The following is a 57,671-nucleotide window of genomic DNA, read 5'->3' on the forward strand; positions in this document are numbered from 1 at the left end:
CGATGACCATCCGCAGCCGCGATCACCAAACGACCACCACTGACAGCGGCAGACCAGAACTCCCACACCGACAAATCGAAGGTCGCCGCGGTCTTGAGCAGTACCGCGTCTTCGACACCGAGACCGAATTCGGCGGTCTTCCACAGCAACTGATTCACGATCGCCGCGTGCGGCACCGCCACACCCTTGGGCTGACCGGTCGACCCGGACGTGAAGATCACATACGCGGTGTTGGCCGCGCTCAGCACCCGAACCCGCTCCGCCGCCGTGACCGGAGCATCCGAGTAGGCCGACAGCTCCAACTCGTCGATGCGCACCGATTCGGCTGCGGCGGTATCGAATCCGTCGCGACCGGTGGTCAGCACGCACACCGGCGCGGCGGTGCCCAGGATGTAGTCGACGCGGTCGGCCGGCTGATCCGGATCGACCGGCACATACGCCGCACCGGCTTTCGCGACCGCGTACATGGCGATCACCAGATCGGCGGAGCGGCGGATGGCCAGGGCGACCCGGTCCTCCGCACCGACGCCACGCTCGATCAGATACCGCGCCAAACGGTTCACGCGGGCGTCGAGATCGGCGTAGGTCAACTGCTCGTCGGCGGTGACCAGGGCGATCGTGCCGGGCGCGGCCGCGGCGACGGTCGCGTCGAACATCGACACCAGCGTGGCCGCGGTATCGACCTGCCGCACGGTGTCGTTCCAGGACCGCAGGATACGGGTGGCCTCGTCGGCCGCCAGCAGGTCGATCTCGCCGACCGGCACCGTGGCGTCGGTGAGCACCGCGTCCAGCACCCGCACGAACCGGTCCGCGAAGCCCTGCACCGTGGCCTCGTCGAACAGGTCGATGGCGTAACCGAATTCGGTGATCACCTCGGCCGGCGTGCCGTCCTCGGCGTACCGGTCGTAGAGCGTGACGTGCAGATCGGTCTTGGCCAACTGCGAGTCGAAGTTGACCGCGCTCACCGTCAGGCCGGGCAGCGCCAGCTCGGTCTCGGCCAGGTTCTGGAACGACAGGCCCACCTGGAACAGCGGGTTGCGCGCGGTGGAGCGCTCCGGGTTGAGCACCTCGACCAGCCGCTCGAACGGCACGTCGGCGTTGGCGAACGCCTCCAGGTCGCGCTCGCGCACCTCGGCGAGCAGCTCGGCGAACGACGCGTCCGGGCGCACCGGGGTGCGGAACACCAGGGTGTTGACGAACATGCCGATCAGGTCGTCGAGTTCGCGTTCGCCACGGCCCGCGATGGGGGTGCCGACCGCGATGTCGTCGGTGCCGGACAGGCGCGCGAGCAGCACCGCGAGCGCGGCGTGCACCACCATGAACAGCGACGCCTGGTTGGCGCGCGCCAGCTCGTGCAGACGGGCGTGCTGCTGCGGCGACAGTTCGAAGCGAATCGCCTTGCCCTGGAACGACTGCGCGGGCGGGCGCGGCCGGTCGGCGGGCAGCTCCAGCTGGTCGGGCAGGCCCGCGAGCGCCTGCTGCCAGTAGGCGACCTGCTGGGCGGCCAGTGATTCGGCGTCCTCTTCGGAGCCGAGCACCGAGCGCTGCCACAGCGCGTAGTCGGCGTACTGCACCGACAGCGGAACCCACTGCGGTGCGTCGCCGTTGGCGCGCGCGGCGTAGGCGGCCATCAGGTCGCGGGCCAGCGGGCCCATGGACGCGCCGTCGGCGGCGACGTGGTGCACCACGAAGGCGACCACGTGCTCGGCGTCGGCGATCCGGTACAGCGCCACCTCGAGCGGCACCTGCGTGGTGACGTCGAAGGTGGTGAGCGCGAAGCGGATCACGGTCTCGACCAGGTCGGTCTCGGCCACGTCGACCGGCACCAGCTCGGGCGCCGCGGCCACCGGCAGGATGACCTGCTGCGGACCGTCCGCCGAGTTCGGGTAGGTGGTGCGCAGCACCTCGTGGCGGGCCAGCACGTCGCCGATGGCCTGCGAGAGCGCGGGGATGTCCAGCGCGCCCGAGAGCCGCACGGCCAGCGGGATGTTGTCCACGGCCGAGGCGTCGGTGTCGAACTGGTTCAGGAACCAGTACCGCTGCTGGGCCGGGGACAGCGGCACGCGCTCCGGGCGCGGCTGCGCGATGAGCTGCGGCCGGGTCCGGCCCGAGCCCGCGTTGTGCTCGACGTGCAGGGCCAGGTCGTGCACCGTGGAGGCCTCGAACAGGTCGCGGACCGCCAGGTAGGTGTCCAGGGCCGCGCCGAGACGTGCGGTGACCTGGGTCGCCAGCAGCGAGTTGCCGCCGAGCTCGAAGAAGTCGTCGTCCGCGCCGACCCGGGTCAGGCCGAGCACGTCCCCGAACACGCCCGCCACGATCTCCTCGATCGGGGTGGACGGCGCCCGGAACACCTTCGTCTCGAACACCGGCGCGGGCAGCGCCTTGCGATCCAGCTTGCCCGAGGCATTGAGCGGGAACTCGTCCAGCACGACGAACGCCGCCGGAACCATATAGGCCGGGAGCTCGCCACCGAGTTCGCCGCGCACGGCCTCGGCGTCGATCGAATGGCCCGCAGCCGCAATGACATAGGCGACCAGCTGATCACCGAGGCGATCATCCGAACGCACCAGCACCACCGCCTGCGCGATGGAATCCAGACCGGTCAGCGCGGCTTCGATCTCACCGAGCTCGATCCGCAGACCACGCAGCTTCACCTGGAAGTCGGTGCGGCCCAGGTACTCCAGCTCACCGGCAGCGGTCCAGGTGACAAGGTCACCCGTGCGGTACATCCGTGCGCCGTCGTCACCGTACGGATTGGCAACGAAACGATCCGAGGACAGATCCGGGCGTGCCACGTATCCACGTGCGAGCTGGGTGCCCGCGAGGTACAGCTCACCGGGGACACCCGCGGGCACCGGGTGCAGACGCGAATCCAGCACGTACACCTGGGTGTTGAACACCGGTGCGCCGATCGGCACCGAGGCCAGGTCGGCATCGGACACCTCGTGGAAGGTGACGTCGACCGCGGCCTCGGTGGGGCCGTAGAGGTTGTGCAGCCGCGCACCGGTCAGCTCGCGTAGACGCTGCGCGGTCCCGGCGGGCAGCGCCTCGCCGGAGGCGAAGACGTTGCGCAGGGTGCGGCAGGCCGCGGCGGCTTCCTCGGCGACGAACACCGACAGCATCGAGGGCACGAAATGCGCGGTGGTGACGCGCTGCTCGGCGATCAGGCGCGCCAGGTAAGCGGGATCGCGGTGACCGTCGGGCTTGGCCACGACCAGCTTCGCGCCGATCTGCAAGGGCCAGAAGAACTCCCACACCGACACGTCGAAGGTGGCCGGGGTCTTCTGCAGCACCACGTCCTCCCCGTCGAGGTGGTAGGCGCTCTGCATCCACACCAGGCGGTTCACGATCGCGGCGTGCGAGACCGCCACACCCTTCGGGCGACCGGTCGAGCCGGAGGTGAAGATCACGTACGCGGTGTTCGAAGGCCGCAGGCGCGCACGGCGTTCCGACGGCGCGACCGGCTCGGCGGAGTACGCCGACAGGTCGAGCTCGTCGAGCACCAGGGCGTCGGCGAACCCGTCCCGGGTGGTGCTCAGCACGCACACCGGGTTCGCGGTGTCCAGGACGTAGCGGGTGCGATCGGCCGGATGATCCGGGTCCAGCGGCACGTAGGCGCCACCGGCCACGGCGACGGCGTACATGCCGACCACCAGCTCGATCGAGCGCCGCATACCGAGCGCGACCATCGAGTCCGGGCCCACGCCCAGCGAGATCAGATGCCGGGCCAGCTGATTGACCCGGCCGCTGAACTCGGCGTAGGACAGGCTCGTGTCCTCGAAGCTCAGGGCGATCGCGTCCGGCGTCCGCGCGGCCTGCTCCTCGAACATCGACACCAGCGTCGCGGCCGGATCGACCTCGTGCGCGGTGCTGTTCCAGTCACTGAGGACCTGGGCGCGTTCGGCGGCGTCGAGCAACTCGACATCACCGAGCGGCACGCCCGGGTTGGCGGCCACGGCGGCGAGCAATCGCACCAGGCGCCGCGCGAATCCCGCGACGGTGGCGCCGTCGAACAGGTCGGTGGCGTAGGCGAATTCGGCGCTCATGCCGTCGGTGGTGCCGTCCGCGCCGATCCGGTCGGACAGGTTCAGGTGCAGGTCGAACTTGGCGGTCACCACGTCCAGCGGGACGCCGGCGACTTCCAGCCCGGGCAGCTCGAACGTGGCCGCGCCGGTGTTCTGGAACGACAGCATGACCTGGACCAGCGGATGCCGGGCCTGCGAACGGGCCGGGTTCAGGATTTCGACCAGCCGCTCGAACGGCAGATCGGCGTGCCCGAACGCGGCCAGGTCGGTGTCCTTGGTGCGGGCCAGCAGGTCGGTGAACGAGCGGCCCGGATCCACGGCGCTGCGCAGCACCAGGGTGTTGACGAACATGCCGATGGCATCGTCGAGCACCGCTTCACCGCGGCCGGCGACCGCGGTGCCGATGGCGACGTCCTCGCCGTTGGACAGCCGGGCCAGCAGCGCGGCGAAGGCCGCGTGCACGACCATGAACAGGCTGGCGCCGTGCTTGCGGGCCAGGCTGTCGAGGTCACGCACCAGCGATCCGTCGAGCTCGAACTCGTGCACGCCGCCGCGGTGGGTGGCCACGGCCGGCCGCGAACGATCCGAGGGCAGGTCCAGCTGGTCCGGCAGACCCGCGAGGGTCTCGGTCCAGTAGGACACCTGCTGCGCGATCAGCGATTCCGGATCGGTCTCGGCGCCGAGGGTCTCGCGCTGCCACAGCGCGTAGTCGGCGTACTGCACCGGCAGCGGCGCCCAGCCGGGCGCCTCGCCGCGCGAGCGGGCCGCGTAGGCCATCATCACGTCGCGGGCCAGCGGGCGCACCGACCAGCCGTCGCCGGAGATGTGGTGCACCACGAAGACCAGCACATGGGTGTCGCTGTCTTGGACGCGGAACAGCTTGGCGTGCACCGGAACCGCGGCCGTGACGTCGAAGCCGCCGAGTACCAGTTCGCTGATGCGATCCGGAATCTCGCTCTCCGGCACCGTGATCGGCGTCAGATCCGGGTGGTTGTGCCCGGGCGGCAGGATCACCTGCACGCCGTGACCGTCCACGGTCTCCGGGTAGAGCGTGCGCAGCACCTCGTGCCGGTCGACCACATCGCCGACCGCCAGCTGCAGCGCCTCGACATCGAGGGCGCCGGTGAGCCGCACCGCCAGCGGGATGTTGTTGACGGCCGAGTCGGCGTCGAACCGGTTGAGGAACCACATGCGCTGCTGGGCGAGCGAGAGCGGGATAGCGTCCGGACGCGGTCCGGCGACCAGCGCGCCGCGCGCGCCGGTGCCCACGTGGGCCGCCATCCGGGCCGCCAGCGTGCCGACGTTCGGCGCCTCGAACAGCAGGCGGACCGGGACCCGGGTGTCGAGGGCCGCACCGAGGCGGGCCACGACCTGGGTCGCGATCAGCGAGTTGCCGCCGAGATCGAAGAAGTCGTCGTCCAGGCCGACCGGGCGGTCGGTCAGGCCCAGGACCTCGGCGAAGGTACTGGCCACGATCTCTTCGATCGGGGTGGAGGGCGCGCGGAATTCGCGGGCCTCGAAAGCGGGTTCGGGCAGTGCCTTGCGGTCGAGCTTGCCGTTGGGGTTCAGCGGCATCACGTCGAGCACGACCAGGGCCGCGGGAACCATGTAGGACGGCAGCTGCGCGGCCAGATGCGCGCGCAGCGCGTCCACGTCCACGGTTCGGCCGTCGGCGGGCACGACGTAGCCGACCAGCTGATCACCGGCGGGGCTGTCCGAGCGCACCAGCGCCACGGCCTGGCCGACGGAATCGTGTGCGGTGAGCGCGGTTTCGATCTCACCGAGCTCGATCCGCAAGCCGCGCAACTTGACCTGGAAGTCGGTGCGGCCCAGGTAGACGATCGCGCCGTCGGTGCCGCGGGTGACGAGGTCACCGGTGCGGTACATCCGGGCGCCGGACCCGAAGGGGTTGGCCACGAAGCGATCCGCGGTCAGGTCGACGCGGCCGTAGTAGCCGCGCGCCAGCTGATCACCGGCGAGGTAGAGCTCACCCGCGGCGCCGGCCGGGACCGGGTGCAGGCGCGAATCCAGCACGTAGGCCTGGGCATTCCACACCGGGAGACCGATCGGGACCGCGCCGGTGACGTCGGCGGCGACCGGGCCGTGGGTGGCGTGCACGGTGAATTCGGTGGGGCCGTAGAGGTTGTAGAGCTCGGCCGAGCTGACCCGGCGCAGCGCGTGCACCGCGTCGGCGGTGAAGGCCTCACCGGCGATCAGCAGGGCCCGCAGCGAGCCGAGCGCCGCGGTGTCGGCGGCGCCGGCGAACACGGTCAGCATGGACGGCACGAACGAAGTCATGGTGACCTGTTCGGCCGCGATGACCTCGGCCAGGTACTGCGGGTCACGGTGCCCGTCGGGGCTCGCGATCACGATCCGGCCGCCGGTGCTCAAGGGGCCGAACAGCTCCCACACCGAGACGTCGAAGGTGGCGGGGGTCTTGAACAGCACCACATCGTCGGCGTCGATGCCGTATTCGCCGGTGATCCAGCGGATCTGGTTCACCACGGCCGCGTGCGGCACGGCCACACCCTTGGGCCGTCCGGTCGAGCCGGAGGTGAAGATGACGTAGGCCGGGTGCTGCGGGCGCAGCGGAACCAGGCGCTCGGCGTCGGTGACCGGGGTGTCGGAGTACTCGGAGAGATCGAGGTCGTCGATCGCGAGCGCGCCGTCGAAGCCGTCGCGGGTGGTGGTCAGCACGCAGACCGGTGCCGCCGATTCGAGCACGTAAGCGACGCGTTCGGCGGGCTGGTCGAGGTCGAGCGGGACGTAGCCGGCGCCGGCCTCGTGCACCGCGTAGGCGGCGACGACCAGGTCGACGGAGCGGCGCAGGCCCAGGGCGACCAGGGTTTCCGGGCCGACACCTTCGGCGATGAGGCGACGCGCGAGGCGGCGCACCCGGGTGGCGAGCTCGGCGTAGGTCAGCGTGGTGCCGGTAGCCGGGTCGATGATCGCGACCGCGTCCGGGGTGGCCGCGGCCTGGGCCGCGAATTCCCCGGCCAGGGTCAGGCCGCCCTCGTCGCTGCGGCGCAGTGTCGGTGCCTCGTAGGAGGTTTCACCGGCGACGCGCGGGAAGAGGTTGTGCGCGGTGTCGTTCCAGCCGCGCAGGGCCAGCTCGGCCTCGTGCCGGTCGAGCAGGTCGATATCGCCGACCGCGCGATCCGGTTCGGCCACCACGGCGGCCAGCAGCTGGTTGAACCGGCGGCCGAACGCGACCATCGTCTGGGCGTCGAAAAGATCTGTCGCGTAGATCAATTCGGCGGCGATGCCGGTGTCGGGCTGCTCGGTCATGACCAGTTGCAGGTCGAACTTCGCGGTGTCGATCGGCATGCCGACGCCGCTGGCGGACAGGCCGGGCAGTTCCAGCGAGGTCTGGCCGGTGTTCTGGAAGGCCAGCATCACCTGGAACAGCGGGTGCCGGGCCTGCGAGCGGGCCGGGTTCAGGATCTCGACCAGCCGCTCGAACGGCAGGTCGGCGTGCCCGAACGCGGCGATATCGGTGGCGCGCACCGTGCGCAGCAGTTCGGTGAAGGTGGCGCCACCGTCGATCGGGGTCCGCAGCACCAGGGTGTTGACGAACATGCCGATCAGATCGTCGAGCGCGCGCTCACCACGACCGGCCACCGGCGTACCGATGGCGATGTCTTCCTCGCCCGAGAGCCGGGCGAGCAGCACGGCCAGGGCGGTGTGCGCCACCATGAACAGCGTCGTGCCCCGGGTGCGCGCCAATTCCACCAGCTGGGCGTGGGTTTCGGGCGCGATCTCGAAGGCGTGCGTCGCGCCGCGGCCCGAGGCCACGGCCGGGCGCGGGCGGTCGGCGGGCAGATCGAGCTGCTCGGGCAACCCGCCCAGTGCCTGCCGCCAGTACGAAACCTGGTCGGAGATCACCGATTCCGGGTCGTCCTCGGAGCCGAGCACGGCGCGCTGCCACAGCGCGTAGTCCGCGTACTGCACCTCGAGCGGCCGCCAAGCGGGCTCGCCGCCCTCGACGCGAGCGCCATAGGCGATCATCACGTCCCGGGTGAGCGGGCCCATGGAGAAGCCGTCGGCCGAGATGTGGTGCACCACCAGGGCGAGCACGTGCTCGGTCGGGCTGACCTCGAACAGCCGGGCCCGGAACGGCACCTCGGCGGTGACGTCGAAGGCGGTCTGCACGAACTGCGAAAGCCGCAGCGGCAGCTCGACCTCGGTCACGTCGACGGGCGCGAGATCCGGGATGACCTGGCCGGTCGGCACCGTCTGCTGATGCGCGGCGCCGTCCAGCTCGGGGTAGTAGGTGCGCAGCGACTCGTGGCGGGCCAGCACGTCGGCGACCGCGATCTGCAACGCCTGCCGGTCCAGCAGACCGGACAGCCGCACCGCGGCCGGGATGTTGTCCACGGTCGACTCGGGGTCGAACCGGTTCAGGAACCACATGCGCTGCTGCGCCAGCGACAGCGGCACCCGCTGCGGGCGCGGCTGCGGCACCAGGGCGGCCCGGCTGCCGCCGCCGGCGCGCGACTCCACGCGGGCGGCCAGCGCGGCCACCGTGGAGGCCTCGAACAGTTCCCGGACACCGAGATCGGTGTCCAGCGCCGCGGCCAGGCGGGCCGCGACCTGAGTGGCCGAGAGCGAGTTGCCGCCGAGCGCGAAGAAGTCGTCGTCCAGGCCGACCCGCTCCGCGCCCAGGACCTGGGCGAAGGTGTCGGCGACGATCTCCTCGACCGGGGTGGTCGGCGCGCGGAACACCGCGGCCTCGAACACCGGCGCGGGCAACGCCTTTCGATCCAACTTGCCCGAGGCGTTGAGCGGGAACTCGGCGAGCACGATGACCACCGCGGGCACCATGTAGGCGGGCAGCTGCCGGCCCAGGTCCTCACGCACCAGCTCGGTGTCGACGTGCATGCCCGGCGCGGCCACGACGTAGGACACCAGCTGATCGCCGAGCCGCTGATCACCGCGCACCACGACCACGGACTGGGCGATCTCGTCGAGCGCGGTCAGCGCCGACTCGATCTCGCCGAGCTCGATGCGCAGACCGCGCAACTTCACCTGGAAGTCGGTGCGGCCCAGGTATTCCAGCTCCCTGTCGGCCGTCCAGGCCACCAGGTCACCGGTGCGGTACATGCGGGCACCGCCGGCGCCGAACGGGTTGGCGACGAAGCGGTCGCTGGTCAGGTCCGGGCGCGCGACGTAGCCGCGGGCCAGCTGGGTGCCCGCGAGGTACAGCTCACCCGCGACACCGACCGGGGCCGGGCGCAGACGCGAATCCAGCACGTACACCTGGGTGTTGAACACCGGAGCGCCGATCGGCACGGTATCGGTGTCGGCCGCGGTCACCTCGTGATAGGTGACGTCGACGGCCGCTTCGGTCGGGCCGTACAGGTTGTGCAGCGCGGCGCCGGTGAGCTCGCGCAGGCGATGCGCGGGCTTGGGCGGCAGGGCCTCACCGGAGGCGAAGACCATGCGCAGCGAACTACGCTCGCTTGCGACTGCTTGCAGGTCGCTCGAAAGGGTCTGCGCCGCGGCGGCATCCGCGACGAAGACGGCCAGCATGGACGGCACGAAGTGGGTGACCGTGACCCGCTCGGTGGCGATGATCTCGGCCAGGTAGGCCGGATCGCGATGACCGTCCGGCTTGGCGATGACCAGGCGCGCGCCGATCTGCAAGGCCCAGAAGAACTCCCACACCGACACGTCGAAGGTGGCGGGGGTCTTCTGCAGGATCGCGTCGGCCTCGGTGAGCCCGTACTCGGACTGCATCCACACCAGGCGGTTCACGATCGCGGCGTGCGAGACCGCGACGCCCTTGGGCTTACCGGTCGAGCCGGAGGTGAAGATGACGTACGCGGTGTTGCTGGGGCGCAACCGAGTTCGGCGCTCGGCCGCGCCGACCGGGGTGTCGGAGTAACCGGACAGGTCGAGCAGATCGATGCGCACCTGGGCGGTATCGATCTCCAGGTCACTGTCCGAGGTCAGCACACACACCGGATCGGCGGTCGCGAGAATGTATTCCGTGCGCTCGGCCGGATGATCCGGATCCAGCGGCACGTACGCGCCACCGGCCAGGACCACGGCGTACATGCCGACCACCAGGTCGACCGAGCGCCGCATGCCCAGGGCCACCGAGGTTTCCGGGCCGACGCCGCGGTCGATCAGCCAGCGCGCCAGCGGGTAGACCCGGCGGGCGAACTCGGCGTAGGACAGACTCGTCCCCTCGAAGGTGAGCGCGGTCGCGTCCGGCGTGCGGGCCAGCTGCGCCTCGAACATCGAGACCAGCGTCGCGGAGGCGTCCACCTCGTGCGCGGTGTCGTTCCAGCCGCTGACCACCAGCTCGCGCTCGGCGGCGTCGACCAGCTGGATATCGCCCACGGCGCCCGCGGGTTCGGTGGTGATCGCGGTCAGCACCCGGATCAGGCGATCGGCGATCCGGCGCACGGTCTGCTCGTCGAACAGGTCGCGCACGTAACCCGCGCGGATCCGCAGTCGCGCGTCCAGCTGCGCGATCAGGGTCAGCGGGTAGTGCGTGGCGTCGGCGGCGTCCAGGCCGGTGACCGCCATCCCGTCGATATCGGCGGCCTGGGCCTGGATGCCCGCGGCGTCCACCGGGTAGGACTCGAACACGACCAGGGTGTCGAAGAGGCCGCCGATGCCGGCGGCGGACTGGATGTCGGCCAGGCCCACGTAGTGATGGTCGAGCAGGTCGGCCTGCTCACCCTGCACCCGAGTCAGCACCTGCCGCACCGATTCCGACGGATCGAAGCGCACCCGCACCGGCACGGTGTTGATGAACAGGCCCACCATGTTCTCGACACCGGCGAGCTGCGCCGGGCGGCCGGAGACGGTGGTGCCGAACAGCACGTCGTCGCGGCCGGTCAGCCGGCCGACCAGGATGCCCCAGGCCACCTGCAGCACCGTGTTGGCGGTGACGCCGAGGCCGGCGGCCAGCTCGGTCAGGCGCGCGGTCGCGGCCTCGTCGAGCTCGAAGAAGTACTCACCGGACAGCGCGGCGATCTCACGCCCGGCGTCCGGACGGGAGAGCAGCGTCGGTTCGCCCACGCCGCGCAGCGCCTCGGACCACGCGGCCACCGAGACCGAATGATCCTGCTGCGCGGTCCATTCCAGGAAGTTCCGGTAGGACCGGACCGCGGGCAGCGCGGCGGTATCGGCGTGCAGCGCGTAGAGCGCCAGCAGATCCCGCATCAGCAGCGGCATGGACCAGCCGTCGAGCAGGATGTGGTGGTTGGACACCACGAACTGCCAGCTGTGCGCCTCGGTCTGGATCAGCGTGAAACGGATCAGCGGCGGCGCGGTCAGGTCGAAGCGGCGCAGCCGGTCGGCCTCGATCAGGTCGGTAGCCTCGCCGGAGTCCAGGCGATCGTGCTCGGCCCAGGCGACGCGGACGTTGTCCAGCACCAGCTGGACCGGGTTGCCCGCCTGGTCGGTGACGAACGCGGTGCGCAGGTTCTCGTAGCGGTCCATCAGCGCCTGCGCGGCGGCCCGCAGGCGCGCCGGGTCGACGTGACCGGCCAGGGTGAGCACCGCCTGCGCGGTGTAGACGTCCACCGAGCTCGCGGCCAGGCGGGCGTGGAAGAGCAGGCCCGCCTGCAGCGCGGCCAGCGGCCACACGTCGGCCAGCTCGGCCCGGTGCTTGCTCGCGACGTGCTGCTCCCAGCCGTCGATATCGCGCTGCGTGCTGCGCACCAGCGCGAAGTCCGACGGGGTGTGCCCGCCGGCGTCGGCCGACTCGGCATGCCGGGCCACCGCTTCCAGCGCGGCCGTCCACAGCTCACCGAACTCGCGGACCTCCGCGGCCTCGAGCAGCGTCGACGGGTAGCCGATGTTCGCGGTCAGCTTGTCGCCGGTCACGATGGCGTTGATGTCCAGCGGCGCGGCCGCGGGCATGTCGGCGTCGTAGCTGCCGCCCAGCGCGCCGAGCTCGGGCGCCGGAATCCAGCCGAAGCCGCGCAGCGCCTCGGGCACGTCGTTGTCCGAGACCCGGCCCAGGTAGTTGAAGCTGACCTGCCCCGGCAGTTCCGCGGGCAGTTCCGCCGCGGTGGCCGGGTTCAGGTAGCGCAGCATGCCGTAGCCGATGCCCTTGTCCGGCACCGCGAGCAGCTGCTCCTTGATCGCCTTCACGGCCTGTCCGAGCGCCGGTCCCCCGGCCAGCGCGGCATCGATGTCGATGCCGGACAGGTCGAATCGGACCGGGAAGATGGTGGTGAACCAGCCGACCGTGCGCGAGATGTCCGCGCCCGGCACGACCTCTTCCTCGCGGCCGTGGCCCTCGAGCCGGATCAGCAGCGAATCGTCGGCGCGGGTTCCGGTCCGGCGGGCCCGCCACTTGGCGGTCGCCAGGGCCAGCGCGGTGAGCAGGCCGTCGTTGACGCCGCCGTGGAACAGCGCCGGCACCGTGGTCAGCAGGGCCTTGGTGACCTCGGCGGAGACCTCGACCTTCAGCCGCTCGACCCGGCCGGAGGTATCGCGGGCCGGATCCATCGGCCGCTCGGTGAGCAGCGGATCCGTCGCACCGGCGACCGCCTGCCAGTATCCGAGTTCAGCGGTGCGCTCGGGGCTTTCGGCCTCCTGCCGCAGGGCGTGCGCCCAGGTGCGCATGGAGGTCGCGGGCGCGACGAGCTCGGGTTCCTGACCCGCGCCGATCTGACCCCAGGCCGCGACGAAGTCGGGCACCAGGATGCGCCAGGACACGCCGTCGATGACGAGGTGGTGCGCCAGCACGAGCAGCCGGCCCATCCGGCTGGAATCCGAGGGCGCCAGCCACACGAACCGGACCACGACGCCCGCGGCGGGATCCAGCCGATCCAGCGCGGAATCCAGTGCGGCCGTGGCGATCTCGACGAGTTCCTGGTCGGAGACGCCGGCGTCGAACTCGACCCGCTCGAGCAGCGCGTCGACATCGACGGTCCCGGGCGCGGCGGTCTCGACGACCCAGTCGCCCGCGTCGCGGCGCAAGCTCGCCCGCAGCATGTCGTGGCGATCGATGACCGCGCCGACCGTCCGGGCGATACCCGCCCGCTCGATGCCGATCGGCAGTTCCAGCGCCATGGTCTGGTTGAACCGGTCGAACGAACCCGGCCGCTCGGCCATGAACCGCACCACCGGGGTGAGCGGCAGGACGCCGACGCCGCCGCCGGGCAGCTCGGGCAGCACCGTCGCCGTGGCCTCGGCGGCCTCGACGGTTTCGGCCACCGCGGCCAGCCCGGCCACGGTGCGCTGCTCGAAGACGTTGCGCGGGGTGAACACCACGCCGCGGGCCTTGGCCCGCGAGACCAGCTGGATGGAGACGATGCTGTCGCCGCCCAGGGCGAAGAAGGAATCGTCGACGCCCACCCGCTCCAGGCCGAGCACCTCGGCGAAGACCTCGGCGATGACCTGCTCGACGGGGTTGCGCGCGGCCCGGAACACGGCCTCGGCCGCGAATACCGGCTCCGGCAACGCTTTTCGGTCCAGCTTGCCGACCGGGGTCAGCGGCACGCGGTCGAGCACCATGATCGAGGACGGCACCATGTAGGCGGGCAGCCGGTCCTCGAGCATCGCGGTCAGCTCGGCGATATCGATCGAACGACCCGGCGCGGCAACGACATAGGACACCAGCGAGGTGGCGCCGGCGGCGCTCGTGTGGCCCAGGGTGGCCGCGAAGTCGACGGTGTCGTGGCCGCTGAGGGCGCTGTCGATCTCGCCGAGTTCGATGCGGAAGCCGCGGACCTTCACCTGGAAGTCGCTGCGGCCCACGTACTCCACCGCGCTGTCGCCGGTCCAGCGGACCACGTCGCCGGTGCGGTACATCCGCGCGCCGTCGAGATAAGGGTGCGCCACGAAACGGTCGGCGCTCAGGCCGGGACGGGCGTGGTAGCCACGAGCCAGCTGAATGCCGGTGATGTAGAGCTCACCGGCCACGCCGACCGGCACCGGCCGCAACCGGTTGTCCAGGATCAACGAGCCGACGCCGCGGATCGGACCGCCGATCGGCATCGGGTCGCCCGCGACCAGCGGGGTGCTGATGTTGACCACCATGGCGGTCTCGGTCGGGCCGTAGACATTGTGGAACCGGCGAATCGTGCCGTCCGCCAACGGGGTTGCCCACTTGGCGATCAGCTCGGGCGAGTACGCCTCGCCGCCGACGGCCAGCAGTCGCAGGTCGTCCAGATCGTTCGGCGCCATGGTCGCCAGCGCGGCCGGGGTGATGAAGACATGGCTGACCCGCTCCCGGCGGATCACCTCGGTCAGCTCGTCGCCACCGTAGACACCGGTCGGCACCACCACGAGCGCACCGCCCGGCCCGAGCGCCAGCAGCAGCTCCAGGATCGAGGCGTCGAAGCTCGGCGAGGCGAATTGCAATGCGCGGCTGGACGAATCGAGCCGGTAGTTCTCGATCTGCGCGGTCGCGAAGTTGGCCAGCACGGCGTGCGAGACCACCACGCCCTTGGGCAGGCCGGTGGAACCGGAGGTGTAGATGACGTAGGCCGCGCTGTCGGTGCGCAGCGGGCGGACCCGGTCGGCGTCGGTGATCTCGCCGCCGTCGTAGGCGCCCAGATCCAGGTCCTCCAGGACCAGCCAGCGGGTGGACCGCGGCAGGTCGGCGTGCACAGCGGCGACCGTGAGGCCGACCGGCGACCCGGAATCGGTGAGCATGTGCTCGATCCGGTCGGCCGGGTAGGTCGGGTCGACCGGCACGAACGCGGCGCCGGTCTTGGACACCGCCAGCGAGACCAGCCACGAATCCGCGGACCGCGGAATGCTGACGACCACCAGGTCCTCGGTGCCGATGCCGGCGGCGATCAGCAAGCGCGCCAGGCGGTTCGAGCGCTCGTCGAGCTCGCCGTAGGACAGAGTCGTCCCCTGGTACACGATCGCGGGCGCGTGCGGATCCCGCGCCGCCGCGGTGACCAGCAGGTCGGGCAGGGTGCGCGGGGCGACGGCGGGGCCGCCGGTGCGCGCGACCAGGTCGGTGCGCTCGGCGGCGTCGAGCACCTCGATATCGCCGATCGTGACCGCCGGGTCGGCGGCGACGGCTTCCAGCACCCGCCGCAGTCGCGTCGCGAATCCGGCGGCGGTCGCCGCGTCGAACAGGTCGGTCGCGTAGGTCAGCGCGAGCGTGGTCGCGCCCGCCGCGTTCTCGGCGAAGGTGAACTGCAGGTCGAAGCGCGCGACGCTCTCGGCGAGTTCGAGCGCCGAGACCGTCAGGCCGGGCAGTTCCAGGCTGGTGCGATCCAGGTTCTGCAGGGACAGCGCCACCTGGAACAGCGGATTGCGGGCCTGCGAGCGTTCCGGCGCGAGCAGCTCCACCAGCCGCTCGAACGGGACGTCGGCATTGCCGTAAGCGTCCAGGTCGGTGGTGCGGACCCGATCGAGCAGCTCGGCGAAGGACTCCGAGCCCTGAATGCCGGTGCGCAGCACCAGGGTGTTGACGAACATGCCGACGAGGTCGTCGAGGGCCTGCTCGCCACGGCCCGCGATCGGGGAGCCGATCGCGATGTCCTCGGTGCCGGTCAGGCGGGCCAGCAGCACCGCGAGGGCGCCGTGCAGCACCATGAACAGCGAGGCGCCCCGCTGCCGGGCGATCTCGTCCAGCGCGGCGATCAGTTCGGCGGGCAGTTCACGCTCCAGCGTGGCGCCGCGCAGCGAGGCCACGGCCGGACGTGGCCGGTCGGTGGGCAATGTCAGCTCGTCGGGGAGCCCGGCCAGCGCCTGCTGCCAGTAGGCGACCTGGCTCGCCAGCAGCGAGTCCGCGTCGTCCTCGCTGCCGAGGACCTCGCGCTGCCACACGGCGAAGTCGGCGTACTGCACCTGCAACGGCGCCCAGCCGGGCGCGCTGTCCTGGGCACGCGCGGTGTAGGCGAGCATCACGTCGCGGCTGAGCGGGCCCATGGAGAACCCGTCACCGGCGATGTGGTGCACGACCACGACGAGCACGTGCTGGTCGGCGGCCACCCGGTAGAGCCGGGCCCGCAGCGGAACCTCTTCGGCCACATCGAATCCGACGGTGGCGAACTCGGTCACCGCGGTGATCAGCTCGGCCGCCTCGACCGGCACCGGATGCAGATCGAGCTCGACGTCCTCGGCCGGGACGATCAGCTGCACCGGGCTGCCGCCGTGCTCGGGGTAGCGGGTGCGCAGCGACTCGTGCCGGCGCACCACGTCCGCGATCGCCGCACGCAGCGCCGCGACGTCGAGCGCGCCGGTGAGCCGCAGGGCCAGCGGCAGGTTGTAGGCCGCGGAGGCGGTGTCGTACTTGTTGAGGAACCACATGCGCTGCTGCGCGAAGGACAGCGGCACCAGCTCGCCGGCCCGGCGCGAGCGCGCGACCAGGCGGGCGCGGGCCGCGCCGGTGTGTGATTCCAGCCGCGCCGCCAGCGCTTCCACGGTGGAGGCCTCGAACAGCGCGCGCACCGCGACGGTAGCGCCGAGCGCCGCGCCGATCCGGGACGCCACCCGGGTGGCGATGAGCGAGTTGCCGCCGAGCTCGAAGAAGTCGTCGTCGACGCCCACCCGGGGCAGGTCGAGCACCTCGGCGAAGACGGTCGCGATCGCCTCCTGCACCGGGGTGACCGGCGCACGGAACTTGCGGGCCTGCACGGCGGGCGCGGGCAGCGCGCGCCGATCCAGTTTCCCGTTGACGGTCAGCGGAATCCATTCCAGGCGCACCAGCGCCGTGGGCACCATGTAGGACGGCAGTCGCTCGCCCGCACCGGCGCGCACCACGTCCAGATCCGGCGCCACGTCTGGGTCGGAGACCACGTAGGCGACGATGCGCTGATCGCCCGGCTGGTCCTCGCGCACGATGACCGCGGCCTGGGCGATGCCCGGCTGGGCCAGCACGGCGGCCTCGATCTCGCCGAGCTCGATGCGGAAACCGCGGACCTTCACCTGATCGTCGGCGCGGCCCAGGTATTCGAGCTCGCCGAAGCGGTTCCAGCGGGCCAGGTCACCGGAGCGGTACAGGCGCGCACCGCCGCCGCCGAGCGGGTTGGCCACGAAACGGGTCGCGGTCAGGTCCGGGCGGCGCAGGTAGCCGCGCGCCAATTGCGGTCCGGCGACATACATTTCGCCCGCGACACCGACCGGGACCGGCTTGAGCCGGTCATCGAGCACGAACACCCGCAGCCCCGCGATGGCGCGGCCGACGATGCTGCCGGAGGCGGCGGCGATGGTCGCGGCGTCCAGCGCGCGGTAGGACACGTGCACCGTGGTCTCGGTGATGCCGTACATGTTGACCAGCAGCGGACCCGTCCCCGGCGACAGGCCGTCGCCGTGGCGCGCGATCCAGTCACCGAGCCTGCGCAATTCGAGCGCCTCGCCGCCGAACACCACGTAGCGCAGGGCAAGTGGCGCGGCGCCGGACGCGGCGATGCGATCCGCCTCGGCCAGCTGGTAGAACGCGGACGGCGTCTGGTTGAGCACCGTAACCCGTTCCCCGCGCAGCAGTTCCAGGAACTGCTCGGGTGAGCGCGAGGTGTAGTAGTCCACGACCACCACGGTGCCGCCGAACAGCAGCGGGCCCCACAGCTCCCAGACCGAGAAGTCGAAGGCGTAGGAGTGGAACAGCGTCCACACGTCCTCGGCGCCGAAGCCGAAGTCGCGGTCGGTATTGGCGAACAGCCGCACCACATTCCGGTGCGCGACCGCCACGCCCTTGGGGCGGCCGGTCGAGCCCGAGGTGTAGATGACGTAGGCGACGTGATCCGGCGACAGCGGCGCCAGGCGGTCGGCGTCGGTGATCGGCAGATCGTCGGCGTCCTCGACATCGCCGGTCTCCACGGCGAATCCGTCGAGCACCACGCTCGGCAGTTCCGCGGGCACCCGCACCTGGACGGTGGAGTCCAGGATGACGCTCGTCGGCCGGGAGTCCTCGAGCACGTAGGCGATGCGGTCGGCCGGATAGGTCGGGTCGACCGGCACGTACCCCGCGCCGGTCTTCACCACGGCCAGCAGGGCGACGACCAGGTCCAGCGAGCGCGGCAGGATCACCGCGACCAGCGCTTCGGGCCCGGCGCCGTCGGCGATCAGCCGGCGTGCCAGCACGTTCGCGCGGCGGTCGAGTTCGGCGTAGGTCAGCGCCTCGTTGCCGAACTTGGCGGCGGTGTGGTTCGGGTGCGCGGCCACCATCTCGTCGAACAGCTCGACCAGGGTGATCTCGGAATCGGCGAAACGGCCGGTCGCCGTGTCGTTTCCGGAGGAGACCCAGCGCTGCGAGACATCCAGGCGCTCGGCTTCCCCGAGCAGATCGATGTCGCCGACAACGATCGCGGGATCCTCGGCGACGCTGCGCAGGATGCGCACCAGGCGATCGGCGAAGGCCGCCACCGTCTCCGGATCGAACAGTTCGGTGGCGTAGTTCCAGGACAGCGCCATCTCGCCGGTACGCGTCGTGCCGACGGTCAGCTGCACGTCGAACTTGGCTGTGCCCGCGTCGAATTCGACTACGTCGAGGTCCAGGCCGGGCAGTCCGACGGTGCCCATGTCCGAGGCCGAGGCGGCTTCGAAGGTGAGCGCCACCTGGAACAGCGGATGATGAGCCTGCGAGCGCGCGGGGCTGAGCACGTCGACGAGCCGCTCGAACGGCACGTCGGCGTGCGCGAACGCGGCCAGGTCGGTGCGGCGGACCTGCTCGAGCAGGTCGCTGAACTTGGCGCCGAGGTCGACCGCGCTGCGCAGCACCAGGGTGTTGACGAACATGCCGACCAGGTCGTCCAGCGCCCGCTCACCACGACCGGCGACCGGGGTGCCGATGGCGATGTCGGTGCTGTTGGACAACCGCGCGGCCCAGGTGGCGAGCGCGGCGTGCACCACCATGAACAGGGTGACCCCGTGCGCGCGGGCAGTGTCCTCGAGCGCCTGACGCAGCTCGGCGTCGATCGAGAAGTTGTGCAGCCCACCGGTATTGGCGGCGATCTCCGGCCGCGGCCGGTCGGCGGGCAGTTCGATCTGCTCGGGCAGATCACGCAGCTGCTCGGTCCAGTACGAGATCTGGCGCGCGGCCACCGATTCGGGATCGCTCTCGGCGCCGAGCACCTCGGCCTGCCAGAGCGCGTAGTCGGCGTACTGCACCTCGAGCGGCGCCCAGCCGGGGATCTCGCCCCGGGCGCGCTCGGTGTAGGCGAGGACGACATCGCGCAGCAGCGGGCGCAGCGAGAAGCCGTCACCGCTGATGTGGTGCATCACCAGCACCGCGACATGGGTGCGCTCGTCCAGGCGCAGCAGCTGCGCGCGGAACGGGGCCTCGCGGGTGACGTCGAAGTGCACACTCGCCAGTTCTACGATGCGCGAAGCCAATTCGGCGTGCCTGACCGGTTGCGCGGTGAGCTCGAACCGGACCTCGTCGACGGGCAGCACCCGCTGGAAACCGGTGCCCTCCACCTCCGGGTAGACGGTGCGCAGCGCCTCGTGGCGGGCCAGCACGTCGGCGATGGCGGCGCTCAGCGCCGCGACGTCGAGATCACCGGTCAGCCGGATGGCGACCGGGATGTTGTTGACTGCGGTCTGGTTGTCGAAGCGGTTCAGGAACCACATCCGCTGCTGTGCCTGCGAAAGCGGCGCCAGCGCACCGGCCGCGCGCGGCCGTGCGGTCAGCGGGGCCCGGCCGCCTTGTCCGGCAGCCGATTCCACGCGTGCGGCCAGCGCCGCGACATTGGCGGTCTCGAACAGCAGGCGCACCGGCACCTGCGTATCGAGGGCCTCGCCGAGGCGCGCCGCGACCTGGGTCGCGACCAGGGAGTTGCCGCCGAGGGCGAAGAAGTCGTCGTCCAGGCCGACCCGGTCCACCCCGAGCACCTCGCCGAAGACGCCGGCCACGATCTGCTCCACCGGGGTGGCGGGCGCGCGGAACTCGCGGGCCTCGAAGACCGGTTCCGGCAGGGCCTTGCGGTCCAGCTTGCCGGAGGCGTTGAGCGGGAACTCCTCCAGCACCAGGTAGGCGGCGGGCACCATGTAGGTCGGCAGCTGCCGGCCCAGGGTGTCCTTGACCGACTCGATGTCGATGGCCCGGTCCGGGTTCGCGACCAGGTAGGCCACCAACTGATCGCCGGTGTGCTCGTCGTGGCGCACCACGACCACGGCCTGGGACACCGAACCCTGCGCGGTGAGCGCGCCCTCGATCTCGCCGAGCTCGATGCGCAGGCCGCGCACCTTCACCTGGAAGTCGGTGCGGCCCAGGTATTCCAGTTCACCGTTCGGGGTCCACACCACGAGATCGCCGGTGCGGTAGGCACGATCGCCCAGCGCGCCGAAGGGGTTGGCGACGAAACGGTCCGAGCTCAGATCGGGACGGCCGACGTAGCCGTGTGCGAGCTGCGCGCCCGCCAGATAGAGCTCACCCGGGACGCCCACCGGCACCGGGTGCAGGCGCGCGTCGAGCACCAGCACCTGGGTGTTGAACACCGGCGCGCCCATCGGCACCGAGCTGATGTCGGCGTCGACGACCTCGTGGAAGGTCACCTCGACCGCGGCCTCGGTGGGGCCGTACAGGTTGTGCACGCGGGCGCCGGTCAGCTCCCGGATCCGCTGCGCGGCGGGCGCGGGCAGACCCTCGCCCGAGCAGAACACGTGCCGCAGCGAAACACAGTGCGCGGCAGCGTCTTCGTTGATGAACACCGACAGCATGGACGGCACGAAGTGCGCGGCGGTGATCTGCTCGCGCTGGATCAGTTCGGCCAGGTAGGCCGGATCGCGGTGCCCGTCCGGCTTGGCGATGACCAGGCGCGCGCCGATCTGCAAGGGCCAGAAGAACTCCGGCACCGACACGTCGAAGGTGGACGGCGTCTTCTGCAGGCCGACATCCTCGGCGGAGAGCCCGTACTGGGCGTGCATCCACACCATGCGGTTGACGATCGCGGCATGCGAGACCGCGACGCCCTTGGGGCGTCCGGTGGAACCGGAGGTGAAGATGACGTAGGCGGTGTTGCCGGGGCGCAGCGGGCGGTGCCGCTCGGCGTCGGTCAGCGGCGCGTCGGAGAACGCTGACAGGTCCAGCTGGTCGATGCGCACCTGACGCGCGGAGGTGTTCGCCAGGTCGTCCCCGGAGGTCAGCACGCAGACCGGCCGGGCCGTATCCAGGATGTGCTCGATGCGCTCGGCCGGGTGATCCGGGTCCAGCGGCACGTAGGCGCCGCCGGCGGCCTGCACGGCGTAGACGCCGACCAGCAGATCCAGCGAACGCCGCATACCCAGGGCGACATACGATTCCGGGCCGACACCGGACTTCTTGAGCCAGCGTGCCAGGCGGTGCACCCGCGCGGCGAACTCGGCGTAGGAGAGACTCGTCCCCTCGAAGGTGAGGGCGGTCGCGTCCGGCGTGCGCTCCACCTGGGCCTCGAACATCGACACCAGGGTCGCGGCGGCATCGCCGATCGGCGAGGTCAGCGCGGCGTCGACGTCGAATTCGGTGTCGTTCCACCGATCCAGGACCAGGGCGCGTTCGGCGGCGTCGAGCAACTCGATGTCGCCGAGGGTGACGGCCGGGTCGGCGGCCACACCGCGCAGCACCCGCACGAAGCGATCACCGAACGCGGTGGCGAACGCGGTATCGAAAAGATCGGTGGCGAACACCAATTCGGCGTCCATGGCCGACTCGCGACCGTCGCCGGCGACCTCGCCCAGCGACAGCTGCAGGTCGAACTTGGCTGTCGGCTGGTCGATTTCGAGTTCCGAGACGCGCAGACCCGGCAGCTCCAGCGCGGTCCGGCCCAGGTTCTGGAAGGACAGCATCACCTGGAACAGCGGATGCCGGGACTGCGAACGGGCCGGGTTGAGCACCTCGACCAGTCGCTCGAACGGCACGTCGGTGTGCGCGAAGGCCTGCAGGTCGCGCTCCCGGACCTGCGCGAGCAGCTCGGTGAACGATTGCGCCGCATCGACATTCGTGCGCAGCACCAGGGTGTTGACGAACATGCCGACGAGATCGTCGAGGCCCTGCTCGCCGCGGCCCGCGGACGGGATGCCGATGGCGATGTCCTCGGTGCCGCTCATCCGCGCCAGCAGCGCGGCGAAGGCCCCGTGCACCACCATGAACAGCGTGGTGCCGTTGGCGTGCGCGACCCGGTTCAGTTCCTCGACCAGGTCCGCGGGCACCCGGAAGCGGTGTGTCCCGGCCTGATACGACGCGACGGCCGGACGCTGCCTGGTGGACAGGCGCAGTTCCTCCGGCAGCCCGTCGAGCGCGTCCCGCCAGTAGTTCAGCTGACCGGTGATCAGCGCGCCCGGATCGTCCTCGGAGCCCAGGGTCTCGCGCTGCCACAGCGCGTAGTCGATGTACTGCACCTGCAGCGGCGACCAGCCCGGCGCGGCATCGGCGCGGCGCGCGATGTAGGCCGACATCAGGTCGCGGACCAGCGGGCGCATCGAGAAGCCGTCGGCGGCAATGTGATGCACGACGACCGCGAGCACGTAGTCCTGGGTGGTGTCGCGCCAGCGGTGACCGCTGCCCGGGCGGGCATCGATCTGGAAGACCCGCAGCCGGACCGGCGGCTCGGCGGTGACGTCGAACCCCTCGATCGCGAAATCGTAGAGCGCGAGCGCGATCTCGTTCTCGGCGACATAGTCCACGTCCAGGCGCGGCACGGCCTGCGAGGTGGGCAGCACCTGCTGGTAGGCGATGCCCTCGTGGGACGGGTAGATGGTGCGCAGCGACTCGTGCCGCGCGATCACATCGGCGACGGCCTGGCGCAGCGCGTCGATGTCGAGCTGGCCGTGCAGGCGCACCGCGACCGGGATGTTGCTGGCGGCGGAATCGGCGTCGAAGCGGTTCAGGAACCACATGCGCTGCTGCGCCAGCGACAGCGGCGGGTGCTCCGGGCGCTCGACCGGGGCCAGCGCCGGGCGCGAGCCGGTGCCGGCGTGCGCCTCCAGGCGACCGGCAAGCGCGGCGACGGTCGGCGCCTCGAACAGCAGGCGGACCGGGACGCGCGTGTCCAGGGCCGCGCTCAGGCGGGCCACGACCTGGGTCGCGATCAGCGAATTGCCGCCGAGATCGAAGAAGTCGTCGTCCAGGCCGACCGGGCGCTCGGCCAGGCCGAGCACCTCGGCGAAGGTGCCGGCCACGATCTGCTCGATCGGGGTGCCGGGCGCGCGGAACTCGCGGGCCTCGAAGACCGGCTCCGGCAGGGCTTTCCGATCCAGCTTGCCGTTGGGGTTCAGCGGCATCACGTCGAGCACGACGATGGCGCCGGGCACCATGTAGGACGGCAGCAGCGCGCTCAGGTGGGCGCGCAGTTCATCCAGGTCGATGACGGCGTCGCCGGCCGGAACCACATAGCCGACGAGGTGGTCGCCGGTGCGGCTGTCCGAGCGCACCAGCGCTACCGCCTGGGCGACGGAATCGTGTGCGGTCAGGGCGGTTTCGATCTCGCCGAGCTCGATCCGCAAGCCGCGCAGCTTGACCTGGAAGTCGGTGCGGCCCAGGTAGACGATCGACCCGTCGGCAGTGCGGGTGACGAGGTCACCGGTGCGGTACATCCGGTGGCCGCCGGTCCCGAAGGGGTTGGCCACGAAGCGATCCGCGGTCAGATCGACACGGCCGTAGTAGCCGCGCGACAGCTGATCACCGGCCATGTACAGCTCACCGGCGACGCCGGCCGGAACCGGGTGCAGTCGCGAATCCAGCACGTAGGCCTGGGCATTCCAGACCGGCAGGCCGATCGGCACCGCGCCCTCGACGGTCGCGGCGACGGGGGCGTGCGTGGCGTGCACGGTGAATTCCGTAGGGCCGTACAGGTTGTAGAGCTCGGCCGAGCTGACCCGCCGGATCGCCTTGACCTGATCGCCGGTGAACGCCTCACCGGCGATGAACAGGGTGCGCAGCGACGCCAGCTTGGCCGCGCCGCCGGTGGTGTCGGCGCTGCCCGCGAAGACGGTCAGCATGGAGGGCACGAACGAGGTCATGGTGACCCGCTCGGTCTCGATCACGTCGGCGAGATACTGCGGATCCCGATGCCCGTCCGGGCTCGCGACCACGATCCGGCCACCGGTGCTCAAGGGGCCGAACAACTCCCACACCGACACGTCGAAGGTGGCAGGAGTCTTGAACAGCACCACATCATCGGCGTCGATGCCGTATTCGCCGGTGATCCAGCGGATCTGGTTCACCACGGCGGCATGCGGAACCGCGACACCCTTCGGCCGTCCGGTCGAGCCGGAGGTGAAGATGACGTAGGCGGGGTGCTGCGGGCGCAGCGGGGCGCGGCGATCGGCGTCGGTGAGCGCGGCGTCGGAGTAGCCCGATAGGTCCTCGTCGTCGACGCTGATCGTGGACAGACCGGTGGCGCCGAAGCCGTCCCGGGACGTGGTCAGCACGCAGACCGGTGCCGCCGATTCCAGCACGTAACCGATGCGTTCGGCGGGCTGATCGAGGTCGAGCGGCACATAGCCGCCGCCCGCGGCCTGCACCGCGTACGCGGCGACGACCAGGTCGACCGAGCGGCGCAGCCCCAGCGCGACCAGGGTTTCCGGGCCGACGCCGGCCACCACCAGGCGGCGGGCCAGCCGGTTGACCCGGCTCGCGAACTCGGCGTAGCTCAGCGCGGCGCCGGTCTCGGGGTCGACGAGGGCGACCGCGTTCGGGGTCGCCGCGGCCTGGGCGGCGAACTCGGCGACGAGCGTGCCCGCGGAGTCCAGCGCCCGAGCGGTGTCGTTCCAGCCCAGCAGGGCCAGGTCGCGTTCGCGCTCGTCGAGCAGCTCGATATCGCCGACGGGCACGTCCGGGTCCGCGAGGATCGCGGCCAGGATCCGGTCCAGCCGGGCGGCGAACGCCGCGACGGTGTCCTCGTCGAAAAGGTCCTGCGCATAGGAGAACTCGGCCGACATCCCGGTCGATTCGCCGTGCTCGTCCTGGATCTCCTGCAACGTGAGCTGCAAGTCGAACTTGGCCAGCCCGGCGTCGTAATCGATGCCGTTGATCGACAGGCCGGGCAGTTCCAGGTTGGCCTGCTTGGTGTTCTGGAAGGCCAGCATCACCTGGAACAGCGGATGACGGGCCTGGGAGCGGGCCGGGTTGAGCACCTCCACCAGGCGTTCGAACGGCACGTCGGCGTGGGCGAAGGCGTGCAGGTCGGTCTCGCGCGCGGTGGCGAGCAGGTCCGCGAAGCTCGCGGTCTGCTCGATCCGGGTGCGCAGCACCAGGGTGTTGACGAACATGCCGATCAGGTCGTCCAGCGCGGCCTCACCGCGACCGGCGACCGGGGTGCCGATCGCGATGTCGTCGCTGCCGGACAGGCGCGAAAGCAGCACCGCCAGCGCGCTGTGCATCACCATGAACGGCGAGGCGTTGTAGCGGCGACCCAGCTCGATCAGCGCGCGCTGGGTCTGCCCGGCGATCACGAACGGGTAGGTGCCACCGCGGTAGCTGGCCACCGCCGGACGCGGCCGGTCCGAGGGCAGCACCAATTCGTCGGGAAGATCGGCGAGTTCGCGCGCCCAGTAGGCGATCTGGTTGGAGATCAACGACTTCGGGTCGTCCTCGGACCCGAGGACCTCGCGCTGCCACAGCGAGTAGTCGGCGTACTGCACGGGCAGTTCCGACCAGGCCGGGGGCTCCCACAGGGTGCGCGCGGCGTAGGCGACCATGACGTCGCGGGCCAGCGGGCCCATGGACCAGCCGTCGGCGGAGATGTGGTGCATCACCATGCCGAGCACGTACTCGGTGTCGCTGATCTCGAAAAGCCGGGCGTGCAAAGGGACTTCGCTGGTGACGTCGAAGGCCATCGACGCCAGGTCGATCAGGTGCTCGAACAGCGTCGCCTCGGTCACCCGGTACGGGGTGAGGTCGGGCACGATCTGCGCCGCGTCCAGCACTACCTGCACGGGGCCGCCCGTGGTCTCCGGGAACACGGTGCGCAGCGACTCGTGCCGGTCGATCACGTCGATCACCGCGACCTGCAGCGCGGCGACATCGAGTTCGCCGGACAGCCGGATCGCGACCGGGATGTTGTTGACCGCGGACTCGGTGTCGAAGCGGTTCAGGAACCACATGCGCTGCTGTGCAAGGGAAAGCGGCACCTCGTCCGGACGCTCGCGGGCGACCAGCGCCTTGCGGGCGCCGTCACCGGCGCGGGATTCCACCCGGGCGGCCAGCGCGGCCACGGTGGAGGCGTCGAACAGCATGCGCACCGGGACACGGGTATCCAGGGCGATGCCCAGGCGAGAGGCGACCTGGGTCGCGATCAGCGAGTTGCCGCCGAGCTCGAAGAAGTCGTCGTCGACGCCGATCCGGGAGATGCCGAGCACCTCGCCGAAGATCTGGGCGACGATCTCCTCGATCGGGGTCGAGGGCGCGCGGAAGGTCTTGACCTCGAAGATCGGCGCGGGCAACGCCTTACGGTCCAGCTTGCCCGAGGCGTTGAGCGGGAACTCGTCGAGCACGACGAACGCCGAGGGCACCATGTAGGCGGGCAGCTCACCCGCCAATTCGAGGCGCACACCGTCGACATCGACACCGGCCTGCGCCGCGTCGGGGATCACATACGCGACCAGCTGGTCACCCAGGCGGTCGTCGGAGCGCACCAGCACCACCGCCTGCGCGATGGAATCCAGACCGGTCAGCGCGGCTTCGATCTCACCGAGCTCGATCCGCAGACCACGCAGCTTCACCTGGAAGTCGGTGCGGCCCAGGTACTCCAGCTCACCGGCAGCGGTCCAGGTGACGAGGTCACCCGTGCGGTACATGCGCGCACCGTCGTCACCGTAGGGGTTGGCGACGAAACGATCGGCGGACAGATCCGGGCGCGCCACATACCCGCGCGCCAACTGGACGCCCGCGAGATACAGCTCACCCGCGACACCGACCGGAACAGGATTCAGGCGCGAATCCAGCACGTACACCTGGGTGTTGAACACCGGCGCGCCGATCGGCACCGACACCGTATCGGCGACGGTGACCTCGTGGAAGGTGACGTCGACCGCGGCCTCGGTGGGGCCGTAGAGGTTGTGCAGCCGCGCACCGGTCATGGCGACCAGGCGCTGCGCGGTGGCCGCGGGCAGCGCCTCACCGGAGGCGAAGACATTGCGCAGACTGTGGCATTCGTCCGGGTGCAGCTCGGCCACGAACACCGACATCATCGACGGCACGAAGTGCGCGGTGGTGACCTGCTCCTCGGTGATCACGTCGATCAGGTACGACGGGTCGCGATGGCCGTCCGGCTTCGCGATGACCAGGCGGGCGCCGATCTGTAAGGGCCAGAAGAATTCCCACACCGACACATCGAAGGTGGCCGGGGTCTTCTGCAGCACCACGTCGGACTCGGTGAGCCCGTACTCGGTCTGCATCCACACCAGGCGGTTCACGATCGCGGCGTGCGAGACCGCGACACCCTTCGGGCGTCCGGTCGAGCCGGAGGTGAAGATCACGTAGGCGGTGTTCGAATCACGCAGCGCGCCGCGACGTTCCGCGGCCGCGACCGGTTCGGCCGAGTACTCGGCCAGGTCCAGCTCGTCGATCTCGAGGGCGGGCACCGAGCCCGCGTCGAACTCGTCGCGGGCGGTGGTCAGCACACAGACCGGTGCCGCGGTCTCGAGCACGTAGTGGGTGCGCTCGGCCGGATGATCAGGGTCCAGCGGCACATACGCGCCACCGGCGACGCTCACCGCGTACATGCCGATGACCAGTTCGAGCGAGCGGCTCATGCCGAGCGCGACCATCGACTCCGGGCCCACGCCCAGCGAGATCAGGTGCCGGGCCAGCTGATTCACCCGCGCGCCGAACTCGGCGTAGGACAGAGTCGTCCCCTCGAAGCTCAGCGCGATCGCCTCGGGCGTGCGCGCCGCCTGCGCCTCGAACATCGAGACCAGCGTCGCCGCGGGCACCTCGTGCGCGGTGCGGTTCCAGCCGGTGAGGACCAGATCGCGTTCCTCGGCATCGAGGATGTCGATGTCCTGCACTTTGGATTCCGGTGCGGTGACGGCGGTTTCGAGCACGCGCAGAAAACGGTTGCCGAACTCGGCGACGGTGCCGGCGTCGAACAGATCGGTGGCGTAGGAAACCACCGCGGTCATGCCCGCCGGTTCACCGTGCGCGCCGTGCTCCTCGGTGACCGTCCACTGCAGATCGAACTTGGCGATATCGACATCGAGCTCGTCGGCGGTGACCGTGAGCCCCGGCAGTTCCAAGGTCGCGTGCGACATCTCCTGGAAGGAGAGCATCACCTGGAACAGCGGATGCCGCGCCTGCGAGCGGGTCGGGTTGATCACCTCGACCAGACGCTCGAACGGGATGTCGGCGTAGGAGAACGCGGCGAGATCGGTTTCGCGTGTCCGGGAAAGCAATTCGGTGAACGGCTGGTTGCCGTCCACATCCGAACGCAGCACCAGGGTGTTGACGAACATGCCGATCAGGTCGTCGAGCGCCTGCTCGCCACGGCCTGCCACCGGCGTGCCGATGGCGATATCGCTGGTACCCGACAGCCGCGCCAGCAGCACCGCGAGCGCGGCGTGCATGACCATGAACAGCGAAACACCCTGGGCCCGTGCCAAAGCCGACAGACGGGTGTGCAGCTCGGGGTCGATGCCGAAGCTGACCCGGCTGCCGTGGAAGCTCTGCATCGGCGGGCGCGGGCGGTCGGTCGGCAGATCCAGCTGATCCGGCAGACCGGCCAATTGCCGGTGCCAGTAGGCGATCTCGCGCGCGGCCATGGATGCCGGATCGGCTTCCGAGCCGAGCAGCTCGCGCTGCCAGATGCTGTAATCCTGGTACTGCACCGGCAGTGGCGCCCACGCCGGGGGCTCGCCCGCCGCGCGCGCCAGGTAGGCGGCGGCGACATCGCGCGAGAGCGGACCGAAGGAGAAACCGTCGGCCGCGATGTGATGCACCACGAAGGCGACCGCGTGATCGGGCGTGCCGTTGGTGGAGCCGCCGGTCACCTGGTAGATCCGCACCCGGATCGGCAGTTCCCGCGACACGTCGAAGCCGGTGGCCGCGAATTGGGTGAGGGTGGACTGCAATTCGGATTCGTCGATGGCCTGCACCGAGATCGCGAGATTGATCTCGTCGTCCGGAATCAGCTGCTGGTAACCGCCGTCCCCGGACTCCGGGAACACGGTGCGCAGCGACTCCTGGCGGGCCATCACATCGTTGAGCGCCAGCTGCAGGGCGTCGATGTCGACGCGGCCGCGCAGGCGGACCACGAACGGCAGGTTGTAGGTCGGTGCGGCCGGATCGAACTGGTTGATGAACCACATCCGCTGCTGGGCCAGCGACAGCGGCACCCGGGCGGGCAGCTGCTGGGCCACCAGCGGCGGGCGAGCGCCGTCGGTGGGCGCGGCGTTCTCGGCACGCGCGGCGATCCCGGCGACGGTCGGAGTCTCGAACAGCGCCCGGACCCCGATCTGGGTGCCGAAGGCGGCGCCGATCCGCGAGACCACCTGGGTGGCGACCAGCGAGTTACCGCCGAGATCGAAGAAGTTGTCGTCGATGCCCAGCCGGTCCTGGCTCAGGACATCGGCGAAGATGCCGGCCACGATGTGCTCGGCCTGGGTCCGCGGGGCCCGGAAGCCGGCGGCGTCGGCGCTGAACACCGGGTCCGGCAGCGCTTTACGGTCCAGCTTGCCGGAGGTGTTGAGCGGGAACGCCTCGAGCACCATGACCGAGGCGGGCACCATGTAGGCGGGCAACTGCTCGGCGGCGAAGCGGGTCAGCTCGACCGGATCGATCGACTGCCCCGGCGCGGGCACAACGTAGGCGACCAGCTGCTGGCCGGTAGCGGTGTCGACCACCAGCACCGCGGACTGGCTGACCGCGGGGTGGGCCAGCGTGACGGTCTCGATCTCACCGAGCTCGATGCGCTGACCACGGAACTTGACCTGGAAGTCGGTGCGGCCGATGTACTCCAGCACGCCCTCGGCGTTCCAGCGCACCAGGTCACCGGTGCGGTACATGCGCGCACCGCTGCCCGAGACCGGGTTCGCGACGAACCGGTCCGCGGAGAGGTCCGGGCGTCCGCGGTAGCCGCGGGCGAGCTGGCGCCCGCCCAGATACAGCTCACCCGGAGCACCGATCGCGGCCGGTCGCAGCCGCGAATCCAGCACGTAGACATCGACATTCCACTCCGGGATGCCGATCGGCACCGTGATGGTGTCGGCGGCGGTGGCCTCCCAGTAGGTCACCGAAACGGCGGCCTCGGTGGGGCCGTACAGGTTGTGCAGGCCGGCGGTGGACAGGACGCGGAAACCGGCGGCGGTCTCCGGCGGCAGCGCCTCACCGATCACGTACACCGCGCGCAGCGTGGCGCACTGGGCCACGGTGGCGTGCGAGACGAACACCGTCAGCATCGAGGGCACGAAGTCGGTGACCGTGACGCCATGGCGCTCGATCATGTCGGCGACGTAGAGCGGATCGCGGTGGCCGTCCGGGCTGGCGATGACCAGCTTGGCGCCGACCAGCAGCGGCAGGAAGTAGCCCCACAGCGACACGTCGAAGGTGGTCGCCGTCTTCTGCAGGTACACATCGTCGGCGGTCAACCGGTACTCGTCGAGCATCCACAGCTCTTGGTTGACGATCGCGTGATGAGTGACCGCGACGCCCTTCGGGCGCCCGGTGGAACCCGAGGTGTAGATGACGTAGGCGGTGTTGTCCGGGCGCAGCGGCGCCAGGCGATCCGAATCCGTCACCGGCGCTTCGGAGTAGGCCGCGGTGTCCAGCGTGTCGATGGCCACCCGGCGCATCTGTTCGGGCAGTTCGAGGTCGTCGTAGGACAGCGTCAGCACACAGACCGGATCGGCGGACTCGAGAATGTAGGCGGTGCGCTCGGCCGGATGATCCGGATCGATCGGCACGTACGCGCCACCGGCCTTGAGCACGGCGTGCATGCCGATGACCAGTTCCAGCGAACGCCGCATCCCCAGCGCGACCAGCGACTCCGGGCCGACGCCGTCGGCGATGAGGAACCGGGCCAGCTTGTTGACCCGCGCACCGAACTCGGCGTAGGTCAGCTGCTCGCCCTCGAAATCCAGGGCGATGTTGTCCGGGGTCAGCGGGATCTGCCAGTCCAGCAGCGCCGGCAGCGTGGTGACCGGCACCTCGTGCTCGGAGTCGTTCCACTCCACCAGCGTCTGCTCGCGCTCGGCCGCGCCGATGACCGGCAACGCCCACACCCGCGCCTCGGCGTCCGCGGCCAGGAACCGATCGAAGAACTCCAGGAACCGCGAATGATGCCGCCGCGCTTCGACGTCGGTGTAGAGATTCGGGTTGGTCTCGAAGTCGATATGGGACCGCTTGCCCGCCGACTGATAGAAATTGACGCCCAGATCCTCGATACTGCCCGTCGACAGCACCTGCAGCTCGCCCACGATCGGGCCGAGCACCATCTCGTTCTGGAACAGCATGATGTTGACCCACGGACCGAAGAACTCCGTGGACACCACACCCTCGCCCGCGGAATCGCGGCGGATGTCCTCGTGCCGGTAACGCTGATGCCGCAGCGCGCCCGACACCTCGACCGTCACCGCCTTGAGCAGCTCGGCCACCGTGGTCTCGTGCCCGACCTGCAACCGCAGCGGCACGATGTTGGACACCACACCACCCGAGCGGCGCATCGCCGCGGTGGTACGCGCGGTCACCGGCAAGCTCAGGATCACATCTTCGGCACCGGTCAACTGCGCCAGATACGCCGCGAAACCGGCGATCAGCAGACCGGCCGGCGAGTTGTCGTGGCGCGTGACCGCCTCGGCCAGCAGCCCGTCCTGCTCACTCGTCAGCGCCGCACCGGCGATGCCGTTGACCGGCGCGGGCGGCGCGGAACGACCCGCGAGGCTGGAACCCTCCTCCAGACCCGCCACCCGCTGGGCCCAGTGCTCCTTGTCGGACTGGAACCGGGTGCTCTCGCGGTAGTCGAGCTCCTGGGCGAGCAGCGTGCGCAGATCGGTGGCCTTGGACGGCTTGACCTCGGCCCCGGTCACCGCCGCGGTGTAGAGCTCCGCGATCCGGGTCATGAACGTCATCGCGCCGAAACCGTCGAGCATGATGTGATGCGCGCGGGAATACCAGAACCAGTGCTCGTCGGCCAGCCGCAGCGCGGCCGCGCGGATCAGGCGATCGGCGACGACATCGAGCGGGCGGCTGTACTCGCGGCGCATCCACTCCTGCGCGGCGGCCTCCGGATCGGCCTCGCCACGCAGATCGATGTACTCCAGCGTGGAGTCCTGGGTGGTGTCGATCGTCTGGAACGGCTCACCCGCGCGCTCCACGATCCGCAGGAAGCCCGAACCCAGTTCGACGGCCGCGTCGCGGCTGGCCTGCTCGAGCGCGCCTACATCCAGGGCGCCGCGCAGATCGACATACTGGGCGATATTGATCGGCACCTGCGGATCGACGTGCTGGGCATACCAGATGCCCAGCTGCGCGGGCGACAGTGGGAAGTACTCCACACCAAAGTCGCTGTTCCCGCCCTCATCCTGCCGGTCCAACCGAAACCTCGCTTCCGGAACACCACGCAAGCGCTCCCCGACGACACCCGAACAGGACGCTCACCTACCGAAGCGTGGCGCCCGTGTGTCCAGGTTCAGTTCTCATAATCAATCAGGCACAAAAATGTTCATTGGCACTATCTGTCCAAGGTCGATCTCGTTACATGGGCTCGACCAAGCCCATGACCCACCGACCGGCATCGCCGGGACCTTCGCTACAGACCACCGAAACAATCTACCGTCGCCGCTGGCATCGAACCAACCAAGATCCATAGCGATCCGGTATCGGACCTGGCAGTCGGCTCAGCAGGAGTTTGCTGGATTTGCTGTCGGCGATCTCACAGCCGCCCGTGCGAGCTCCGGCGCCGCCGCGCCCACCATGTGAGACGCCATCTCGGTCCCGCATCAGGGCCGGCACCGAACTGGACATTCTGCCCATATCGCCGGGCCTGTCGAGCGTTCGAAATCAAGTGGAACCTGGTTTGATCTCGCCGCGTCTAACGGGTTGTAGGTATGTTTGGGCCCGGCTAGCGGGCGGGCGGTTTCGAAGGGGTACGGGTGGGGATCGAGATACCGGACTCGTTGCAGTGGGTCGCCAAATATGTTGTCGGCGCCGGTGACTGGCCCGAGGGTGACGAGACCGCCATGCGCCGCGTCGAAGACGCCTGGACCACGCTGGCCACCACCCTCACCGACCTCGACGACGAAGCCACCCACGCCGTCGAACAGGCCATCGCCCAGCTCGACGGCTCCACCGGCGAAGCCTTCGCCGCGCACTGGACCAAACTCGGCGGCGGTCAGGGCGCCTTCGACGGCCTGACCAAAACCATCGAAACCCTCGCCGACGAGATCGGCGACGGCGCCGCCGACATCGAGCACACCAAGCTCGTCATCATCGCCTCCCTGGTGATCTTCGCCGTCGAAATGGCGATCGCGCTCGCCGAGATGGCCACCGGTGTCGGCGCGCCCGCCGGCGCGGCCACCGCGGCCGCCGCCCAGACCGCCACCCGCATCGCCATCCGCGTCGCGTTGAAAGCCCTGCTCAAGCGCATCCTGTCCAAAGCCGGGCTGAAAGCCGCCGCCCGTGCGGCGCTGAAAGGGGCCTGGTCCGCGGTTCTGGAAGAAGGCTTTCTCGAGATCGGGCTCAAGCTCGCTCAGGTGGCCGCCGGTAACCGGGACATGCTCACCAAAGAGGAGTGGAAGGAATCCGGGGCCACGATCGCGGCCGCGGCGGCCGCCGGTGCCACCGAAGGCGCGCTCACCTCCGGGTCCGGTAGTCCCGGTGGGAACAAGATCACTTCCGCGTTGAAGGACGGTGCGACGGAGGTCGGTGCCGGGCTCGCCGGAGAAGTTGCGGCGGCGGCCACTACCGCGGCGCTGACCGATCAGCCGTTCGATCTGTCGGATGCGTTCTCGTTGGAGAATCTGACGTCGTCGGCGGCGGGGGCTGGGCAGAGTGCGTTGGAGAACGGGGGGAGTCATAATCCCGGGTCTACGAATCCGGCGGGGACGAACAACGGAGAGGGGAACGGGGACGGGAACCCGTCCGGGGAGCAGAACAACCCCTCCGGCAACGGCAACCCCACCAACCCGGCCGGTCAGAACCAGGGCAACCCTGACACCCAGAATCCTGCCAATCCAAGCGATAACAGCCCTGGCAGCACCAACCCCGCAAACCCTGGCAGCACTAACCCTGCCAATACCGGCGACAACCCGGGCCAGACCAACCCGGCACAGAACCAACAGCCCACACAGCCCGCGCAACAGAGCCCGAGCCAGCCTTCGGACGCTCAGCCGGGCCAGCAGAACCCCACGCAGCAGTCACCGAGTCAGCCGTCCGACACCGCACCGGCGCAACAAAACCCGTCGCAACAGTCGCCCAGTCAGCCCTCGGACACACAGCCGGGCCAACAAAACCCCTCGCAGCAGTCGCCGAGTCAGCCATCGGATGCTCAGCCAACGCAACAGAACCCGTCGCAGCAGAACCCCAGCCAGCCTGCGGACACACAGCCATCGCCACAGAATCCGTCGCAGCAGTCGCCGAGTCAGCCGTCGGATACTCAACCGGGCCAGCAGAACCCGACTCAGCAGTCCCCGAGCCAGCCGTCGGATACCCAGCCGGGGCAGCAGAACCCCACGCAGCAGTCGCCTAGCCAGCCGTCCGACACCGCACCGACGCAACAAAACCCGTCGCAACAGTCGCCCAGTCAACCCTCGGACACACAGCCCGGCCAACAAAACCCCTCACAACAGTCACCAAGCCAGCCCTCGGACACGCAACCTGGCCAGCAGAACCCAACTCAGCAGTCACCGAGTCAGCCGACGGACACACAGCCCGGCCAGCAGAACCCGACCCAGCAGTCACCGAGCCAGCCGACGGACACACAGCCGAGTCCGCAAACGCCGACCCAGCAATCACCTGACAGCCAACCAGCGCAACAGAACCCGTCGCAGCAGTCGCCGAGCCAACAGCCACAGTCGACGAATCCGCAGCAGGGCCAGCCGTCCAACGCCCAACCGTCCTCGCCACAGCCCGCCACTACGGCACCGGCCAACCCCACGCCGCAGCAGCCCGCAGCAGCCACCCCGGCGCAGCCGAGCACCCCCGCCGCCGACACTCCTGCGGCCCAAAACCCTTCCCCCACCACACCGGTCAGCCCGTCGGACACCACTCCCGCAGCCCCGGGCACAACCACACCTGCCGCCCCCACGACTCCGACGACTCCCGCCGCCCCCACGTCACCGACCACACCGGCAACTCCCGCTCAGCCCGCGAACACCGACACCAGCACCGCGGCCGCCTCCACCGCGACAGCAACCGGCACCCCTCCGGTCACCAGCTTCCCCACCTCGACACAACCTGATTCGCCTCGCGCGAACGTCACCCCGCAGCAGGGCGATCCCGGCTCCCCCGCCACCCCGAATGCGGCTCGCCCCACTCAAAACCCCACCCCTGCACAGCGTCCCGACGCCCCTTCCACGCGATCGAGCGAAAACCCCTCGTCCACTACGCGCCCCGACAACACATCGTCGCGACCGGATCAGCGCCCCACTTCACCGACGCGTTCTGACCAAAACATCTTTCCCGCAACGCGTCCCGATCAAACCCCTTCGCACCCGGGTGATCGCACGCAACCGAACAGCCCCACCCGGCCGCTTCAAGGCGATACCGGGCGTCCAAGTCAATCCCCGAACACTCAGCGCCCCAGCCGATTCGAAGACCAGAGCCCGCTCCGGAACATCCCCGACACCCGAGCTCCCGAATCAACCCCGTCGCGCAACACCAACCCCTACACGAACCCGTCCGACACCCGGCCCCCGATGTCGCCCCCGCCCACACGCCAAGACACCTCGACCCCAGCGCAATCCACCACAAACCCCTACACCCCGCGCTCCGACCAGGAGTTCCGCGACTGGCTAGCCCAAAAACAACGCCAAGCCGACCCCCTCTCCACCCCGTGGAACCCCGACGCCCCCAGCACCCGCCCCACCCAGCCACAACAACAAGCACCCACCCGGCCGACCACCCAGCCCCAACAACAGCCGAATTCCCAACCACGGCAACAGCCGACCTCTCAACCGCAGCAGCAGGCACCCACCCAGCCGAATTCCCAGCCCCAACATCGGCCGGATACCCAGCCCCGGCAACAGCCGACCGCCCAGCCACAGCAGCAAGCACCCACCCAGCCGAGTTCCCAACCTCAACATCGGCCGGATACCCAGCCCCGGCAACAGCCGACCACTCAGCCACAGGGACAGCCGACTTCTCAGCCACAGGGGCAGCCGACTACTCAGCCACAGCAACCGACGTCTCAACCGCAGCAATCCGGTGCGCAACCGCAGCAGCCGCCGGCGTCCCAGCCCCAAACACCCACCGACCAAACACCTCTCAACACCACTCCCGCCGACACCCCACCCCCGAACACCAACCACACCCCCACCGGCACCTCCATCGGCAACGACCCCACCACTCAGCGCGTAGCCCGAAACCTCCGCAACGAGGGCCACTTCGACGTCGTCTTCCACGCCGACCGCAACGGCCGCCCCCTCAACGGCCTCACCGACCAGCAAATCGTCGCCGCCATCCGCGCCAACCCCAACTTCACCCCCGGCACCCCCATCCGCCTCGTCGCCTGCAACGCCGCCAACAACCCCGGCCTCGCCCAACGCCTCGCCAACGAACTCGGCTCCCCCGTCCACTCCGCCACCGACGCCGTCGGCGTCCCCGCCCGCCCCAACTCCCCCGCCCACATCCGCGACAACGGCACCTGGCAAACCCACACCCCCCAAACCCCCTCTACCGCAACCCCGGCCGCCCCCACTCAGTCCCTCAACCACCCCGATCAGCCCAGCAACACCAAACCCACGGACGACACCCCGGTCGACCTCATGGGCGACGGAACGCCAACGGATCCGTCGAAAGACGATTCGGAGAACGCCGATCCCGAGCTCGAATCGGACCCATCGGACCCGGACAAGGGCGACCCCGCCGGGAAAGAAGCGGATGACGATGACGACAAGACACCCAAACAGGTCGATCCCAACAATCCCTTCGCCTACACCAATGGCCAGGGTGTTCCAACCGATGACCTGGTTCATCCCGATCTGGACGACAGCGAACGCCAGCGCCTCACGGAGCTCGACAAGAAGCTGACGGCGGAGAACGACGCCTATCACGCGAAGCACGGAAGTTGGCCGCCCGCGCCCGGAGTAGGGCGCGGTGATCCAGCTGTGGACAGCCTGCTACCAGAAAATTTCAAGCTCTATCAAGAGCACAAAACCGAAGAGGACTGGAACAGGGAGCACCGCGACAAAGACACCAACAATCTGATCTGGCCGAACAAGCACCGGCACCCGCAAGGCTTCCTGAGCCCCACCGATCGAACCCCGGCCGTACTCGAACCCGGCGAGATCATCGACCGCTTCGGCGCACCCAACGGCCGGTTCACCTCACCTCCCGAAGTTCCTTACCGTGAGCGGGCGCTGCCACCCGGCAATCTCAGCGGCGAGCAGTATCACCAATACGAAGTCCTCAAGCCCCTTCCCGTGTGGGCCGGACCGATCGCACCGGCGATGGGCGAAAACGGCGGCGGCACCCAGCATTACCTCCCCGCCTCGGTCCAAGCCCTGATCAATGAGGGCTACCTACGCGAAGTCCCAGCGATCCCTCGAACAAATACCGGGGACAGCGCTACCGATCCGCGCACGCCCGCCGATCCGACCAGCAGCGCCCCCAAGGGCATAACGGGCGACCAGTCGCCCACCAAACCTGAAGCCGCTCCCCCGGGCGATGCAACCAACCCGAGAACTCCGGCAGACGCGAATTCGCCAAACAACGCAGCGGCCCCGCCTGTCACCAGTAACTCCGCGAATTCGAGCAGTCCCGCAGATTCGGGCACCCCGGGTACTTCGAACCACCCGGCAGATTCAGCCACCCCAGCGAATTCAACCAGCCCTAAAGATTCGACGACTCCGAACGATCCGAACGGCAGCAGCAAATCCCCCCACGACACCTCGGCCAAACCTACAGAACCCAAGACTGATTCGACCGAAAATCCACCGCCTGTCGATCCAGTCGAGACCACAACGCCGGAGACCCCGGCGAGCACCAGCCCAAAAAATGAACCCCGCATCGGCGATCAGCCGACGGTTGCGCCGGCCTCGGATTCAACCACCCCGAACGACACTCCGCCCGCCGGCAACCCGACTCCCGCCGACCAGCCGAACACCCAAACGCCGCCGACAGCCGCGACCACACCGGACTCCGCACAGCCGAGCCCGACCACGGATAAAGCGACCAATCCCGCGCCAGTCGCACAGCCCACCACGACGCCCGCGGACACCACACCGACCTCGCTCAAAACGCACCCATCGGCCGATTCCGACCACACCGACCGGCCAACCCAAACCTCCCCTACCACTTCACAATCCGACACAAGCCGTGCTACAGACCCCAGCAACCGCCCGACCGACACCAATCCGGATCCCCATCCCGACGCGTCGAAGTCGCCCGCAGACCAGACCCGCCCCACCCCACCACCGAACACCCACCACACCCCACACAGCACCAGCATCGGCGATGACCCCACCACCCACCGCGTCCGCGAAAACCTGCGCAACGAAGGCCATTTCGACGTAATCCTGCACGCTGACGCCAACGGCAGACCCCTCGGCGGCCTCACCGAGCAACAAATCGTCGACGCCATCCGCTCGAACCCCGCCTTCACCCCGGGCACCCCCGTCCGCCTGATCGCCTGCAACACCGCCAACAACCCCGAGCTCGCACAGCGCATCGCCAATGAACTCGGTTCCCCCGTAACCGTCCCCACCAACGCGGTCGGCACCCCCAACAAGCCCGACTCCCCCGCCCACGTCCGCGACAACGGCACCTGGACCACCCACCACCCGTCCAATCCTGACGGCACCACACCTGCGCGAACTACCGGAATCCCCTCGTCCCCCAATAACACCGACCCGACCACCCCTGTCGACTACATGGGCGACTCTGCCGACCCGAACGCCCAAGACCCCGCTACCAAATCAACCGGCTTGCCGGACACCAAGGCGCGTGCTCTGCGATCGGAGCCTTCAGCCGACCTTGCCAACAAGCCGATCGAGAAGCGCATCACCGATCCGCAGTACCGCGATTATCACTACGGTAGCGATGGCCGACGACGCCCGAATTACACTCACGATGTCTTCGGCGACTCGCTTCCCCGGATCAGGGAGACCCCACCGAAAAGCGGCAATTGGGAGGTCGCCGAAAACATCACCCGGCATGACTATGATGGCCCCCCACAGACGTATGCGGCTTCGCCTTCCGAAAACAACGCCGACGCCACCGCCGCCCAGCGGTACGCCGAACAACGCCAAACAGCCCTCGACACACTGCGTGCGAGACAGTCGGGAGAGTCGACACAGCGCACCAAGTTTGCCGAACAATGGAAGGAAGCCGCGAGGGAACTCGGCAGAAATCCATCTCCCGAACCCGCGAAGCGTGAGTTCGTGGATGACGACGTCAAGAACATCACCACCAAGGACATCGACAAGGTCGAGCAGGAGCTACGTCGTAAGGCCGCAGATATCCGAGCTGCGGACCCGCAATCCGAACAGGCTCGCCAAGAGGCCGACCGCCTCGACAAGCGCGCGGATGAGCTCCGACAGGAAACCGAAAAACTCCTACAGGAGCGCGCAAAAGTCAAAGAGGGCTTTGCGGATCTGACCAATCAAGCCGAAGACTTGGGCGAGGCAGCTGCCGACGAGGGCGCGCGAGCGCTGGTCGCCGAGTTGTTCCCCGACGCGAAATCGTTCGAACCCGAGCACCATGTTCCGGACGCGAATGACGGACGGAAGCAAGGTCGGTTCGATCGGATCTACCGAGTGAAGCTAGCCGACGATACCGAAGTCTTCATCGTGCTGGAAGCAAAAAGTCCGCACGCCAGCTTGGGGACCGCCGCGGGCCACGAGCAAGGAAGCGATAAGTACTTCGATCACATACTGGAAGTGATGAAGAATAAAGGTACGTCGGACGAACAGGACCTGGTTCCGGAACTCGAGAAGGCCCGAGACAAGGGTAATCTCTATTACGCCGAGTCGCGGGCACAGGTCCATGAAGAGGCCACCGAGGCGACCGCCCAAGAGCCTGCACACAAACGCGGGGAATACAAGGGGGTTCGAATCCGCCGATTCAAGATCCCGTCAAAACCCAACGCCACTGAGAGTCAAGGAGACAGCTGAGCCATGGACGACATGATCCACGTCGAACGTCACCTGTCCACCATGGTGCAGGACTGGCGCGTCGGATACTCCGTCCGAGAGTATGTACGCTACCTCTACATCAATCCATCGTTGGACCTCGACTCGGTCGCGAACGAAGCACGGAAAGTCACGGGCTTTCTCAGTCTTTCCGATACTCGCGGGCGCTCGACGGGCGTACAACGCGCCGTATTCACGGCTGCCGAAGCCAAAGTGGGCCGGCTACGCGGGGCAGGTCTTGCACAGAGCGAGCGCTTCACGCTTCATCTCGATGGCTTGGACCGTTACGTGAACGGCACCGAAGGCTCCGGATACGCACCGTCGGTCGGCGACTTCCGAGACGGGTTGTGGTTCGCACTGGTGTGCCGAAATACTCGGCTGATCGATTTCCTGACCACTTCACCCATCATGCGGCTCCGGCACGACGGCTACAGATTCAATGACTATCACTACCTTTGGATGCAGGCCTGGCAGGAGCACCTGACTGGAAACCCCGCTTTCCGGAGCACCCTGGGTGCCGCGCTGCAAGCGACGGATCCCGCCGTCCACGAATACCCTGAAGATGCGGAGACCGGCTGGTTCGACTATGCGACCCTGGTAGCGCGACCAGCACTGACATTGCTCGGCGACCTCGCCCGTGGAGATGGCGATGTGTTCAACGCCAACCTCGAGCAAGCGCTCATCGCGCACCGCGAGCACTGGAAGAATCCCGATGTCGATGGACCCGATGGGTTGATCGCCTGGCCACTCTTGGCAGTAGCCGGTCAAGCTGTCCATGCGGGCATCACGGTCGTAGCCGAGTCCGACTATCTGCCAGCGACATTGATGCTCCAGGATAATTGGGCGGTCCCACACGGATTGCTTCGCAAGCCCGGTCAGCAGCCACGGCCCGAACCATCGGCGCCGACGCCGGCTAATGAGGAATTCCCCGCGGTTCCTCGCCGTATCGTCACCTCGAGTAAACGATCGAATTTCGACGAGACCACTGGCGCCGGGTTGGGGCAAGCCGTTCGGACCTTCAATACCGCTGTGATCGATGACGCGTTGGATACCGAAGAAGCCCTAAAAGAGACCGCGGTCAGCGCGCTTTCGATTGCCGGGTACCTGAGTATCAAAGATCCCGAAGCACATACGCCTGCTATCCGACGAGTGATCGTGGACGCGGCGATGAGCGGAACCGTGATGCTGCAGGGCCACCACGACCCCGACGGCCAAGCGGTTATCCCGCTCACTCTCGACCATCGTCCCATCGATATCCCAGCGGGTGTCGTCCGTACTCCACCGACGATCGCTGACTTCCTTCGCGCACTCTGGCCTGCGTTGGTCGCCCGTGACTCTCGGTCACTGAACATCCTGCTCGGCACGCCTGCCGAGCCCGGCTACCCCCTCGACGCCATAGACCGGAACCGGCACGAGTACAACGACTACTGGTACTTGTGGGCAGAAGCGTGGCAGAAAGTGTGGGTAGGCGATCCCGGCCAAATCCAACCCCTGGTCGCTGCGGAAAACGCTGCTGTCGGCACGCAAACATATCCAGACGACCATTACGGCCTTGTCGTTGCCTACCCGGCCATGAATATGCTCTTCAACGCCACTCAAGGCCGAGTCAACGAATTCAATACCATCCTGGAGCGAGGCCTAGAGGACCACGGCGCGTTCTGGAACACCGCGGAGCGGGAACGAGATCCCTATGGCTACATCGCCTGGCCCCTACTCGCCGCCGCCTGCTACGCCACGGACCGGGGCATTCCCATCCGCGTGCGATCCGACTATCTCCCCGCTTCGCTCCTCCGTCGAGAATGGACCACCAGCCCCCTCTGGTGACCCGGTCGGTAGTGCCACCACGGATCGAGATCTGATGTGAAAGGTTAGTTGTGAACTTCGCCGAGCTGGAGAAGATCGTCCGCGGACTGGGCGCACCGACGTCCGAACTCGGGATCGGGCGGAAACGCGACGACGCCTTCTGCGTTGTCGAGGAGGACGGTAAGTACCTGGTCTTCTGGTACGAACGTGGGAGCGAGATCGATCTCTGCGTCTACCAGAGCGAAGCTGCGGCCTGCTACGGGTTTCTCGGGTTGATCGGTGGCATGCTGCGCGGAAATCAGCCCGTGGAGCCGAGGCGGGGGACGACGGGGTCGGTCGGTGGCGCACCGTTCTCGGATGCCGCGGTACAGGCCCTGGTCAACGGCGATATCTATGGCGGCCTCGACGAATCGGCGTGGGCTCGGCAGTTCGTCATCGCCGAGGATGCCGTCGCCGCGGTCGGTGCGCGGCGGCTGATCTGGCCGGACAGTAGCGTTCACCCTGACGGTTTCGCCACGGCCACCGGGCGCACCCCGATTCGGCTCGAACCGGGCCGGATCGTCGATTCGTTCGGCCCGACATTCAGCAAGTTGCTCTATCCCGCCGAGGTTCCCGTCACCGCGCGCTCGCTGCCGATCGACTATGTGAGTGCTGGTTATCGACGCTGGCGGGTGCTGACGCCCACCCCGGTGTGGGCCGGACCGGTCGCCCCGTGGTTCGGCCAACCTGGCGGCGGCGAACAGTTCTTCACTCTGATGCCGATTGCCGACCTCGTCGGTGCCGGTTTCGTCGAGGAGATCGAAGAATCGGCGAGCACGGCCGCGATCGGCGGCAGCGGAGATGTTTTCGACCAGAGCGTCACCAATCAGCTCGCCACCTTCTCGCATGTGAGCGTTCCGGAGACGCTGGTGTCGGAGGGCGAGGTCCGCGAGCAAACCTGGTGCCTCGTACCCGCAGGCAAGGTGCGCTACGAGGTCTTCTACTACGAACGTGGCTCTCGGACCGAAGATCTCGGCTGGGCCGGCGATCGGCGGGCCGCGCTCCGCCTGCTCGGTGGACGCCTGCTTTACACCGACATTCTCAACCGTGCCACCACCAGCTGATCGAGATAGCCTCGAGGCGCACAAGATGTCCGAGGGGAAGGTACGTAATGGCTTTGTTGAACACCGTTGGGATCTACCGCGAGATGTACAAGAGCAAGGGGCATCTGCCTTCGCTGCGGGAGTCGCAGGCGACGGAGGCGTTGACGGATCAGCAGGAGATTCTGCAGTACATGCGGGCGGGGACGCCGGTTTTCGACGTGCTCGAGGATGTGGTCGATCTGGTCGACAGCACCACCACGATTCCCAGTGGGCCGTCGCTGATCTCGGATGGGCAGTGGATTTGGCGGGTGGATTCGATCCATTACCTCTCCAGTTACCGGCTCGCCTTTCCGGATTCCTTCGTGCAGCACGTCCGCGCCACCAACTACCAGCCGCCGCGCAGCCTGCCCGCCACCGACGAATTCGACGCGGCGGTCCTCGCCTACTTCTGAGTGCGACTCGACCGTGACTTCGGGTGGAGTCCGACTCAGCGGGCTCGGCCTGGGTCGTAGAGGTGTGACTCGGTGCAGGTGAGGGCTGGGGTGAGGGCGCGGCCGACGAGGATGATGGCGGCTTGGCGCAGGCCGGCGGCTTCGACCTGGTCGGCGATGTCGGTGAGGGTGCCGCGCAGGATGAGCTGGTCGGGCTGGCTGGCGCGGTAGACGACGGCGGCGGGGCAGTCCGAGCCGTAGTCGGAGACGAGTTCGGCCGCGAGGGGGCGGATGCGGGTGATGGCCAGGTGCAGGACCAGGGTCGCGCCGGTGTGCGCGAAGTTCGCGAGGGCCTCGGTGTCCGGCATGGCGGTGGAGCGGGCCTGGGTGCGGGTGAGGACTACCGACTGGACGACCTCGGGGACGGTCAGTTCGGTGCCGAGCAGTGCGGCCGCGGCGGCGTAGGCGGGGACGCCGGGGGTGACGTCCCAGGGGACGCCGTGGGTATCGAGGCGGCGGGTCTGCTCGGTGAGCGCGGAGTAGAGCGACGGGTCGCCCGAGCAGAGCCGGGCGACGTCCTTGCCGTCCTGGTGGGCGCGGACCAGGTGCGCGGTGATCTGGTCGAGGTCCAGGTGCTGGGTGTCGATCAGTTCGGTGCCGGGTGCGCAGTGCGCGAGCACCTCCGGGTCCAGGTAGGTGCCCGCGTAGAGGCAGACGGGGGTGGCGCGCAGCAGGTCGACCGCGCGCACGGTCAGCAGGTCCGCGGCGCCCGGCCCGGCCCCGATGAAGTGCACGGTCATGTTCCGGAGTCTATGCAGACCCGGGCCGGGCGCGGCTACTCGGTGGCGTTGAAGAAAGCCACGACTTTGCTCGGCCGCAGGCGGACGACGAGTTCGCCGGGGACACCGTTGCGTTTGCCGAATTCCTCCGCGCGATCGGCGCCCATGTAGCGGCCCGCGATCTCGGTGGCGGTGCGCAGTAGTTCGTCCGGATCCTCGGAGAGGGTGACGGTGCCCTGGATCTGGACCGCGCCGTAGGGCGGTTCCTCCAGGTCGACGCAGAGGGCGATGCGGCCGTCGCGGGCGAAGGCCTTGCCTTTCGCCGTGTCCTTGCCGGTGTTGAAGACGAGGGTGTCGCCGTCGACGATGAACCAGACCGGCGTGATGATCGGGCGGCCGTCGGAGGCGACGAACGCGACCTTGCCGGTGCGGGTGCCGTGGCTGAGGAACGCACGCACCTCGGGATCGGAGAGGGAGGCCATGCCGGTGAGGTTACGGGCTACCGTGGGTGTCGGCCCGGCATCAACCTGACGGAGGCGTTTTGCGCATCATCGCCCGCGTACTGCTCATCCTGGCGACGTTCGCCGCGGTGGCACTGCCCTCGGCGCAGGCCACACCCGACGACTTCACCGCGCGCAAGATCGATGAGTTGCTCACGGTGCGCGGCGAACAGCCGCGGAGCAAGGGTGAACTGCTGGAGGCGCTGTCGGCGAGGTTCCTCGGCACGCCGTACGGGGCGAACATGCTGATCGGCTCGGCGACGCAGCCGGAAGAGCTGGTCATCGACTTCCGTCGGGTGGATTGCTTCACCTACCTCGACTATGTGGAGGCGCTCAGCAGGTCCGCCACCCCCGAGGAATTCACGGCCAATCTCATCGACACCCGGTACGCGGGCGGCACGGTCGATTTCCGGCAGCGCAAACACTTCTTCACCGACTGGGCGGCCACACCCCGGATCGCCGCCACCGACATCACCGGCGCGCTGAGCCCGGCGGCGGTGCCGATCACCAAGCACCTGAACGCCAAAGCCGATGGCGGGCAGTATCTTCCCGGCCTTCCGGTGGTGGATCGGCCGATGACCTATATCCCCGCCGGCGCGGTGGACGACGCGGTCGTCAGCCGGCTCCGCACCGGTGACTACATCGGCGCGTACACCGATCAGGCCGGACTGGACGTCACCCACGTCGGCCTGTTCGTCATGACGCCGAACGGCCCGGTGTTCCGCAACGCCTCGTCGCTGGCGGCGAACAACCAGGTCGTCGATTCCCCCTTCTTCGACTACGCCCGCACGGTGCCCGGCCTGATCGTCCTGCGGCCGCAGTAGCCGTTCAGATGGCGCCCTGCTCGCGAGCGCGGGCGACGGCCGAGGTGCGCGAGCGCACCCCGAGTTTCGCGTAGATGTGCACCAGGTGCGACTTCACGGTGGTTTCGCTGAGGAACAATTCCTTGGCGATCTCGCGGTTGGACTTGCCGTCCGCGACCAGGCGCAGCACCTCGATCTCGCGCGGGCTGAGCGTGGTGTCGGCGCGGCGGACGCGGGTCATCAGCTTGGACGCCACCGCCGGCGACAGCACGCTCTCCCCCGCGGCCGCCGAGCGCACTGCGGCGAGCAGTTCCTGCGGCGGGGTGTCCTTCAGGATGTAACCGCAGGCGCCGGCCTCGATCGCGCCGAGAATGTCGGCGTCGGTGTCGTAGTTGGTGACCACCAGGACATTCGGCGGTTGCGGGAGGGCGCGCAGTTCGGTGGTCGCGTCGACGCCCGAGCGGCCGGGGCCGAAGCTGAGGTCCATCAGCACCAGGTCGACGGGGGTGGTGGCGCAGAAGGCGACGGCGGCTTCGGCCGAGGACACGTCGTCGACGACGGTGATGTCGCCGCTGCCCTCCAGCAGGGCGCGCAGGCCCGCGCGCACGATCGCGTGATCGTCGGCCAGTAGCAGGCGGATCATGCGCGCTCCTCGGTCGTGCGCACCGGGCACAGGCTGCCGACCGGGCTCGAATTATGCGGCGCCGGAACCGGTTCCAGCGGAAACGATACGGTGACCGCGGTGTGGCCCGGCTCGGATTCGACCGCGAAGGTACCGCCCTGCTGCTCGACCCGGGACCGCGTGGCGGCCAAACCGAACGAGCCCGTGGGCGCTTTCGCCAGCACGGCGGGTTCGATGCCGATGCCGTTGTCGACCACGTCGAGCAGTACCTCGTCGTCGGAATAGGTGAGGGTGAGCCGCATACGGTCGGCCCGCGCGTGCTGGACCACATTGGATACCGCGCCCTGCGCGATGCGCACCAGAGCCGCCTCCACGGGCATCGGCAAGCGCTCGGGCGTGCCTTCGACCACCAGCTGAGCCGTAACCCCTTCGGCGCGCAGGCAGATGCGCTCCAGCGCCTGCGCGAGCGACTGGCCGTCCAGGGCGGCGGGCGCCAATTCGGCGATCAGTCTGCGGGTTTCGGCGAGATTCTCGGCGGCTGTCTCGCGGGCGAGCCGAATCTGTTGCAGCGCGGGATGTTCCGGTGCGGACCGTTCGGCGGCGTGCAGCAGCAGTTGGATGCTGCTGAGGCCCTGCGCGACGGTGTCGTGGATCTCCTGCGCGAGCCGCTCCCGTTCGGCGAGCTTGCCCGCGTTGCGTTCCTGCTCGGCGAGCGTCTCCCGGGTGCTGATCAATTCGTCGATCAGGCGCTGCCGTTCGGCGGCTTCACGGAACATCGCCTGGTAGCCCAGTCCGATGCCGACGGCCACGGCCGCGCCGATGATCGGCCCGATCACCCCGCCCACCGACCAGCCGCGCTGGAAGCCGAACCCGGCGACCGCGACGACGGTCGCCGCGACCACCGCGAGCAGGCTCCACGGGCGCGGCAGCAGATGCAGATAGAGGAAGAACAGCCCGAACGCGAGGTACCCGGCGTCCGGGGCGAGCGGGACCAGGCAGAGCCACAGCAGGGTGAGCAGCCCGAGCCAGGCCCGGATCGCGGTCGGCTGCTGGCCGACCTTCGACCCGGCGAAGTAGGTGAGCAGGAAGGCTCCGACGAGCAGCACGACCGGGATCGAGTGATCGGCGCCCGGCAGCAGCCCGCGCACCGCGGTGACCGCCGCCAGCGCCGTCACCAGCACATGCAGGCCCAGCCGCAGCGCGGTGAAGACAGGGGTGAGCGGCGACGAGTGCACGTTGCCAGCTTATGTGCGGTTACCCCGATGGCATCCACCGAAAGGTGTAATCGGCCGCCCTCCCTTCTACCGGCGTGGGGTCGATCCCCCGCGCGATGGCCGCGCCGCGGTTTCGGAGGACGGTGAAGTCATGTTCGTCGCACTGAGGGATCTCCGGGCCGCCCGCGGCCGATTCGGCCTGATCGCGCTGGTCGTCACGCTGGTGGCGCTGCTGGTGAGTTTCCTGAGCGGACTCACCGCCGGGCTCGCGCATCAGAATATTTCGGCCGTCGACTCGCTGCGGGCCGAGCACCTGGTGTTCGCCGACAGCGGCGCGGATCCCTCGTTCGAGGGTTCCGCGCTGAGCCAGGATCAGGTGACCGCGTGGCAGCGGGCCGCCGGTGCGGGCGGCACTGTGGAGCCGGTCGGGATCAGCCGCGCCGAAGCCGATCGGGCCGGGTCGCCGCCCGCGCAGGTCGCGCTCTTCGGGGCCACCGCCGGCACTGTCGGCAATCGTGCGGCAACCGATACCGGCCGCATCGTGCTGAGCAGCGGCGCGGCCACGGACCTGCACGCCGCCGCCGGCGACACCGTCGGCCTGGGCGGACGCACCTTCACGGTGGCCGCCGTCGAGGGCGACGACTGGTACAGCCACACCCCCGTGGTCTGGCTGACGCCCGCCGACTGGCAGGCGGTGAGCCCGCGCGGCGGCGTGGCCACGGTGCTCGCGGTGACCGGCGTCGCCGGGGTGGACGCGGTGAACGCCGCCGCGCACACCACCACGACCACCGTGTCCGGCGCGCGCTCCGCCCTGGCCTCCTACCAGGCCGAGAACGGTTCGCTCACCTTGATGACGGTGCTGCTGTTCGCCATCTCGGCCTTGGTGATCGGCGCGTTCTTCACGGTGTGGACCGTGCAGCGGATGCCCGACATCGCGACGCTGAAAGCCCTGGGCGCCACCTCCGGCTCGCTCGTCCGCGACGCGCTCGGCCAGGCCGCGATCGTGCTCGCCGCCGGCGTCACGGCGGGACTCGGGATCACCGTCGCCGCGGCCACGGTGCTGGGCGACGCGCTGCCGTTCGTGCTGAGCCCCGCGACCACCCTGCTACCGGCCGCCGCCCTGATCGTGCTCGGCCTGGTCGGTGCTGCGTTCGCGCTGCGCTTCCTGTTCACCACCGACCCGCTCACCGCGCTCGGCACCGCTCGCTGACCGCTCGAAATCGCTTGGAGCACACCATGACCACCCTGACCGTCGACGATGTCACCCTCACCTACCCGGACGGCGGCGGCCGCCTCACCGCCCTGAACCGGGTGAATCTGACGGTCGGCGGCGGCGAAATCGCCGCCATCACCGGGCCTTCCGGCTCCGGCAAGTCCAGCCTGCTCGCCACGGTCGCCACCCTGATCCGCCCGGACTCCGGCCACGTCCGCCTCGAAACACCGGACCGCGCGGTCGATCTCGCGGCATTGAGCCGTCGCGAAGCCGCGTCCGTCCGGCGTTCCGACATCGGCATCGTCTTCCAGCAGCCGAACCTGATCCCCGCACTCACCGCCGTCGAACAGCTCGAGGCCATGTCCCACCTCGGCCAGAGCTGGTTCACCGCACCCGGCGTGCGCCGCCGAACCCACACCAAGGCAAGGGAATTGCTGGCCGCGGTCGGCCTGGCCGAGCAGCACGGCAAGCGCCCCGCCCAGCTCTCGGGCGGCCAGCGCCAGCGCGTCAATATCGCGCGCGCCCTGATGAACGACCCCGCGCTGCTCGTCATCGACGAACCCACCAGCGCCTTGGACACCGAACGCGGTTCCGCCGTCATCGATCTCATCCTCGACGTGGTCCGCGCGCACCACGCCGCCACCCTGCTGGTCACCCACGACCGGACCCACCTGCACCAGATGACCTCGGTCTACACCATGACCGACGGCGTACTCACCCCATCGCGGACCGCCGCCGCCGCCTGAGCGTCAGGCGCTGCGCAGCACCAGGACCGTGATCTCGCTCGGTGCGAAGACGCGCAATTGCGGACCCCAGAAGCCGGTGCCGCGGCTGGTGTAGAGCTGGGTGTCGCCGTGCCGGGACAGGCCCGCGACAACCGGCTGCTCGAGCCGGACCAGGTAGTGGAAGGGCCAGATCTGGCCGCCGTGGGTGTGGCCCGAGATCTGCAGTGCCACACCGGCCGCGGCGGCATCGGTGACCTGGCGAGGCTGATGGGCGAGCAGGACGATCGGCAGGGCGGGGTCCGCGCCCGCGAGGGCCGCCGTCAGGTTCGGGCCGTGGCCCGGGAGGCTGGTGCCGGTCGGGTCGTCGATGCCGGCGAGCACCAGCCGGTCGCCGCCGCGGGTGAGGATCTCGTGCTGGTTGTGCATGGGCTGCCAGCCGAGTCCGGCCATGTGGTCGATCCAGCCCTGGGCGTCGCCGAAGTATTCGTGGTTGCCGGTGATGTAGAACCGGCCCAGCGGGGCCTCGATCTTGCCGAGCGGATCCACCTGCGGATGCCGCTTCGCGACCGAGCCGTCGGCGAGATCACCCGCGTGGCAGGCGATATCGGGCTGCAGGGAGTTCACGACCTCGACCACGCGCTCCGACCAGCGCAGGCGGTCCAGCGCGGCGAAGTGGGTGTCGGTGATCACCACCAGGCGCACCCCGTCCAGTCCCGCGCCGAGGCCGCGGATCGGCACCTCGCGCGTGCGCACCCGGGGCACCCGGCGCGCCTCGAAGATCCCGTAGGCCACCAGCGCCGCGCTGACCACCAGCACGCCGGCCGCGACCAGGCGCGAGCGCGCGGGATCGGCCACACCCGCCACCGCCAATCCGAGCCCGGCGATGTTCCCGAGCACCGACCAGCTGAACAGCACCCACAGCACGCCGAGCATGGTGTCGCCGACGATCGAGGCCGGATCCGACTGCGCGGGCCCATGGCCGCGGAACATCGACGCGGGCAGCAGCAGGTACCCGAGCAGGAAGACCGCCGTCCCGCTCCAGAACACCGTGCCGGAACTGGTCGCGCCGACCAGGGTCCACCACGGGAGCAGGAAGAGCAGAGCGGGAATCGCCAGGAAGAGGGCGATGCGGGGCACGTATTTCACAGCATTTTCCTCACGACCGTCCGACTCGGCCAGGTTATACCTCGACGGCGGGCGCCGAACCGAGCAGTGCGGCGCGCTGGCCGCGCACCTGCGCGCAGAGCGCGTCGACGATGGCGGTGACCTCCGGGCGGCGCAGCGTCTCGGTGCGCGTCACCAGCCAGTAGGTCAGGCGCACCGAGATCGCGGTGCGCAGCACCCGGGTGAGATCGGGGTGCCGATCGGCCATGAAGCAGGGCAGCAGGCCCAGCCCCGCGGCGGCGCGGGTGGCCTCCACGTGCACGAAAACATTGGTGGAGGTGACGGATTCGCGCATGGCGGTGGCGAAACCGGCGGCCAGGTCGAGGTCGTCGACCTGGAGCATGGAGTCGATGAAGTAGACGAGCGGATAGCGCGCCAGGTCGGCCACGGACTCCGGGGATCCGTGCTCGCGCAGGTAGTCGCGGGAGCCGTAGAGGCCGAGGCAGTAGTCACCGAGGCGAATCGCCTTGGCGCGCAGCACCTGTGGTTCGCCGACAACGACCTCGATATCGAGGCCAGTGCGCTGCTGGGAGGCCCGCCGGGTCGCGGTGACGATCTCGACCGAGATGCCGGGGTGCTGCCGCTGCACCTCGGCGATGGCGGGCGCGGCGAGATAGGCGCTGAAGCCGTCGGTGGCCGAGATCCGGACGACGCCCTCGAGCACCCGGTTCCCCGCCGCGCCGGGACTCAGGGATTTCACGGCGGTTTCGACCGCCTCGGCCGCGACCAGGGCGTCCCGCCCCAGGTCGGTGAGCTCCCAGCCGCCGCTGACGCGGGTCAGCACCCGGCCCCCGAGCGTTTCCTCCAGCGCCGCGATGCGCCGGGAGATGGTGGTGTGGTTCAACCCGAGTTCGTCGGCGGCGGAGACGAACCGCCCGGACCGGCCGACCGCGAGCAGGATCAGCAGGTCATCCGCACTCGGACGGCGAGAAGCACCGGAACTCATATCTGCATCTTTGCAGAGCCGAGGTGCGCAACTGGGCATTGCTCCCGAGCAGATCTGCACGAATACTCAGGCCCAGCTAGAAATTGTGGGTCCCATCACAGCGGCGACACCGGCGTATGGGTGCCCGAGCGTTAGGAGATGTTCGATGAGCGTGCGCAATCCCGTGCGGCCGACCGGCGGCGAGCCCGGTGCCCCCTCCGGACTCAGACGGGTGGTCGCCGCATCCATGGCGGGCACGGTCGTCGAGTGGTACGAGTTCTTCCTCTACGGCACCGCGGCGACGCTGGTGTTCAGCAAGGTCTTCTTCGCCGCGGGCACCAGTGAGCTGGACGCGATCCTGGCCGCGTTCGTCACCTACGCGGTGGGCTTCGCGGCGCGGCCGCTGGGCGGCATCGTGTTCGGGCACTTCGGCGACAAGTACGGCCGCAAGAAGCTGCTGCAATTCAGCCTGGTGCTGGTCGGCGCCGCCACCTTCCTGATGGGCTGTCTGCCCACCTTCGCCCAGATCGGTTACTGGGCACCGGCATTGCTGGTGACGCTGCGCTTCATCCAGGGCTTCGCGGTGGGCGGCGAGTGGGGCGGCGCGGTCCTGCTGGTCGCCGAGCACAGCCCGAGCGCGCGGCGCGGTTTCTGGGCGAGCTGGCCGCAAGCCGGTGTGCCCGTGGGTAATCTGCTGGCCACCCTCGCGCTGCTGGTGCTGACCTCGACGCTGTCCGACGCCGCCTTCCTGAGCTGGGGCTGGCGCGTGGCGTTCTGGCTGTCGGCGGTGGTGGTGCTGGTCGGCTACTACATCCGCACCAAGGTCACCGACGCACCGATCTTCGTTGCGGCGCAGCGTGAGGTCGAGCAGATCAAGGCCACCTCGTTCAGCGTGGTGGAGGTGCTCAAGCGTTATCCCCGTGGGGTTTTCACCGCGATGGGCCTGCGGTTCGGCGAGAACATCCTCTATTACCTGGTGGTCACCTTCACCATCACCTATCTGAAGGTGCACGTCGGTACCGACACCAAGGTGATCCTGTGGTGGCTGCTGGTCGCGCACGCCGTGCACTTCGCCGCCATCCCGCTGGCCGGGTATCTCAGCGACCGAATCGGCCGGCGCCCGGTCTATTTCGCGGGCGCGATCACCGGCGGCACCTGGGGCTTCTTCGCCTTTCCGATGATGGACAGCGGGCACAACGTGGTGATCCTGTCGGCCATCATCATCGGTCTGGTGTTCCACGCCCTGATGTATGCCGCGCAGCCCGCCATCATGGCGGAGATGTTTCCGACCCGGATGCGGTATTCCGGCGTGTCCCTCGGCTATCAGGTGACCTCGATCGTGGCCGGTTCGCTGGCGCCGATCATCGCGGTGCGGCTGCTGAACACCTTCGACTCCTCGGTGCCGATCGCCTGGTATCTCGCCGGTGCGGCCACCGTCACCGCGGTCGCGGTCTTGTTCGCCCGGGAGACAAAGGGTTTGGACCTCGCCAGCGTCGACGAGGCGGACCGCGTGATGATCGCCGAGCCCGCGGTGGCCAAATGAGCGAGCTCGACGGCCGTTCCGCGCTGGTGACCGGCGGGGCGAGCGGGATCGGCGCGGCCTGCGCCCGCCTGCTCGCCGCGCGCGGGGCCACCGTCACCATCGCCGATGTCGACGAGGCCGGCGCGAAGGAGCTCGCCCACGAACTGGGCGGGAAGGCCTGGGCCGTGGATCTGCTCGATGTCGGCGCGCTGGAAGACCTCCGGCTCGACGTCGACATCCTGGTGAACAACGCCGGGGTACAGCGGATCTCGCCGCTCGAGGAATTCCCGCCCGCGGAGTTCCGCCACCTGCTCACCCTCATGGTAGAGGCGCCGTTCCTGCTGATCCGCGCGGCGCTACCGCACATGTACCGCACAGGTTTCGGGCGGATCGTCAATATCTCCTCGGTGCACGGCCTGCGCGCCTCCGCCTACAAGGCGGCTTACGTGACGGCCAAGCACGCCCTGGAGGGCCTGTCCAAGGTGACGGCGCTGGAGGGCGGACCGCACGGGGTGACCAGCAACTGCGTCAACCCCGGCTACGTCCGAACTCCGCTGGTGGACAAGCAGATCACCGATCAGGCCCGCACGCACGGCATCCCGGAGCAGGAAGTGATCGAGAAGATCATGCTCACCGAGAGCGCGATCAAACGTCTCGTCGAACCGGAAGAGGTCGCGGCGCTGGTGGGCTGGCTCGCCGGCACGGACGCGGGCATGGTCACCGGCGCGTCCTACACCATGGACGGCGGCTGGAGCGCACGATGACGGGCGGCGGCCGCATGAGGGGCGGCCGCCCAGCCCTATGCCAGCGCCGCCAGCACCATCTGCCGCAGGATCGGCCGGGCGCGGGCGGCGGTGGCCCGGGAGGCGCTGTGCGGGGTCGAGTTCATCAACCCGAAGACCGCGTGCGCGCGCACCCGCGCCGTCTCTTCCGCAAGCTCGGGATGCAGTTCGCGCAGCACCCCGACCCAGACCTCGACATATTGCCGCTGGGTCCGCCGCAGTTCGCGCCGCGAGGCGACCGGGACGTTCTCCAGGTCGCGATCCTGGATGCGGATCAGTTCGGGGTCGCCGAGCGCGAAGTCCAGGTGGAAGTCGACCAGCGCGGCCAGGGCAGCCTCGGCCGCGGCGGCCTGGGCCACCACCGCCTTGCCGCCGTCGAACAGCCGCTGGCTGACGCCCACGAGGAGCTCGACCAGCAGCGCCTCTTTGTTCGGGAAGTGCCGGTAGACCGCCGGCCCGCTGATCCCGACGGCGGCGCCCAGGTCGTCCAGGCGCATGCCGAGGAAGCCGCGCTCGGCGATCAACCGGGCTCCGGCTTCCAGCAGCTGCCCGCGGCGCTGCGCTTTCAACTGCTCGCGGCGGGTGGGCGCGACTGACTCGGCGCTGGTCACACGCACTCCTCTCAACCGTCCTGGACAACTCGGTTAATCAACATTAACCTGAATTCCAGTTATCGGCGACTAACTGACCGACAGGACTTCAGTGATGGTGCTTACTCAACAGGTGGGAAACCCTTCGGGGACGGCAGCCGGCGGGGCGGGTAAGCTCCGCGCACTCGAAGCGCTGACCGGTGACCTGCGCGAGCGGCTGGCCGCGGCCGCGCTCGGTGGCCCGGCCAAGGCCCGCGAGCGGCATCTCGCGCGCGGCAAGCTGCTCCCCCGGCAGCGGGTGGACCAGCTGCTCGATCCGGGCAGCCCGTTCCTGGAGCTCTCGCCGCTGGCGGCCACCGGCATGTACGGCGACGAGTGCCCCGGCGCGGGCATCATCACCGGCATCGGGCGGGTCTCGGGCCGCGAGTGCGTGATCGTGGCCAACGACGCGACCGTCAAGGGCGGCACCTACTACCCGATGACGGTGAAGAAGCACCTGCGCGCCCAGGAGGTCGCGCTGCAGAACCACCTGCCGTGCCTCTACCTGGTCGATTCGGGCGGCGCGTTCCTGCCGCACCAGGACGAGGTGTTCCCGGACCGGGAGCATTTCGGCCGCATCTTCTACAACCAGGCGACCATGAGCGCCGCGGGCATTCCGCAGATCGCGGCGGTGCTCGGCTCCTGCACCGCGGGCGGCGCCTACGTCCCGGCGATGAGCGACGAGGCGGTGATCGTGCGCAATCAGGGCACCATCTTCCTCGGCGGCCCGCCGCTGGTGAAGGCCGCCACCGGCGAGGTCGTCACCGCCGAGGAGCTCGGCGGCGGCGAATTGCACTCCCGCACTTCCGGAGTCACCGATCATCTGGCCGAGGACGATCAGGACGCGCTGCGCATCGTGCGCCGGATCGTGGCCACGCTGGGGCCGCGCCCGGCGAGCCCGTGGGACGTGCTGCCCGTCACCGCGCCCGCCGCGCCGGAAACCGAGCTCTACGACGTCGTCCCGGCCGATCTGCGCACGCCCTACGACGTGCGCGCGGTGATCGAGCGAATCATCGACGGCAGCACCGATTTCCACGAGTTCAAGGCCGAGTACGGCAAGACCCTGGTCACCGGTTTCGCCCGCATCCACGGGCACCCGGTCGGGATCATCGCCAACAACGGCGTGCTGTTCGCCGAATCCGCCCAGAAGGGCGCGCATTTCATCGAGCTGTGCGACAAGCGCAAGATCCCGCTGCTGTTCCTGCAGAACATCACCGGCTTCATGGTGGGCCGCGACTACGAGGCCGGCGGCATCGCCAAGCACGGCGCGAAGATGGTGACCGCCGTGGCCTGCGCGCGGGTGCCGAAGCTGACCGTGGTGATCGGCGGCTCCTACGGCGCGGGCAACTACTCCATGTGCGGGCGCGCGTATTCGCCGCGCTTCCTGTGGATGTGGCCGAACGCGCGCATCTCGGTCATGGGCGGCGAGCAGGCCGCCTCGGTGCTGTCCACCGTGCGCGGCGACCAGCTCGACGCGAACGGGCAGCCCTGGTCGGCCGAGGACGAGGAGGCGTTCAAGGCGCCGATCCGCGATCAGTACGAGCAGCAGGGCAACCCCTACTACTCCACCGCCCGGCTCTGGGACGACGGCGTGATCGACCCGGCCGACACCAGAACCGTGCTCGGACTTGCCCTTTCGGTGTGCGCGCAAGCGCCGCTCGAACCTGTTTCCTACGGCGTCTTCCGGATGTGAAGGAGCGTCAGCGAGTGAACCAAAGATACAGTGCGCCGTCGCGCACGACCGAGCCGAGCGCCAGCGAGGCGCGGAAGTGAGCGACATGCTGAACAATTCTCACCCCGTCGGCTTCGACACCGTGCTGGTCGCCAACCGCGGCGAGATCGCGGTGCGCGTCATCCGGACCTTGCGCGCCATGGGAATTCGCTCGGTCGCGGTCTACAGCGACGCCGACGCGGACGCCCGCCACGTGCACGAGGCCGATACCGCGGTGCGGCTGGGCCCGGCGCCCGCGCGCGAGAGTTACCTGTCCATCGACAAGGTCGTCGCGGCGGCGGTGCGCACCGGGGCCCAGGCCGTGCACCCGGGCTACGGATTCCTCTCTGAGAACGCCGCTTTCGCCGCCGCACTGAGCGCCGCCGGCATCGTGTTCCTCGGTCCGCCCGCGCGAGCGATCGAGATCATGGGCGACAAGATCGCCGCCAAGAACACCGTCGCCGCGTTCGACGTCCCTGTCGTGCCCGGCATCGCCCGGCCCGGCCTCACCGACGCCGACCTGATCGCGGCGGCCGCCGAAGTCGGCTATCCGGTGCTGGTCAAGCCGTCGGCGGGCGGCGGCGGCAAGGGTATGCGGATGGTCGAGGATCCGGCCCAGCTGCCGGCCGCGCTGGTGAGCGCGCGCCGCGAAGCGGCCTCCGCCTTCGGCGACGACACCCTGTTCCTGGAGCGCTTCGTCACCCGGCCGCGCCATATCGAGGTGCAGGTGCTGGCCGACGAATTCGGCACCGTGCTGCATCTGGGCGAGCGCGAGTGCAGCTTGCAGCGCAGGCATCAGAAGGTGATCGAGGAAGCTCCCTCACCGCTGCTGGACGCCGCGACCCGCGCCAGAATCGGTGCGGCGGCCTGCAATACGGCCCGCAGCGTGAACTATGTCGGCGCGGGCACCGTCGAGTTCATCGTCTCGGCGGACCGGCCGGACGAGTTCTTCTTCATGGAGATGAACACCCGCCTGCAGGTGGAGCATCCGGTGACCGAGCTGGTCACCGGTGTCGACCTGGTGGAATGCCAGGTGCGGGTGGCGGCCGGGCAGAAGCTCGGGGTGGCCCAGGAGGACATCCGGATGACCGGGCATGCCATCGAGGCCCGGGTCTACGCCGAGGATCCCGGCCGCGGGTTCCTGCCCACCGGCGGCACGGTGCTGGACCTGTCGGAGCCGGAAGGCGCCGGGGTCCGGGTGGATTCGGGCCTGCGGGCCGGGACCGTGGTCGGCAGCGACTACGACCCGATGCTGTCCAAGGTGATCGCGCACGCACCCGACCGGGCCGCGGCGATCGCGAAACTCGATCGGGCACTGGGTGATACCGTGCTGCTGGGCCTCACCAGCAATATCGAGTTCCTGCGTTTCCTGCTGGCCGATCCGGACGTGGCGGCGGGCCGCCTGGACACCGGGCTGCTGGATCGCCGGGTCGGCGATTTCCGGCCCGCCGTGGCCGGGCCCGACCTGTTCGTCGCCGCGGCGGCCTACCACTGGCTGCGGAACTGGCCCAGCGGCGCGGCGGATCCGTGGGACCTGCCCACCGGCTGGCGGCTCGGCTCCCCCGCGCCCACCACGATCCGGCTCACCAGTGGTGACCGCACCGAG

19 protein-coding genes (1 of these 19 running past the window's edge) are annotated in these 57,671 nt (G+C 69.3%); 11 read left to right on the forward strand and 8 right to left on the reverse strand.

What is annotated here, in order from left to right; all coding sequences use genetic code 11:
* Positions 1 to 32,366, reverse strand: a 32,366-nt coding sequence (locus tag AB0H76_RS20670; protein ID WP_357326293.1) for a non-ribosomal peptide synthase/polyketide synthase, incomplete at its 3' end; no start/stop codon positions are given.
* Positions 32,367 to 32,963: 597 nt separating this feature from the next.
* On the opposite strand from AB0H76_RS20670, the gene AB0H76_RS20675 reads away from it, so the two are divergent.
* Genes AB0H76_RS20675 through AB0H76_RS20690 form a run of 4 tightly spaced genes read left to right on the forward strand, consistent with a single transcriptional unit; the run spans position 32,964 to position 43,497 of the window.
* Positions 32,964 to 40,142, forward strand: a complete 7,179-nt coding sequence (locus AB0H76_RS20675) for a glycohydrolase toxin TNT-related protein (protein ID WP_357326296.1) — start codon at positions 32,964 to 32,966, stop codon at positions 40,140 to 40,142.
* A gap of 3 nt (positions 40,143 to 40,145) precedes the next feature.
* Positions 40,146 to 41,984, forward strand: coding sequence for an immunity 49 family protein (locus tag AB0H76_RS20680; RefSeq protein ID WP_357326299.1), 1,839 nt, complete (start codon positions 40,146 to 40,148; stop codon positions 41,982 to 41,984).
* Positions 41,985 to 42,034: 50 nt separating this feature from the next.
* Positions 42,035 to 43,066 (forward strand): TNT domain-containing protein, encoded by a 1,032-nt coding sequence (locus AB0H76_RS20685; RefSeq protein ID WP_357326302.1) that lies wholly within the window; start codon positions 42,035 to 42,037, stop codon positions 43,064 to 43,066.
* A gap of 47 nt (positions 43,067 to 43,113) precedes the next feature.
* Entirely contained in the window at positions 43,114 to 43,497 is a 384-nt protein-coding gene (locus tag AB0H76_RS20690; protein ID WP_357326305.1) for a hypothetical protein, read from the forward strand.
* A 35-nt stretch (positions 43,498 to 43,532) separates the two neighbouring features.
* Here the strand turns inward: AB0H76_RS20690 and cobM are convergent, their stop codons facing one another.
* On the reverse strand, positions 43,533 to 44,276 hold the full coding sequence (gene cobM, locus AB0H76_RS20695) for a precorrin-4 C(11)-methyltransferase (RefSeq protein ID WP_357326308.1): 744 nt from the start codon (positions 44,274 to 44,276) through the stop codon (positions 43,533 to 43,535).
* Positions 44,277 to 44,311: 35 nt separating this feature from the next.
* Positions 44,312 to 44,737, reverse strand: coding sequence for a PPOX class F420-dependent oxidoreductase (locus tag AB0H76_RS20700; protein ID WP_357326311.1), 426 nt, complete (start codon positions 44,735 to 44,737; stop codon positions 44,312 to 44,314).
* Between the two features lie 59 nt (positions 44,738 to 44,796).
* Here AB0H76_RS20700 and AB0H76_RS20705 point away from each other — a divergent pair, with 59 nt between their 5' ends.
* Entirely contained in the window at positions 44,797 to 45,579 is a 783-nt protein-coding gene (locus AB0H76_RS20705) for a DUF1460 domain-containing protein (RefSeq protein WP_357326313.1), read from the forward strand.
* Between the two features lie 4 nt (positions 45,580 to 45,583).
* On the opposite strand, the gene AB0H76_RS20710 is transcribed toward AB0H76_RS20705, so the two are convergent.
* Both AB0H76_RS20710 and AB0H76_RS20715 read right to left on the reverse strand, forming a co-directional pair.
* Positions 45,584 to 46,201 (reverse strand): response regulator transcription factor, encoded by a 618-nt coding sequence (locus tag AB0H76_RS20710; RefSeq protein ID WP_357326315.1) that lies wholly within the window; start codon positions 46,199 to 46,201, stop codon positions 45,584 to 45,586.
* Positions 46,198 to 47,415, reverse strand: coding sequence for a sensor histidine kinase (locus AB0H76_RS20715; RefSeq protein WP_357326318.1), 1,218 nt, complete (start codon positions 47,413 to 47,415; stop codon positions 46,198 to 46,200). The genes AB0H76_RS20710 and AB0H76_RS20715 overlap by 4 nt, the downstream gene beginning before the upstream one ends.
* 130 nt (positions 47,416 to 47,545) lie before the next feature.
* On the opposite strand from AB0H76_RS20715, the gene AB0H76_RS20720 reads away from it, so the two are divergent.
* Positions 47,546 to 48,604: an ABC transporter permease gene (locus AB0H76_RS20720; RefSeq protein WP_357326321.1), complete on the forward strand. Its 1,059-nt coding sequence runs from the start codon at positions 47,546 to 47,548 to the stop codon at positions 48,602 to 48,604.
* A 26-nt stretch (positions 48,605 to 48,630) separates the two neighbouring features.
* On the forward strand, positions 48,631 to 49,353 hold the full coding sequence (locus tag AB0H76_RS20725) for an ABC transporter ATP-binding protein (protein WP_357326324.1): 723 nt from the start codon (positions 48,631 to 48,633) through the stop codon (positions 49,351 to 49,353).
* 3 nt (positions 49,354 to 49,356) lie between these two features.
* Here the strand turns inward: AB0H76_RS20725 and AB0H76_RS20730 are convergent, their stop codons facing one another.
* Together AB0H76_RS20730 and AB0H76_RS20735 are read right to left on the reverse strand one after the other, a co-directional pair.
* The gene (locus AB0H76_RS20730; RefSeq protein ID WP_357326327.1) at positions 49,357 to 50,478 is read right to left on the reverse strand and encodes a metallophosphoesterase; all 1,122 of its coding nucleotides are present in this window, start codon (positions 50,476 to 50,478) and stop codon (positions 49,357 to 49,359) included.
* A 34-nt stretch (positions 50,479 to 50,512) separates the two neighbouring features.
* Positions 50,513 to 51,481, reverse strand: coding sequence for a LysR family transcriptional regulator (locus tag AB0H76_RS20735; protein ID WP_357326330.1), 969 nt, complete (start codon positions 51,479 to 51,481; stop codon positions 50,513 to 50,515).
* Positions 51,482 to 51,587: 106 nt separating this feature from the next.
* On the opposite strand from AB0H76_RS20735, the gene AB0H76_RS20740 reads away from it, so the two are divergent.
* On the forward strand, positions 51,588 to 52,964 hold the full coding sequence (locus tag AB0H76_RS20740) for an MFS transporter (RefSeq protein ID WP_357326332.1): 1,377 nt from the start codon (positions 51,588 to 51,590) through the stop codon (positions 52,962 to 52,964).
* Positions 52,961 to 53,707: a 3-hydroxybutyrate dehydrogenase gene (locus AB0H76_RS20745; protein ID WP_357326335.1), complete on the forward strand. Its 747-nt coding sequence runs from the start codon at positions 52,961 to 52,963 to the stop codon at positions 53,705 to 53,707. The genes AB0H76_RS20740 and AB0H76_RS20745 overlap by 4 nt, the downstream gene beginning before the upstream one ends.
* Before the next feature lie 35 nt (positions 53,708 to 53,742).
* On the opposite strand, the gene AB0H76_RS20750 is transcribed toward AB0H76_RS20745, so the two are convergent.
* On the reverse strand, positions 53,743 to 54,336 hold the full coding sequence (locus AB0H76_RS20750) for a TetR/AcrR family transcriptional regulator (protein WP_357326337.1): 594 nt from the start codon (positions 54,334 to 54,336) through the stop codon (positions 53,743 to 53,745).
* A gap of 94 nt (positions 54,337 to 54,430) precedes the next feature.
* On the opposite strand from AB0H76_RS20750, the gene AB0H76_RS20755 reads away from it, so the two are divergent.
* Positions 54,431 to 56,047, forward strand: a complete 1,617-nt coding sequence (locus AB0H76_RS20755) for a carboxyl transferase domain-containing protein (protein WP_357326340.1) — start codon at positions 54,431 to 54,433, stop codon at positions 56,045 to 56,047.
* 85 nt (positions 56,048 to 56,132) lie between these two features.
* A protein-coding gene (locus AB0H76_RS20760; protein WP_357326343.1) for an acetyl/propionyl/methylcrotonyl-CoA carboxylase subunit alpha crosses the window boundary here: on the forward strand, positions 56,133 to 57,671 show its 5' portion. The gene runs 495 nt beyond the window's last position; the window shows 1,539 of its 2,034 coding nt (coding positions 1–1,539); it begins with the start codon at positions 56,133 to 56,135; its stop codon lies beyond the right edge, outside the window.

It is taken from the genome of Nocardia sp. NPDC050712 (assembly GCF_040654295.1).
In the GTDB taxonomy this organism is placed as follows: domain Bacteria; phylum Actinomycetota; class Actinomycetes; order Mycobacteriales; family Mycobacteriaceae; genus Nocardia.

What these genes read in the sequence shown, in the direction of transcription:
- AB0H76_RS20720 (WP_357326321.1), top strand. Translation starts at nt 47,546, where the DNA reads ATGTTCGTCGCACTGAGGGATCTCCGGGCCGCCCGCGGCCGATTCGGC.
- AB0H76_RS20735 (WP_357326330.1), bottom strand. Translation starts at nt 51,481, where the DNA reads ATGCCCAGTTGCGCACCTCGGCTCTGCAAAGATGCAGATATGAGTTCC.
- cobM (WP_357326308.1), bottom strand. Translation starts at nt 44,276, where the DNA reads ATGACCGTGCACTTCATCGGGGCCGGGCCGGGCGCCGCGGACCTGCTG.
- AB0H76_RS20710 (WP_357326315.1), bottom strand. Translation starts at nt 46,201, where the DNA reads ATGATCCGCCTGCTACTGGCCGACGATCACGCGATCGTGCGCGCGGGC.
- AB0H76_RS20740 (WP_357326332.1), top strand. Translation starts at nt 51,588, where the DNA reads ATGAGCGTGCGCAATCCCGTGCGGCCGACCGGCGGCGAGCCCGGTGCC.
- AB0H76_RS20700 (WP_357326311.1), bottom strand. Translation starts at nt 44,737, where the DNA reads ATGGCCTCCCTCTCCGATCCCGAGGTGCGTGCGTTCCTCAGCCACGGC.
- AB0H76_RS20725 (WP_357326324.1), top strand. Translation starts at nt 48,631, where the DNA reads ATGACCACCCTGACCGTCGACGATGTCACCCTCACCTACCCGGACGGC.
- AB0H76_RS20680 (WP_357326299.1), top strand. Translation starts at nt 40,146, where the DNA reads ATGGACGACATGATCCACGTCGAACGTCACCTGTCCACCATGGTGCAG.
- AB0H76_RS20745 (WP_357326335.1), top strand. Translation starts at nt 52,961, where the DNA reads ATGAGCGAGCTCGACGGCCGTTCCGCGCTGGTGACCGGCGGGGCGAGC.
- AB0H76_RS20690 (WP_357326305.1), top strand. Translation starts at nt 43,114, where the DNA reads ATGGCTTTGTTGAACACCGTTGGGATCTACCGCGAGATGTACAAGAGC.
- AB0H76_RS20755 (WP_357326340.1), top strand. Translation starts at nt 54,431, where the DNA reads ATGGTGCTTACTCAACAGGTGGGAAACCCTTCGGGGACGGCAGCCGGC.